The 56,762-nt window shown below is 56.7% G+C and carries 52 protein-coding genes and 1 tRNA gene (1 of these 53 running past the window's edge); 24 read left to right on the forward strand and 29 right to left on the reverse strand.

All coding sequences use genetic code 11. The annotated features are described in order from the left end of the window. Positions 1 to 11: 11 nt before the first annotated feature. A tRNA-Phe gene (locus FJW00_RS00415) sits at positions 12 to 87 on the forward strand. Positions 88 to 192: 105 nt separating this feature from the next. Here the strand turns inward: FJW00_RS00415 and FJW00_RS00420 are convergent. Continuing rightward, positions 193 to 1,131 (reverse strand): LysR family transcriptional regulator, encoded by a 939-nt coding sequence (locus FJW00_RS00420; protein ID WP_140028745.1) that lies wholly within the window; start codon positions 1,129 to 1,131, stop codon positions 193 to 195. A gap of 272 nt (positions 1,132 to 1,403) precedes the next feature. On the opposite strand from FJW00_RS00420, the gene FJW00_RS00425 reads away from it, so the two are divergent. From FJW00_RS00425 to FJW00_RS00445, 5 genes are read left to right on the forward strand one after another with little or no spacing between them, the layout of a single operon-like run. Continuing rightward, positions 1,404 to 1,892, forward strand: coding sequence for a nucleoside 2-deoxyribosyltransferase (locus FJW00_RS00425; protein ID WP_161731759.1), 489 nt, complete (start codon positions 1,404 to 1,406; stop codon positions 1,890 to 1,892). Further along, positions 1,882 to 2,964: a thymidylate synthase gene (locus tag FJW00_RS00430; protein ID WP_181405329.1), complete on the forward strand. Its 1,083-nt coding sequence runs from the start codon at positions 1,882 to 1,884 to the stop codon at positions 2,962 to 2,964. The genes FJW00_RS00425 and FJW00_RS00430 overlap by 11 nt, the downstream gene beginning before the upstream one ends. A 16-nt stretch (positions 2,965 to 2,980) precedes the next feature. Continuing rightward, positions 2,981 to 4,213, forward strand: a complete 1,233-nt coding sequence (locus tag FJW00_RS00435) for an MFS transporter (protein ID WP_140922731.1) — start codon at positions 2,981 to 2,983, stop codon at positions 4,211 to 4,213. Continuing rightward, positions 4,197 to 5,462, forward strand: coding sequence for an ATP-grasp domain-containing protein (locus FJW00_RS00440; RefSeq protein ID WP_140922733.1), 1,266 nt, complete (start codon positions 4,197 to 4,199; stop codon positions 5,460 to 5,462). The genes FJW00_RS00435 and FJW00_RS00440 overlap by 17 nt, the downstream gene beginning before the upstream one ends. After that, complete coding sequence (locus tag FJW00_RS00445) at positions 5,459 to 6,655, forward strand: ATP-binding protein (protein ID WP_140028740.1); 1,197 nt, start codon at positions 5,459 to 5,461, stop codon at positions 6,653 to 6,655. Before FJW00_RS00440 ends, FJW00_RS00445 begins: the two co-directional genes overlap by 4 nt. A 255-nt stretch (positions 6,656 to 6,910) precedes the next feature. Here FJW00_RS00445 and FJW00_RS00450 read toward each other — a convergent pair whose 3' ends face one another. The 3 genes from FJW00_RS00450 to FJW00_RS00460 all read right to left on the reverse strand — a co-directional run bounded on the left by FJW00_RS00450 (position 6,911) and on the right by FJW00_RS00460 (position 10,184). Then, positions 6,911 to 8,080 carry a Gfo/Idh/MocA family protein gene (locus FJW00_RS00450; RefSeq protein WP_140922736.1) on the reverse strand — a complete coding sequence of 390 codons (1,170 nt, stop codon included), beginning with the start codon at positions 8,078 to 8,080 and terminating at the stop codon, positions 6,911 to 6,913. Positions 8,081 to 8,090: 10 nt separating this feature from the next. After that, positions 8,091 to 9,008 (reverse strand): TIM barrel protein, encoded by a 918-nt coding sequence (locus FJW00_RS00455; RefSeq protein WP_140922739.1) that lies wholly within the window; start codon positions 9,006 to 9,008, stop codon positions 8,091 to 8,093. Positions 9,009 to 9,158: 150 nt separating this feature from the next. Further along, complete coding sequence (locus FJW00_RS00460; protein WP_140922742.1) at positions 9,159 to 10,184, reverse strand: LacI family DNA-binding transcriptional regulator; 1,026 nt, start codon at positions 10,182 to 10,184, stop codon at positions 9,159 to 9,161. Between the two features lie 260 nt (positions 10,185 to 10,444). Between FJW00_RS00460 and FJW00_RS00465 the strand changes: the two genes are divergently transcribed. From FJW00_RS00465 to FJW00_RS00475, 3 genes are all read left to right on the forward strand, one after another. Next, complete coding sequence (locus tag FJW00_RS00465; RefSeq protein ID WP_140922744.1) at positions 10,445 to 11,323, forward strand: sugar phosphate isomerase/epimerase family protein; 879 nt, start codon at positions 10,445 to 10,447, stop codon at positions 11,321 to 11,323. Positions 11,324 to 11,514: 191 nt separating this feature from the next. After that, positions 11,515 to 12,378 carry a glutathione-dependent disulfide-bond oxidoreductase gene (gene yghU / locus FJW00_RS00470; RefSeq protein ID WP_046101052.1) on the forward strand — a complete coding sequence of 288 codons (864 nt, stop codon included), beginning with the start codon at positions 11,515 to 11,517 and terminating at the stop codon, positions 12,376 to 12,378. Positions 12,379 to 12,389: 11 nt separating this feature from the next. After that, complete coding sequence (locus FJW00_RS00475) at positions 12,390 to 12,683, forward strand: DUF1330 domain-containing protein (protein WP_009092527.1); 294 nt, start codon at positions 12,390 to 12,392, stop codon at positions 12,681 to 12,683. Positions 12,684 to 12,712: 29 nt separating this feature from the next. Here FJW00_RS00475 and FJW00_RS00480 read toward each other — a convergent pair whose 3' ends face one another. Then, a complete protein-coding gene (locus FJW00_RS00480; RefSeq protein ID WP_140922746.1) occupies positions 12,713 to 13,654 on the reverse strand; it encodes a LysR family transcriptional regulator in 942 nt (313 codons plus the stop codon). Positions 13,655 to 13,718: 64 nt separating this feature from the next. On the opposite strand from FJW00_RS00480, the gene FJW00_RS00485 reads away from it, so the two are divergent. Continuing rightward, positions 13,719 to 14,789 carry a tartrate dehydrogenase gene (locus FJW00_RS00485; RefSeq protein ID WP_009092530.1) on the forward strand — a complete coding sequence of 357 codons (1,071 nt, stop codon included), beginning with the start codon at positions 13,719 to 13,721 and terminating at the stop codon, positions 14,787 to 14,789. A gap of 53 nt (positions 14,790 to 14,842) precedes the next feature. Here FJW00_RS00485 and FJW00_RS00490 read toward each other — a convergent pair whose 3' ends face one another. The 4 genes from FJW00_RS00490 to FJW00_RS00505 form a co-directional block, all read right to left on the reverse strand. After that, complete coding sequence (locus FJW00_RS00490; protein ID WP_140922748.1) at positions 14,843 to 16,174, reverse strand: glycoside hydrolase family 28 protein; 1,332 nt, start codon at positions 16,172 to 16,174, stop codon at positions 14,843 to 14,845. A 103-nt stretch (positions 16,175 to 16,277) separates the two neighbouring features. Next, complete coding sequence (locus FJW00_RS00495) at positions 16,278 to 17,093, reverse strand: carbohydrate ABC transporter permease (protein WP_140922750.1); 816 nt, start codon at positions 17,091 to 17,093, stop codon at positions 16,278 to 16,280. Beyond that, complete coding sequence (locus FJW00_RS00500) at positions 17,093 to 17,965, reverse strand: carbohydrate ABC transporter permease (protein ID WP_009092534.1); 873 nt, start codon at positions 17,963 to 17,965, stop codon at positions 17,093 to 17,095. Before FJW00_RS00500 ends, FJW00_RS00495 begins: the two co-directional genes overlap by 1 nt. A 57-nt stretch (positions 17,966 to 18,022) precedes the next feature. Further along, entirely contained in the window at positions 18,023 to 19,354 is a 1,332-nt protein-coding gene (locus FJW00_RS00505; protein WP_140922752.1) for an ABC transporter substrate-binding protein, read from the reverse strand. A 550-nt stretch (positions 19,355 to 19,904) separates the two neighbouring features. Between FJW00_RS00505 and FJW00_RS00510 the strand changes: the two genes are divergently transcribed. Together FJW00_RS00510 and FJW00_RS00515 are read left to right on the forward strand one after the other, a co-directional pair. Then, positions 19,905 to 20,504: a GNAT family N-acetyltransferase gene (locus FJW00_RS00510; RefSeq protein WP_046101048.1), complete on the forward strand. Its 600-nt coding sequence runs from the start codon at positions 19,905 to 19,907 to the stop codon at positions 20,502 to 20,504. A 12-nt stretch (positions 20,505 to 20,516) separates the two neighbouring features. Continuing rightward, positions 20,517 to 21,608 (forward strand): ABC transporter ATP-binding protein, encoded by a 1,092-nt coding sequence (locus FJW00_RS00515; RefSeq protein ID WP_046101047.1) that lies wholly within the window; start codon positions 20,517 to 20,519, stop codon positions 21,606 to 21,608. Between the two features lie 56 nt (positions 21,609 to 21,664). Here the strand turns inward: FJW00_RS00515 and FJW00_RS00520 are convergent, their stop codons facing one another. Continuing rightward, on the reverse strand, positions 21,665 to 22,780 hold the full coding sequence (locus FJW00_RS00520) for an ROK family transcriptional regulator (RefSeq protein ID WP_009092538.1): 1,116 nt from the start codon (positions 22,778 to 22,780) through the stop codon (positions 21,665 to 21,667). Between the two features lie 30 nt (positions 22,781 to 22,810). Further along, positions 22,811 to 23,704 carry a glucosamine kinase nucleotide-binding domain-containing protein gene (locus FJW00_RS00525; protein ID WP_140922754.1) on the reverse strand — a complete coding sequence of 298 codons (894 nt, stop codon included), beginning with the start codon at positions 23,702 to 23,704 and terminating at the stop codon, positions 22,811 to 22,813. 271 nt (positions 23,705 to 23,975) lie between these two features. Here FJW00_RS00525 and FJW00_RS00530 point away from each other — a divergent pair, with 271 nt between their 5' ends. Beyond that, the gene (locus tag FJW00_RS00530) at positions 23,976 to 25,133 is read left to right on the forward strand and encodes a Gfo/Idh/MocA family protein (RefSeq protein WP_058957018.1); all 1,158 of its coding nucleotides are present in this window, start codon (positions 23,976 to 23,978) and stop codon (positions 25,131 to 25,133) included. A gap of 291 nt (positions 25,134 to 25,424) precedes the next feature. On the opposite strand, the gene FJW00_RS00535 is transcribed toward FJW00_RS00530, so the two are convergent. Continuing rightward, complete coding sequence (locus FJW00_RS00535; RefSeq protein WP_140922756.1) at positions 25,425 to 26,666, reverse strand: MFS transporter; 1,242 nt, start codon at positions 26,664 to 26,666, stop codon at positions 25,425 to 25,427. 399 nt (positions 26,667 to 27,065) lie between these two features. Between FJW00_RS00535 and FJW00_RS00540 the strand changes: the two genes are divergently transcribed. Continuing rightward, positions 27,066 to 27,665 (forward strand): hypothetical protein, encoded by a 600-nt coding sequence (locus FJW00_RS00540; RefSeq protein ID WP_033736438.1) that lies wholly within the window; start codon positions 27,066 to 27,068, stop codon positions 27,663 to 27,665. 276 nt (positions 27,666 to 27,941) lie between these two features. Further along, a complete protein-coding gene (locus FJW00_RS00545; RefSeq protein ID WP_009092543.1) occupies positions 27,942 to 30,332 on the forward strand; it encodes a glucose/quinate/shikimate family membrane-bound PQQ-dependent dehydrogenase in 2,391 nt (796 codons plus the stop codon). Between the two features lie 55 nt (positions 30,333 to 30,387). Here the strand turns inward: FJW00_RS00545 and FJW00_RS00550 are convergent, their stop codons facing one another. From FJW00_RS00550 to FJW00_RS00565, 4 genes are all read right to left on the reverse strand, one after another. Next, positions 30,388 to 31,593 carry an MFS transporter gene (locus tag FJW00_RS00550; RefSeq protein ID WP_140922758.1) on the reverse strand — a complete coding sequence of 402 codons (1,206 nt, stop codon included), beginning with the start codon at positions 31,591 to 31,593 and terminating at the stop codon, positions 30,388 to 30,390. Positions 31,594 to 31,703: 110 nt separating this feature from the next. Beyond that, entirely contained in the window at positions 31,704 to 32,600 is an 897-nt protein-coding gene (locus tag FJW00_RS00555) for a LysR family transcriptional regulator (protein WP_046101042.1), read from the reverse strand. Between the two features lie 167 nt (positions 32,601 to 32,767). Continuing rightward, a complete protein-coding gene (locus FJW00_RS00560) occupies positions 32,768 to 33,136 on the reverse strand; it encodes a helix-turn-helix domain-containing protein (RefSeq protein WP_009092546.1) in 369 nt (122 codons plus the stop codon). A 532-nt stretch (positions 33,137 to 33,668) separates the two neighbouring features. Continuing rightward, complete coding sequence (locus tag FJW00_RS00565) at positions 33,669 to 34,010, reverse strand: hypothetical protein (protein ID WP_140922760.1); 342 nt, start codon at positions 34,008 to 34,010, stop codon at positions 33,669 to 33,671. Between the two features lie 582 nt (positions 34,011 to 34,592). On the opposite strand from FJW00_RS00565, the gene FJW00_RS00570 reads away from it, so the two are divergent. From FJW00_RS00570 to FJW00_RS00580, 3 genes are all read left to right on the forward strand, one after another. After that, positions 34,593 to 35,252 carry a response regulator gene (locus FJW00_RS00570; RefSeq protein ID WP_009092548.1) on the forward strand — a complete coding sequence of 220 codons (660 nt, stop codon included), beginning with the start codon at positions 34,593 to 34,595 and terminating at the stop codon, positions 35,250 to 35,252. Then, positions 35,249 to 36,604: a sensor histidine kinase gene (locus tag FJW00_RS00575; protein ID WP_009092550.1), complete on the forward strand. Its 1,356-nt coding sequence runs from the start codon at positions 35,249 to 35,251 to the stop codon at positions 36,602 to 36,604. The genes FJW00_RS00570 and FJW00_RS00575 overlap by 4 nt, the downstream gene beginning before the upstream one ends. 276 nt (positions 36,605 to 36,880) lie before the next feature. Continuing rightward, positions 36,881 to 37,747, forward strand: a complete 867-nt coding sequence (locus FJW00_RS00580; RefSeq protein WP_009092552.1) for a nucleoside-specific channel-forming protein Tsx — start codon at positions 36,881 to 36,883, stop codon at positions 37,745 to 37,747. Positions 37,748 to 37,829: 82 nt separating this feature from the next. Here FJW00_RS00580 and yjdN read toward each other — a convergent pair whose 3' ends face one another. Together yjdN and FJW00_RS00590 are read right to left on the reverse strand one after the other, a co-directional pair. Then, the gene (gene yjdN, locus FJW00_RS00585; protein WP_009092553.1) at positions 37,830 to 38,267 is read right to left on the reverse strand and encodes a VOC family metalloprotein YjdN; all 438 of its coding nucleotides are present in this window, start codon (positions 38,265 to 38,267) and stop codon (positions 37,830 to 37,832) included. Positions 38,268 to 38,340: 73 nt separating this feature from the next. Further along, complete coding sequence (locus FJW00_RS00590) at positions 38,341 to 39,237, reverse strand: LysR family transcriptional regulator (protein ID WP_140922762.1); 897 nt, start codon at positions 39,235 to 39,237, stop codon at positions 38,341 to 38,343. A gap of 115 nt (positions 39,238 to 39,352) precedes the next feature. On the opposite strand from FJW00_RS00590, the gene FJW00_RS00595 reads away from it, so the two are divergent. The 3 genes from FJW00_RS00595 to abgT all read left to right on the forward strand — a co-directional run bounded on the left by FJW00_RS00595 (position 39,353) and on the right by abgT (position 43,790). Then, positions 39,353 to 40,666 carry an amidohydrolase gene (locus tag FJW00_RS00595; RefSeq protein ID WP_140922764.1) on the forward strand — a complete coding sequence of 438 codons (1,314 nt, stop codon included), beginning with the start codon at positions 39,353 to 39,355 and terminating at the stop codon, positions 40,664 to 40,666. Then, positions 40,663 to 42,105: a M20 family metallopeptidase gene (locus tag FJW00_RS00600; RefSeq protein WP_140922766.1), complete on the forward strand. Its 1,443-nt coding sequence runs from the start codon at positions 40,663 to 40,665 to the stop codon at positions 42,103 to 42,105. Before FJW00_RS00595 ends, FJW00_RS00600 begins: the two co-directional genes overlap by 4 nt. Positions 42,106 to 42,272: 167 nt before the next feature. Continuing rightward, positions 42,273 to 43,790, forward strand: coding sequence for a p-aminobenzoyl-glutamate transporter (abgT, locus tag FJW00_RS00605; protein WP_058957012.1), 1,518 nt, complete (start codon positions 42,273 to 42,275; stop codon positions 43,788 to 43,790). A gap of 60 nt (positions 43,791 to 43,850) precedes the next feature. On the opposite strand, the gene nadS is transcribed toward abgT, so the two are convergent. Together nadS and FJW00_RS00615 are read right to left on the reverse strand one after the other, a co-directional pair. Continuing rightward, positions 43,851 to 44,135, reverse strand: coding sequence for a NadS family protein (gene nadS / locus FJW00_RS00610; RefSeq protein ID WP_009092561.1), 285 nt, complete (start codon positions 44,133 to 44,135; stop codon positions 43,851 to 43,853). A gap of 1 nt (position 44,136) precedes the next feature. Then, on the reverse strand, positions 44,137 to 44,469 hold the full coding sequence (locus tag FJW00_RS00615) for a type II toxin-antitoxin system RelE/ParE family toxin (RefSeq protein ID WP_009092563.1): 333 nt from the start codon (positions 44,467 to 44,469) through the stop codon (positions 44,137 to 44,139). A gap of 227 nt (positions 44,470 to 44,696) precedes the next feature. Between FJW00_RS00615 and FJW00_RS00620 the strand changes: the two genes are divergently transcribed. Continuing rightward, positions 44,697 to 46,106 (forward strand): MFS transporter, encoded by a 1,410-nt coding sequence (locus FJW00_RS00620; protein WP_140922768.1) that lies wholly within the window; start codon positions 44,697 to 44,699, stop codon positions 46,104 to 46,106. 43 nt (positions 46,107 to 46,149) lie between these two features. On the opposite strand, the gene FJW00_RS00625 is transcribed toward FJW00_RS00620, so the two are convergent. From FJW00_RS00625 to FJW00_RS00635, 3 genes are read right to left on the reverse strand one after another with little or no spacing between them, the layout of a single operon-like run. Further along, positions 46,150 to 47,460: a c-type cytochrome gene (locus FJW00_RS00625; protein ID WP_058957011.1), complete on the reverse strand. Its 1,311-nt coding sequence runs from the start codon at positions 47,458 to 47,460 to the stop codon at positions 46,150 to 46,152. Between the two features lie 11 nt (positions 47,461 to 47,471). Then, on the reverse strand, positions 47,472 to 49,256 hold the full coding sequence (locus FJW00_RS00630) for a GMC family oxidoreductase (protein WP_009092566.1): 1,785 nt from the start codon (positions 49,254 to 49,256) through the stop codon (positions 47,472 to 47,474). A 2-nt stretch (positions 49,257 to 49,258) separates the two neighbouring features. Beyond that, positions 49,259 to 49,993, reverse strand: a complete 735-nt coding sequence (locus FJW00_RS00635) for a gluconate 2-dehydrogenase subunit 3 family protein (RefSeq protein WP_009092567.1) — start codon at positions 49,991 to 49,993, stop codon at positions 49,259 to 49,261. A gap of 277 nt (positions 49,994 to 50,270) precedes the next feature. Here FJW00_RS00635 and sbmA point away from each other — a divergent pair, with 277 nt between their 5' ends. Continuing rightward, the gene (gene sbmA / locus FJW00_RS00640) at positions 50,271 to 51,512 is read left to right on the forward strand and encodes a peptide antibiotic transporter SbmA (RefSeq protein WP_009092568.1); all 1,242 of its coding nucleotides are present in this window, start codon (positions 50,271 to 50,273) and stop codon (positions 51,510 to 51,512) included. 55 nt (positions 51,513 to 51,567) lie between these two features. On the opposite strand, the gene FJW00_RS00645 is transcribed toward sbmA, so the two are convergent. The 5 genes from FJW00_RS00645 to FJW00_RS00665 form a co-directional block, all read right to left on the reverse strand. Then, complete coding sequence (locus FJW00_RS00645) at positions 51,568 to 51,867, reverse strand: helix-turn-helix domain-containing protein (RefSeq protein ID WP_009092569.1); 300 nt, start codon at positions 51,865 to 51,867, stop codon at positions 51,568 to 51,570. Further along, positions 51,860 to 52,213 carry a type II toxin-antitoxin system RelE/ParE family toxin gene (locus tag FJW00_RS00650; protein ID WP_046101034.1) on the reverse strand — a complete coding sequence of 118 codons (354 nt, stop codon included), beginning with the start codon at positions 52,211 to 52,213 and terminating at the stop codon, positions 51,860 to 51,862. The genes FJW00_RS00645 and FJW00_RS00650 overlap by 8 nt, the downstream gene beginning before the upstream one ends. Before the next feature lie 196 nt (positions 52,214 to 52,409). Continuing rightward, entirely contained in the window at positions 52,410 to 53,462 is a 1,053-nt protein-coding gene (yncE, locus tag FJW00_RS00655; protein ID WP_140922770.1) for a 7-bladed beta-propeller protein YncE, read from the reverse strand. A 199-nt stretch (positions 53,463 to 53,661) separates the two neighbouring features. After that, on the reverse strand, positions 53,662 to 53,871 hold the full coding sequence (locus tag FJW00_RS00660; RefSeq protein ID WP_009092571.1) for a YdgH/BhsA/McbA family protein: 210 nt from the start codon (positions 53,869 to 53,871) through the stop codon (positions 53,662 to 53,664). A 212-nt stretch (positions 53,872 to 54,083) separates the two neighbouring features. Further along, positions 54,084 to 55,271 (reverse strand): MFS transporter, encoded by a 1,188-nt coding sequence (locus FJW00_RS00665; protein WP_058957008.1) that lies wholly within the window; start codon positions 55,269 to 55,271, stop codon positions 54,084 to 54,086. 104 nt (positions 55,272 to 55,375) lie between these two features. On the opposite strand from FJW00_RS00665, the gene FJW00_RS00670 reads away from it, so the two are divergent. Next, the gene (locus FJW00_RS00670; protein ID WP_009092573.1) at positions 55,376 to 56,353 is read left to right on the forward strand and encodes an AraC family transcriptional regulator; all 978 of its coding nucleotides are present in this window, start codon (positions 55,376 to 55,378) and stop codon (positions 56,351 to 56,353) included. Here the strand turns inward: FJW00_RS00670 and FJW00_RS00675 are convergent. Then, positions 56,350 to 56,762, reverse strand: partial view of a methyl-accepting chemotaxis protein gene (locus FJW00_RS00675; RefSeq protein WP_046101031.1) — the 3' portion only. 1,132 nt of this gene lie beyond the right edge of the window; only the last 413 of its 1,545 coding nucleotides appear in the window; its start codon lies beyond the right edge, outside the window; it ends in the stop codon at positions 56,350 to 56,352. The genes FJW00_RS00670 and FJW00_RS00675 overlap by 4 nt on opposite strands.

The raw sequence follows: 56,762 nt of genomic DNA on the forward strand, positions 1-56,762 counted from the left end.
TGCGCCCCGTTGCCCGAATAGCTCAGTCGGTAGAGCAGGGGATTGAAAATCCCCGTGTCCCTGGTTCGATTCCGGGTTCGGGCACCATATTTAAAGAACCCGCCTCTGGCGGGTTTTTGCTTTTCAGAGCGAACCCGTTATCGAAGGTTCAATAGACTCGCCACTTCCTGTGGCTCGCCCATCCCCTTCAATTCACGCTTCGTCAGGCCCACTCAGCGTCTGACTGCCGATGTTCGTAAAATAGTTCCCCTGAACCAGTTCGCTGCTGACAAAATCCACAAATGCTCTGACCTTCGAGGATAAATGGCGGTTAGAAGGCCAGATTAGCGACATCGATCCTAATGGCAGCATGTATTCAGTCAGTAAAGGGACGAGTAATTCTTTTTCAAATGCTTCTTCAGCAACATAGACCGGCAGATGAGCTACGCCTGATCCATCAATGGCTGCCCGCAACCCAGCGTGAGTATTGTTGAATATAAGATCCCTGGGAAGGTCCAGGTTTTCAAAATCGGCAGAGAAAGCCCAACTGGCGATTCGACCACTTGAGGGATATTTGAAATGTATGCAGCGATGGTGGACCAGATCAGCAGGGTTCAAAGGGATGCCATGCGTTTTTAGATACTCTCTGCTGGCACAGACGACAAAATACTGCTCTCCCAGCTTTCTGCTCACAAGGCGGTTATCTGCCAACTCACCACTTCTCACCGCGACATCTATTCCTTCCGCAATCAGATCCACCACGCGATCTTCAAAATCGATATCAAGCTGTATATCAGGGTACTTTTCAATAAAACGTGGAAGTATGGGCATCAAAAGGGAATGCCCGAAAATTTGCGGCACGCTGATATGTAATCTGCCGCAGGGCGTGATGCGCGTTTCGGCAATCAGAGCTCTGGCATCGCGAATCTCATTCAGGATGAACTTACACCGTTCATAGAAGACATTCCCTTCTTCAGTCAGACCGATGCTGCGCGTTGTCCGATGAAAAAGCCTTACCCCGAGTTCGTCTTCAAGTTTCGCCACGCTCTTTGCAATCGCTGAAGAAGAGATGCCTGACACCCTTGCCGCTGCAACATAGCTGCCCAGTTCAGCTGTATAAACAAACGCCCTGAGACCTCGCAGACTTTCCATCCCCCCCTCCAATTGTGGAATTTTTTTCCTTAGTGTAAGTACCTTTACTTATATTTACAATGATGTCACTGCATTTTAGTCTTGATGAAAATGAATTGTTAAATTACCTAAAAGGCACTGTCGCTTGTCAAATTTTCAAAATAGTAAGAGTACCTCCCCGGCTTTATTAATTCCGTTAATAAACCGGATGAAACTCTTTTTATAGCCTTCAAAAAACTGAAAGCTTGACTGTTATTTTTTGGTCAAAGGAAACCCTTATATGGAGAAGCATCGTGAGTGAATTAGTACATACCCTTTCGCCTGAAACTGTTATTGACAATGGATTGGTTATCTATTTTGCTGGTTCAATCAGAGCCGGACGGGATGATGTTCCTGTTTACGCGAAACTGATTAATAAGCTCAAGGGCTACGGTAAAGTTATTACCGAACACGTGGGTGATTACAGTTTATCTGATGGTGGTCAGTCTTTCCTGGGTGACAAATTTATTCATGACCGTGATTTGCACTGGCTGCGCCATTCCCAGGTAGTTGTCGCTGAAGTCACAACTCCAAGTCTGGGAGTAGGTTATGAAATTGCGACGGCAATCAGCTGGCGTATTCCTGTTATCACGCTCTACAGAAAAAATGAAAAAAACGTTTCAGCCATGATATCTGGCAGTGATGGATGTCGCCATTATGATTATCAGCAGGTTGAAGATGCCTTTCAGATTATCGAAAGTGAAATGGCGAAGTTAGGTTATGAGGTCGCCCATGAATCGTAATATTACGCATGCGCTGGTTAATACCGTAAATAACATCATGATGAATGGTAACGATGTTGGCTCACGCGATCAGGAGCAACGGGAAGTTCTCTCTACATTAACCAAAATCAGCCATCCCACAGAGCGATTCCTGGTATTACCCCACAGAAATAATAACGTCTTTGCGCAGATTGCAGAAACGATGTGGGTACTCGCTGGACGGGATGATCTGCACTTCCTTAAACATTATCTTCCTCGCGCAGAAGACTATTCCGATGACTCACTGACCTGGCGAGCAGCCTACGGACCCCGGTTACGCAAATGGAAAGGGAAAGTAGACCAGTTGCAGGGAGTAGTGAATCGCCTTAGAGAAGATCCGCTGACAAAACGTGCAGTAATGAATATCTTTGATCCTGAAACGGATTATCAGGAAACAAAAGATGTTCCCTGTAATAACTGGCTGCACTTCATCCAGCGAGGCGGTTATCTTGATTTACATGTTACCGTCCGCGCGAATGATGCCATCTGGGGATTCAGCGGCATTAATTTTTTTGAGTGGAGCGTTTTACACGAAATTATTGCTAATACGCTTGGGTGGAAAGTCGGAAAGTTATCCTGGTATGTAGGCACATTCCATATCTATAACCGTCATTACTCGACTGCAGAGAAAATCAGCAGCATGAAGAACCCGGTAAGCATGTACGAATGCCAGATTAACCCGACCAAAATAACCACGTGTGCAGAAAATATTGATGAAGTGTTGGCAATGGTTTTTCAGGCTGAAGAGGCTTCACGAAACGGCAACTTTAAAAATTCGTCTGAGATCGAGAAGAATATAGCCGATCCTTTTTTCAGAAAGGCCGCGACCTTGTTGAAAATTTATAATGCGCTGCAGCTAAATGTCGATCGGGACATTATCAATAATTACCTCAAAGAGCTGGGCAATAGTGATTTCCACATTGCCGCACTTGAATATCTGAGCAGGAAATGGAAATCCCAGGAAACATTGGCAGCAGTCAGCACAATTTCAGATGAATTTTATCAGGCATTTACCTCAATGAAGAACCCGGTAAATAGCAGTCTAATCACTTAGTTTTAAAGGTCTCTGCGTGAAAACTACATTAAAAATTTCAGTGCCAAACCTAAAACGTTCCAGACTATTTGTTGCATCGACAATATTAAATGCAACGGGTGGTGGATTGATCATGGCGTTTATGATGATCTACTTTGACAGAACGACAACGCTTACGCTCTCAATAATAGGCGTAGCTATTGCCACAGGCCGTGCCCTTTCCTCTTTAGTACCTGTCCTGATAGGAAGGTTACTGGACAGACTCGGTCCTAAAAAACTGTCGATATGGGGCGATTTTATCAGCGGCGCGGGTTTTGTCATGTGTCTTTTTGCCAGAGACCCTTTTACCATAATGCTGACGCAGTTTTTTACCCAGGCAGGATCTCATATTTTCTGGACGAGCAACCGAGGGCTGGTTTCACTGGCTTCAGGTGGGAAAGGGACTCAAACCTGGTTCGGACTTATTGCGTCTATCAGGAATATTGGTCTGGGACTGGGCACCATCTTTACTTCACTGGCTTTTTCTGTTGATTCTGACAGCAGTCTGCATTTTATTGTTATTGCGTCGGCATCACTTTACTTTCTATCCTGCCTGGCACTTTTGATGTGGCATCCTGTAGCCGTGCAGACGGTAAAGAATAGCCACAAAAAAGCAGAAAGTCATAATATTAGAAAAGTGTTGAGCGATCCCAGCTATCGCCAGCTTCTGATTGTCAACTTTGGCTTAGTCATTGCTGCAATGGTTATTCCGCTCGTAATTGTTATTTATGCAACCAAACAACTTGGCCTTCCTGCTTTTTTCTCAGGCGGACTGGTCATTTTAAACACGGCCATCGTGGCGCTAATCAGCACCCATATTGCATCATGGACAAAAGAGAACGATCCCGTCCAGAACATAAAACACGCTTATTACCTGAATATTCTTTCATTCATTATTTTCTGGTGTGCCAGCATAACTTTAAATAACCAGATAGTTACTGGTGGGCTGTTAATTGTTGCGATGCTTATTTACAGCCTTGCAGAAATGTTATCTACGCCGTCGGTTAATATGCTAAGTATAAAACTAGCCCCGGAAGTAAATAATGGAAATTACATGGCTGCCTTTCAGATGACCTGGTCGGCAGGAATGACGTTGTCTCCGGCAATTTTTGGCTGGCTGCTGGATATGAATACGCATTCCACCTGGATAGTCCTGCTCTTACTGACCGCAGTCACTTTTAGTCTGGGATTCAAAAATTTAAAAGGAGGAGTTAATGAATACAACTATTAATGGAAATAAAAGCATACTGGTTATTGAGCCGATCGGTATGGGAGGAGAGCTGCTTCTTAAGGCAATACGCGCACTGGGTTATCATTCAGTCGTCGCCACAACAGAAGAAGTCTATGACTCCATGCTGCAAGAAGTCTCAGGCATGATTGATGACCTCATTTTTCTGGACTTTTCAGTGCGCCAGCTGGCCATTGAGACGCTGGTCAGCGAAGCGAAGAAGAAAGGCGTTTCCGGGGTAGTTGTCGCCTGGGAGTTCCTGACAGATATCGCAGCAGAAGTCGCACAAAGGCTCGATCTTTGCGGTCCGGATGCCTCGCTTTCCAGAGCCAGAAGAAACAAATATGACATGTACCGCACGCTGTCGAAGGCAGAGTGTCCGTTACCGGCACTGCTGGCGGTATTAACCGACAAGGATGATGTGCATCAACTTCCTCTGGAAGAGCTGGCGTTTCCTCTGGTGGTCAAACCGGCTGAAAATGCAGCCTCCTTTGGCGTTTCAGTGCTGATGGAGTGCAACGAGTTTCCTCAGGCATGTAAAGACGCATCACAATGGACACATGAATATCCACACGGTATTCCTTTCAGCAAAGAAATTCTGGTTCAGGAATATATTCCTGGACAGGAGTTTAGTGTTGAAGGCCTTTCCGTCTCAGGTCGATATGCGCCCTGGGGTGTGACAATGAAGTTCACCACGCCCGGCAAAGCTCGTGCAGAAACCGGACACATTTTCCCGGCGCCTGTTCCTGACGCCTTACGCGATGAGATTCTGAACGTTGCCACTCAGGCGGTTATTGCCCTGGGCATCACGAATGGCATAAGCCATACCGAAATCAAATTAGACAAAGAAGGAAAGCCACGCGTTATTGAGAGCTGTTCACGGCCAGCAGGTGACTATATTCCTCGCCTTGTCGCCCTTTCCACCGATCAGGACCCGCTTGAAATCTATGCCCGCCAGGCCGTCGGTATGCTGGATAGTGACTTTAAACCTGCCGTGCCTAAACGCTATTGTGCCATTCAGTTTGTCCGGCCTGACGCCGAAGGCGTTTTAAAGCAGCTTGAAATTCCTTCCAGGCTGGAAAATGCCTCCGTCATTGAAACCCGCTCTACCGTTAGTGAAAATTCACCGGTAAAACCGGGCTCAACAAATATTGAACGTCTGGGATGGGCCATTTTTACCGCTGATTCTGAGCAGTCAATACTTTTGGCTATGGATGAATTTTCACAAAGCACCAGGGTCTCTATCGTATGAGTGATTTTCCCGTACTCTGCATCCGCTCGCTGGATATAAGCCAGGCATCACCTTTTCTCGAAATGGCATGGGAAACGATCAAAAGCAGGCACAGTGATTCAAGACTGCTGCTCAAAGATCAGCCTCACTTTTCGTCTCCGATGGGGCCTGATGCCGCAATTGACGATGCCCAAAGTGAGCGTCAACCGGCTTACGTCAGCCATGTTATTTCCTGGTCTATTCCCAATGAAAGGACCATTGAAGACATCACTTTGTCAGAAGGCGTCAGCGCGGTCCCTGGCCCAATTAATGCTGTATATAAGCTCGCCGATAAAAGAGCAACCAAAATGCTTTTTGAGCAATTCGCCCTTCCTACGCCGCGCTGGGAACTTCTGGACCGAGAATTTACACATGGCGAGCTTTTAAAACCGGGCTGCAGAGACAAACTTGAGCAGGAACTGGTCAGCCATATTGCTTTTCCCGTCATTCTGAAACCTCTGTGGGATTGTATGGGGCATGGTATTGAGATAATCAGTAACAAAGACCAGCTGATCAAGACGCTGAGTCAGAATCAGCGCAAGAATATTTTAATTGAGTCCTTTATTGATGGTGCGCTTGGTTGCATAGAAATTGCTGGTACGCCGGGGAATTACTTTTTCCAGCCTCCCTGTTATACCGGCCAGAGTTCACTGGGAGTTCGCTCTGATTTTGATACGATACGCGTCTGTCATCCTGGTCTTTTCAGCAAACAGTTAACCGGTGAGGTCCAGACAAAACTGATTCTCCTATTAAATCACCTGGGGTTCAATGGTGTCTGCTGCGTCGATTTTATTGTTACGGAAAACAGCCTTTATCTTCTGGAAATTAACCCACGTATTAGCGGAATCAGTTGCCTGAGCTCAGCAGCAAGCGGCATCAATTCATTTGAGTCAACGTACCTTATTTCTTCGGGTCAATGGCAGGCACCGCTTCCTTATCAAAGTCGTCAGGGAGCCGCTCTGCAACTGGGCGGGAAATATGCAGATGAAATCAGTTCTGTTATTCGCGACGAAGGCAATAACGTCACAGTTTACCGTGACAACATCATTACGGTAGACGGAAAAGACTCACGAAATATGATTGCCGGCGGAACGATCAGCAGCATTGAGAATGTGTTGCAGTCTGTTCAGCATAGCTCGCTTAGCTTTATCGCTTCAACGCTACGCATAGCTTAGTCCCGCACAGTATTGCCTGACGTAATCAGGAGCAGGTCTGCCTGGCGTCCCGCTTTACAGGCTGATACATCCGGGATAAAAAGTTGATAATGTCGTGTGGATGCAATTATCTGGTCAGGATGTTTTTTGTCCTGCCTGTTACGGCCCTTTTCAACGGGTGATAATTAAAATGTCAGCGGCAGTGCGGTGTACTCACAGATGACGCCGCTTTCCTCAACCCGTCTCTGGCGGGTTGAGGTTTTGTTTATCACGCCCTTACCCTTCCACCCACACCGCCCCGGCATCTGCTGATTTCACGCACTGCGCGACCCAGCGCACGCCGGTTAATCCGGCATGCACATCGGGATACCAGAAATCCTGCAGGAAAGCGGTGTCGCGGCGATCGGTGGCGTCCATTGCCAGCGCGAAGCGGCGATAGAGATTTGACCAGGCCTCAAACAGCCCCTCCGGATGCCCGCCGCCGATGCGATCCTCTTCCAGCGCGCGCGGGGTGAGATAGCCCATGCCACGCTCCAGAATCCGCACCGGCTCGCCCTGCACTTCATAGCGCAGCTGGTTGGGCTGCTCATCCCACCACTCCAGGCTGGCTTTCGCGCCAACGACGCGAATCTTCTGCCCGTGCATGGAACCGGCATTGACCGCCGATGCCCAGAGCGTGCCGACCGCGCCGTTGTCATACTCCATCATCACAAAAGCGTTATCCTCCAGCGGCGCGCGCGAGGCAACAAAGCTCTGGCGCGCACAGAGCAGCCGCGTCATCTTCAGCTGCGGCAGCATGGTTTCGGCGATAAACAGCGGATGCGTGGCCAGATCGCCTAATACATAGCTCGGCCCGACAAAACGCGGGTCTACCCGCCAGCGGGTACTTTCACTCTGCAGCTCCACCGCCTCATTATGGAAACCGTGAGCAAACTGCATGTTCACAATGCGAATCTCGCCCAGCGCCCCTGCCGCAATCATCTCTCTGGCCTGATGGATCAGCTGATGTCCGGCGTAGCCGTAGGTGACGCCAACAATCTTCTGCTTCTCCCGGCTGAGCTGCTCCAGCTCATCGGCCTCATCGACCGTAAAACAGAGCGGCTTCTCACACACCACATGCAGTCCGGCATTCAGCGCTGCCCGACAGATGGCAAAGTGGGTGTTGTTTGGCGTGGCGATGGACACCGCTTCAATCCCCTCTTCCCGCGCAGCCTCGCCGGCGAAGAGGCTGGCGTAATCGGGATAGCAGCGATCGGGCGCCACGCCCAGCGCCTGACCAAACTCGCGTCCACGCCCGGCATCAATATCAAAGGCGCCCGCCAGCAGCGTGAAGTTACCGTCACGCTGTGCTGCCGAACGGTGGATGTAGCCGATCTGGCTGGTGCCGCCGCCGCCGATCATCCCCCAGCGCAGTGAGCGATTAGCCGCTTTTTTTCCGTTAATCATGCTGTTGCCCTCAGAAACCGGTTGATCGGAGATAGTCCAGGCTGGCTTTCACATCGCGCAGGCTGGTGTCGGCATGGCGCGGGTCACGCTCCTGTTCAATGGTGATCCAGCCGCGGTAATGGCGTTCCGTCAGCAGCGCATGCACGGCCGGATAGTCGATTGCGCCCTGGCCCAGCGGGCACATGACGCCCTCCGCGCAGGCGGTGAAGAAGTCGACTCCGCGCGTGACGGCGTCCTGCCAGACCCGCAGATTCACATCTTTAAAATGGAGATAGTCGATGCGCGTCCAGTACTTTTGCAGCGCCGCTACCGGGTCCATCCCGGCGTAACAGAGGTGGCCGGTATCCAGGCACAGCCCCGCGACCTGATGCGGAATATCCCTGACCAGCTGCGCCAGCTCATCGGCGAATTCGATGCAGCCACCCGCGTGCGGATGGATCACCGGCCGCACGCCATACTCCCGCCAGGCAATGTCGCTCAGAATGGTGATGTGCTGCATCATGCGCTGCCACGCATCTGCGGAGAGCCGGGGGGCCTTCTCTGACTGACCGGCATATTTCGCCCGTTCCGGATTGCCGAAGTCGATAATCACCAGATAGGGCGCGCTGGCTCCCGGGGTTTTCGCTGCTGTCGGGACACGGGCGAGCGTGCGGCAGAGGTTGTGGGTCAGCGTCACCAGCGTGGGGAAATGAGCCTCACTGACCAGATCGTCAAAGATCGTGCCCGCCACCAGCGAAAGCTGATGCGCATCGAGTTGCCGGGTCAGCTCAGCCGGATCGGTGGGCAGGTAGCCCCACGGCCCCAGTTCGATGGCCGGATAGCCCGCCTGCGCGGCCTCGGTCAGGACTTTCTGCCAGGGTGGCAGCCAGGGATTGGCGGGATCGTCCACGCCCCAGCTACAGGGCGCATTAGCAATGTGAAAGGTCATCGTGTCTGCCTCTGCAGTAAGAACTGCCGGCAGTATCAAACAAACGTTTCATCTCAGACAACGATGAAAGTTTCATTTTTTGATAGAGATCGCTTTTAAAAATTGCATTAAATGATAGCTTTCTATCATTAAAAAGCTAACACCTTCTTTCTACAGGTTTTCCCGCGTCACGATCTCAAAGGGCACGGTAATCTGCGCAAAATGAGCCCGCGGCTCCATCCGCCCGTTCAGACAGGCCGAGACCACCGCTTCGGCCATCGCCTCAATACGGTGACGCAGCATCAGCGTGATGGTGCCGTCAATCAGCGCCAGCTCGTCGCCAGGCAGCGGGCCGTGGCACACCAGGTCGATCTGCGTGCGTCCGCTCTCCCGCAACGCCTGCACCACGCCCTCAATGCCACCGCAGGGGGCATAAATCATGACCAGATCATCATGACTCTCCAGCAGCGCCCGGGTGGCCTGGTAGCCCCCCTCTGCCGTCTCGTGTGTTTTCAGCGGCTCCAGCACGCGCTGGCTGATGCCCGACTCCCGCAGGGAGGAGCGAAAACTGATTTCGCTGCTCTCCTGACAGGTAAAGCGATGGTCGCCGATCAGCACGCCGACGCACCCAGGCCGGCGCAGCAGGTGGCGGGCCATCCAGGCGGCAGTGCGCCCCGCCTTCTGGCTGTCGATGCCGATAAAGCCTGCATGTTCACAGGCGGAGAAGTCGGAGAACAGGGCGTAAACCCGCACGCCGAGCCGCGAAACATCCTGAATCGCGTGACGAATCAGCGGATGATCCAGCGCCACCAGCGCGATCACGTCGCAGCACTGCGCCAGCTGCCGCACTGAACGGGCAACCGCCTCCACGTCATGAATATCATGCCAGCAGAAGACCGGTTCACTGCCCGCAGGCTGCTGCTGCTCCGCCTGCTGTTTCAGCGCCTCGCCCAGCTGCTGATAGAGCGAATAGCGCGCGGGCAGCAGGATAAAGCCAAAGCGTAACGCCTGCGCGGCGGGCGACGCGATATGCTGGCTGTGGGCCTGTGTCAGCTGATAGCCCAGCGATTTGGCGGCCGCCATCACCTTCTGCTCTGTGGCGCTGCGCACCGGTGCGCGACGGTTCAGCACCCGATCCACTGTGGCTACCCCCACGCCCGCCGCCTGGGCAACGGCGGTCATCGTCACTTTTGGCATCCTGTTTCTCCCTCTTCACGCTCTGTTGTGGTTACTGAAGGTAATACTCTATCCCGGTACGCACTTTTTCTCTCATTTATTTGATAGAAAACCTCACGCAAAGTTGATCGCTTTCGCAAAAATGAAACATCCGTTTCTTTCTGCGTTCTCTTTAAAACAGTCATTTGCTAAAACCGGTGAAAGGCTTGTGCGAAAGCGGCGCGCAGACAGGCGTCCTCTTCACTCAGGAACCGTTCCTTCAACCTTGCCGGAGCAGAGAGATGAAAATCGCTTTTGATGTGGATGTGATTAAAGAGCTGGGCATCACCCGTATGGTTCATCAGGTTGCCGACTGGGGATATCAATATATCGAACAGTCGCCGCATCCACAGATCAACCCGTTTTATAAACATCCCAAAGCCAGCCGCGAAATCATCACCGAATATAAAAATGCGCTGCGTGCGACCGGCCTGGCGATCTCCTCGTTTATCGTCGTCTATCGCTGGTCCGGCCCGGATGAGCTGCGTCGTCAGGCGGCGGTGAAGAACTGGAAGCGGATGATTGAGATCGCGGTTGAGATGGGGGTACCGGTGATCAATACCGAACTCTCCGGCACGCCAAACGAGCCGGAAATCTGCGAAGAGATGTTCTATCGCTCGATGGAGGAGCTGCTGCCGATCCTCGAACGTGAAGGGATACGCGTCGAAATTCAGGCGCATCCGTGGGATTTCTGCGAAGAGAACAACGAAACCGTGGATATCGTGAAGTCGTTCCGCAGCGATAACGTGAAGTATATCTACAGTGCGCCGCACACCTTCTTCTATGACAAAGGCAAAGGCGATGTGAAACCGATGCTGGAGTACGCCGGAGACGATCTCTCCCATATGCTGATTGCCGACACCATGAACCACACCCGCCACTGCCGCTACATCGTCAATCCGCCAGGCGTCGACGCCACTATTCATCAGCACGTCGGCGTTGGTGAAGGTGAGGTCGATTTCGACAGTCTCTTCCAGACCCTGCGCGACACCGGCTTTGCCACACGCCGTTACAAAGTTGGCGGAGAGCCGATCATCGCGGCCTCGCTGTTTGGCTACCCGGAAAAGATGTCGGTTCAGGCCATTGAAACCCGCGAACGGATTGAGCGCGAACTGCTCTGATCCCCGCAGCCATGCAGCCCGGCAGTGATCCTCCGGGGCGATAACCGCCCCGCTTTTCCTTTTTCCACCTTCCCGGCCTCCCTGACATCAACGGGTTGCCGCGCGTCCTCACGCAGCCAGCAGAGTTAAACCGCCTTTTCAGCACCTGCTACACTCCAGACAAACATCACACCACGAGGCGAACGTTTATTATGTCGGAAAATGCATATCAGCCTGCAACAGTCTGGAACTGGGATCCTGAAGCCAAAGGCAACGGCGCGAAAACTAATCGTCCGTTCGCGGGTCCTACCCATGAAAAAGCGCTGCCGGTCGGTAAACACCCTTTACAGCTCTACTCACTCGGCACGCCGAACGGTCAGAAAGTGACAATTCTGCTGGAAGAGCTGCTGGCGCTGAATGTTAACGACGCAGAATATGATGCCTGGCTGATCCGTATTGGCGACGGGGATCAGTTCTCCAGCGGGTTTGTGGACGTGAATCCGAACTCAAAAATCCCGGCGCTGAGCGATCACTCCGTCACCCCGCCGCTGCGGGTGTTCGAGTCGGGCAATATCCTGCTCTATCTGGCGGAAAAGTATGGCTACTTCCTGCCAAAAGATATCGCCGGCCGCACTGAAACCCTGAACTGGCTCTTCTGGCTGCAGGGCTCTGCGCCTTACCTCGGTGGCGGTTTTGGTCATTTCTATCACTATGCGCCGGAAAAAATTGAATACGCCATCAACCGCTTCACGCTGGAAGCGAAGCGTCAGCTCGACGTGCTGGACCGCCAGCTGGCAGATCATCGCTATCTGGCCGGTGAGGATTACACCATCGCTGACATCGCCACCTGGCCGTGGTACGGCAACATGGTGCTGAATGATCAGTATGGCGCGGCGGAATTCCTGGATGTGCAGTCCTATAAAAATGTGGTGCGCTGGGCGAAAGAGATCGCGCAGCGTCCCGCCGTTATTCGTGGCCGCAAGGTCAATCGTGTCATGGGCGACCCGGCCGATCAGCTGCATGAGCGTCATGATGCCGCTGACTTCGATACCCATACCCAGGATAAAAAAGCGTAAGGAGCTAACCTGTGAGTGCATACGTCGTATTTATTCGTGATAACACCCTGAACCAGGACGAAATGAACACCTATTCTGAGAAAGCGGGCCAGGCACGCGGCGATCATCCGATCAATCCGCTCGCCTTTTATGGCGCGCTGGAAACGCTGGAAGGTCCGGAAGCGGAAGGCGTGGTGATTCTGGAATTCCCGACCCGCGAAGCGGCGCACGCCTGGTATGACAGCCCGGAATATCAGGCTGCCAAAGCGCACCGTCTGAAAGGGGCGAACTATCGCGTGGTGCTGGTGCAGGGCATCGACAAATAACACGCAGGGCGGCAGCGATGCCGCCTTTTTTACGCCTCCACCTGCTGCAGCGTCTGCTGCAGAAACGCCACGAACGCCGTCACGCGTGCCGGAAGCTGACGCTGCGCCTGCCAGACCGCAAAAATGTCGCCATCGGGTGCCTGCCATTCAGGCAACACCGGCAGCAGATCCCCCGCCGCGAGGCTGTGCTGCGCATCCCACCAGGAACGCAGCAGAATGCCATGCCCATCCATCGCCAGCCGCATCGCCACTTCGCCATCGTTGGTCATCAGACTGCCGCGCACCTTCTGGCTGATGCTCTGCTCACCGCGGGTCAGTCGCCACAGGGTAAAATCGCTGTCGTGCTGACGCAGTAAAATGCAGTTGTGTTCCGCCAGCTCGCTGACCGTCGCAGGCAGGCCGTGCCGGGCAGCATAAGCGGGCGAACAGCAGAGAATACGCGGATTGGTTCGCAGCTTACGCGCCACCAGCCGCGAGTCGGGCGGCTCACCGACGCGAATATCGATATCGATGTGCGCATCGAGAAAATTCAGCGGCTGGCTGCTGAGGTGCAGAGACAGCGCAAGCTGCGGATGCAGCGCGGCAAAGGCGGAGACGCACGGCGCGATATGGCGACGGCCAAACCCGAATGAAGCGTTGATATTCAGCGAGCCGCGCAGCTGAGCGGTTTCACCGCTGACCGCCTCTTCCAGCGCCACCAGCTGATCGAGCAGCGGGCGGGCACCAGCCAGATAGCGGTGGCCTTCCGGCGTCAGCTCCAGCCGTCGCGTGGTGCGGCGCAGCAGCTGCACGCCCAGACGCTGCTCCAGCTGGCTCAGACGTTTGCTGACGGCCGCCAGCGACAGGCCCAGCTCACGTGCCGCTGCGGTCAGGCTCTCCAGCCCGGCCAGGCGAACAAAGAAGGCCAGGTCATCGGTGGAGGTGCGGGATTCTCTACTTTTATTCAACACTGGTTTGCGTTTCAGACTCATTATTTCCCCGGAAGCGACAGTTATACTGCGGTCACAATTCGAACATCAACCGGAAAGGTGCCCTGTGACTGAGAAAATCCATCGTATTGCCGTGATCCCCGGCGACGGTATCGGTAAAGAAGTGATGCCGGAAGGCGTCCGCGTGATGAATGCCGCCGCCGAAAAATTTAACATTCCGCTGCGCTGGGAGTGGTTTGATTACGCCAGCGCTGAGTACTGGCAGCAGCACGGCAAAATGCTGCCTGACGACTGGTTCCCGCAGCTGAAAACCTTCGATGCCATCTACTTTGGCGCCGTCGGCTGGCCGGAGGTGGTGCCTGACCACGTCTCCCTGTGGGGGTCGCTGTTACAGTTCCGCCGCGAGTTCGACCAGTACGTCAACCTGCGTCCGGTGCGCCTGATGCCCGGCGTCAAAGCGCCGCTGGCCAATCGCCAGCCGGGCGATATCGACTTCTATGTGGTGCGTGAAAACACCGAGGGCGAATACTCCAGCGTGGGGGGCACCATGTTCCCCGGCACCGATCGGGAAGTGGTGATTCAGGAGACGGTGATGACGCGCACCGGCGTCGATCGCATTCTGAAGTTTGCCTATCAGCTGGCGCAGAGCCGGCCGAAGAAACATCTGACCTCGGCCACCAAATCCAACGGCATCGCCATCACCATGCCTTACTGGGACAGCCGCGTCGACGCGATGTCCGGCCAGTTCCCGGAGGTTCGCGTCGATAAGTATCACATCGATATTCTCACCGCCAACTTCGTGCTGCATCCGGACTGGTTCGATGTGGTCGTCGCCAGTAACCTGTTTGGCGATATCCTCTCTGACCTTGGCCCGGCCTGTACCGGCACCATCGGCATTGCCCCCTCCGCCAACATCAACCCGGAGGGTCTCTTTCCCAGCCTGTTTGAGCCGGTTCACGGCTCCGCGCCCGACATCGCCGGTAAAGGCATTGCCAATCCCATCGGCCAGATCTGGTGCGGTGCGATGATGCTGGAGCATCTCGGCTACAAGGCAGCAGGCGAAGCGGTTCTGGACGCCATTGAACGCACGCTGGCGGCGGGTGAGCACCTGACGCGTGACCTCGGTGGCTGCGCCAGTACAGAAGAGCTGGGGGCGGCCATCGCCGCCGCACTGTAAGTGAATCACGCTGCCGCCCGCCCCCGGCGGCAGCCCTCTCACCACCGCGCCACTTATTCCGGTAGCCGGACGACCATCGCCGGATGCCACCCTGCGGGTAAGGGATCCGGCCGCACGATGTTCAGGTTATGCAGGTGCAGGTTCTCTACGCCGCGCGCAAACAGCCCTGGCAGACCGCCGGGATAGGGTTCGACCCCAAATGCTTCACCGGATGCCGGGTCAACCCGGTAGGCGTTATCCAGGCCCATGCCGGTCGGGGCGTCCGGGTTGCAGGGCGGCCGTATGTCGTAGTGCCCCTGGGGCAATGACGCCACCGCCTGCTGCATCTGGATCTGGCTGATAACCACATCGCGTATCCAGCCCGGTTCTGCCGCATGCAGGTTAATCGCCCCCTCGGCCACGCCGGTTATGGTACTGAACTGCACCTGCTCCACGACGCCGGGTGTGATGGCGGGATCGCGGCGGCGTACCGAAATATGCAGCGGATCGGCTTTGCCCCAGTGACAGGGCGGCGCGTGGTGACAGGCAAACGTCAGATTACTGAACAGCAGACGCCGCATGGCGCCGCCGTCGCGCGACAGAATGCCAATCCCCCGGTTCGAATCAAAAATAGTGCAGCCGGTTACCGTGACATCTTCCACATCGTCCCAGGTTTCGGTGCCAATCTTCAGGGCGCAGCTGTAGCTGCGCAGCAGGCAGTTGGTGATCATAATCTGCCGCGCCGGCCGCCGCAGTGCGGCGGGTTTATGGGTGGTTTTGATACAGATGGCATCGTCGGCGGCGCTGAAATAGCTGTTGCTGACAAACACCGCTTCGCAGCTGTCGATATCCAGCGCATCGGTGTTGGGCATCGTCATGGCGTTGTCGATGGTGAGGTGATCGATATGCACATGGCGGCAGCTCACCAGATGGACCGTCCACATCGGTGCCTGCACCAGCGTAAAGCCGGTCAGCGTCACCTGCTCACAATCTTCAAACACAATCAGGCGTGGCCGGTCAGCGTGCGGCAGGCGATAGCCCTGTGCATCCCGCTCAGCGGCAAACCAGGCGTCACCCTCACCATCAATGCGGCCGGTGCCGCTGAGGGTGATATTGCGCTGGCCCAGCGCATAGAGCAGCACGTTGTGGGATTTCTCCGCGCAGCTCAGCGCCTGCACCGCCTGATAGTCAGCCAGCTGCTGGCTGGCGATCAGCACCGCACCCGCGTCGAGATGCAGCTCAATGTCTGAGGGCAGATTCAGGCAGCCGCTGCGATAGCGTCCGGCAGGCAGTGTCAGACGGCCGCCGCCCGCCGCCGCAATCTGGTCAAGGGCGCGCTGCAGCACCGCGGTGTCCGGGGTTTCGCCGTCGGCGGCAGGATGAAAATCAGCAAGGGAAAGGTGCATGGTGCGTCTCCCGCAGGTTTGAGGAGGAAAAATTGCAGCACGAAACGGCGCAGCAAACCTTTGTCTGGTCGCCAGTTCGCCGTTTCGTGCGGGCTGTCACAGATTACTTCACGGCCCCTTCCGTCACGCCGCTGATAAATTTGCGCTGGAAAATCAGGAACACCAGGATCAGCGGCATGATCACAATCATCGCCCCCGCCATCAGCACCGGAATGTCGATGGTATTTTTATTCTGGAAAAACATCATGCCAATCGGCAGCGTCCGCAGCTCATCTTTGTTCACCAGAATCAGCGGGATCAGGAACTCATTCCAGGTCCAGATAAACAGCAGCAGCCCCAGCGTTGACAGGGTTGGCCAGATAGCGGGCACCAGAATGCCCCACAGAATTTTGAACCGCGACGCGCCATCCATCACCGCCGCCTCCACCAGCTCTTTCGGCACCTGCTGAAAGGCGCTGGCGATCATCAGCGTGGTAAAGGGCAGCGACAGGGCAATCTGCGGCAGGATCAGCGCCAGATAGGTGTTGGTCAGCCCCATCCAGCGCAGCTCGTGATAGAGCGGAATGATAAAGGCCTCACTCGGCAGCACCATCCCCAGCGCCAGCATCGCGGCTATCACCTTTTTGCCGGGGATCTTCAGCCAGGCAAAGCCAAATCCGGCCAGAATGCCCAGCAGCACGCTGAACAGCACCACCGGGATCACCACCAGCACAGAGTTAAGGAAGTAGACGCTGAAGTGTCCCTGCTGCCACGCGGTCAGGTAATTTTTAAAATTAAGCGAGGCGGGCAGCGTAAAGACGCCCTGAAACAGCTCCATCTGGGTTTTGAATGAGGTCATCAGCGCCATCAGAAACGGCAGAATCGTCATCAGCGCCACGATCCAGATCAGCGCGCGTGAAATGACCGGCGTGCTTCGCATCAGTAACGCTCCCTTAAGGCCAGATGGATCAGATAGTTAATCCCCAGAACAATGATCATACTGAACACCGCCACTGACGAGGCATAGCCAAAGTAGTGCAGATCAAAGCCCTGCTTATACATAAAGATGTTGGTGACCATGGTGGAGGTGCCCGGCCCGCCCTGGGTCATGACATAGACCAGGTCGAAGGCTTTGAGGCTGGCGATCACCGTCAGCAGCAGGGCAATCCGCAGCTCGGGTCGCAGACCCGGCAGCGTGATGCGCATAAACTTCTGACGGCGCGACGACCCATCCAGGTCGGCCGCCTCCAGCAGGGAGGGGTCCATGCGCTGCAGGCCCGCCATAAACAGCACCAGACAGAAGCCGAAGAAGTACCAGGTGGCGACCAGACCGACCGCGGGCAGCGCCCAGGTAAAATCGCCCAGCCACGACAGGGCCAGCTGCGGCAGGCCGACGGCGCGCAGTATCTGATCGATCGGGCCAAACGCCGGGTTATAGAGCCATCGCCACACGACCCCCAGCACGGCCATCGGCATGATGTAGGGCAGGAAAAAGAGAATGCGCAGCACGCTGCGTTCCTTGTTGTTGCGCGTCTCATAGAGAAAACTGCACAGCAGCAGGCCAACGCCGATAGGCAACAGGGTATAGAACAGCATCAGGATGGCGTTATTGCCCAGCGCAATCCAGAAGACGGGATCGCTGAACATCCGCATATAGTTACTGATGCCGCTGAACACCGGCAGTGAGGTGCCGTCCCATTCGGTAAAACTGATGCCCAGCGAGGCCAGCAGCGGAAAGAGCAGAAATACCGCATAGACCAGCACCGCAGGCAGCACATAGAGAAAATTACGCCAGCCGCTTAAATTCAACATAACCCTACTCGTGACTCAGAACAGTGCTCAGGCCCGGCGCTTCGCCGGGCCTCCGGCTTAGTGTTTCAGGGTTTTCAGGTAACGCTGATAGTTGTTATCAAAGTTGACCACCATCTGATCGGCGGTCTGACGGCCCGCCAGCAGCAGCTGGACATTCTGATTCAGCTCGGCATTCATGGTCGGGGTCGCCCAGTCTACGTAATGACCTAAACCGTCATACTCATTGAGCGTCAGCCAGACCTGATACGCCTCGGCCAGCAGCGGATTGTCTGCTGGTATGGTGGCCGTTTTGTTGGTGCTGGCGGGCAGGAAACCGACCTTCAGCCAGCGGTTCGCCATGGCATCAGAGACCATATAGTTGATGAACTTCGCCGCCCCCTCCTGCTGATCTTTGCCTTTGGCGGTGCTGGTGATGGAGAACGCCAGATCGGTGCCCCCCACCATCAGCGGCTGCTTCACACCTTCACCGGCAGGCATCGCCGCGAAGTGAATATCTTTGTTGTCTTTGAACTGGCCGAGGTACCAGGTGCCACTGACCAGAAACGCCGCCTGGCCGTTCTGGAACAGGGTGGCGGCATCGTCATGGCCAATGCCCTGGAAGCCGGGGAAGAAGTAGCCTTTATCGGTCCAGCTCTTCATCATGGTGGCGGCGTTGACCAGCTTGCTGTCCCTGAAGGTGCCGCCCACATCGTAAATCAGGTTATCCAGCGTCTTGCGGTCACGGCTCTCGATCTGGGCCTGCCACAGGGTGCTGAGCAGCTGCTGGCCCATGTTGCCATCCAGCAGCCCCAGCATCATCGGCGCGGTGCCCTGCGATTTGAGTTTCGCCATGGCGCTTTCCAGCTCTGCCAGCGTTTTCGGCACCGGAATGCCCGCTTTATCCAGCAGCGCTTTGTTGTAATAGAGTCCGACCATCTCCCCCAGGCTGGCAATGCCGTAGAGTTTGCCGCTGCCAAATTCACCGCTGTCTGACCAGCGGTTACGTTTCAGAATCGAGTCCGGAAAACGGGTCGTCCAGCCATAACTGGCTGCGTAGCTGTCGAGCGGCAGCAGCAGCTTATCTTTAACCAGCGAGCCCATATCCCCGCCGCCCTGGTTGACCTGCGCAATCTGCGGGCCGTCACCGGCGGTCAGCGCCAGCTTAAGCGGGATGCGGGTATCTTCAAAGGAGTGCACCGAGCGGTTGATAACAATGCCGGGATTCTGCTGAGAGAACTCCTTGATCCCCTCATCCACCGCGGCCGTCTGCTGCGGATAGTTGTAGATATCCCACTCATTGAGGGTCACGGCGGCGTGGGCGGCCTGCGAGACGCTGCCTGCCAGCAGGCCCGCTGCCAGCAGCCGACCCACATTGCGAATTCGGAACGAACGAACGGAGGAAACAGACATTATGCTCACCTTCTTCAGACCAGAATCGGCATCCCTGCATCTCACCGCCTGCCATCCTGCAGGCTGAAGCCGCACACAAACGCACTGATTCATACTTACTTTAATAAAAAAATAAAGTCAAACAACCTGCCGCGGGAATTGCAACGCTGTGAGCGCGCGCAAATAAACAGCAATCCGGCGTGAATATCAGCACATCACGCTGGTCTGACGCCTGTTAACCGCGGCGGCAGCGTGCCCCGCGCGCTTTTCACAGCAGGAGATCGCCTGGCTATAATGACAAAATAACACCCTGATAAACCATACGAAAATCCTATCACGCTCACACTTTTCTCTTTTTACCGGCGCTGAATCTGCCGCCAGCCGCCGCCCTGCGGGCGTGCTGGCGATCACAGTTGTGCATCATGACGCCGTGAAAGATTGCTTAACCGTCAGCGTTAGTGCGATAAGGGAATTATTCTATCTTGAAAACTAAGTCCACTTTCATTAACGTAACTTTATCCTGTGGATCTGTTTACTCCCTGACCGTTTCACTCACTCATGAGACTTCACCATGGCGAATCAAGGTGTCATTCGTCCGGCCACGCCGGCGGACTTCCCGGCGCTCTACCGTATCTGCCTGGAAACAGCGGATGCCGGTGGCGATGCCCGCGCGCTCTACTCCGATCCCGACTATCCCGGCCAGCGCTTTGCCGTGCCCTACGCGCGGTTTGCGCCTGACTTCGCCTTTGTGCTGGAGCGTGACGGTGAGGTGCAGGGTTACGTTGTGGCCGTGCCTGACACCCGCGCGTTTGAGGCCCAGCTCGACGCCGAATGGTGGCCGCAGCTGCAGGAGAAATATCGCGACCGCAGCGCCAGCGCCCCGCTCGATAGTAAAGTGCTCGACGCCATCCGCCAGCCCGACCAGGCCGCGGAGACGCTGGTGACCCGCTGGCCCGCGCATCTGCATATCAACCTGCTGCCTGCCGCCCAGAAAGGGGGCTGGGGTCGCCGGATGATTGAGCATGAGCTGGCGGCGCTGCGGGCCGCCGGGGTCAGCGGTGTCCATCTTGGCGTCAGCCTGCAGAACGAGCAGGTGTGCGCCTTCTATACGCGTATGGGGTTCACCCCTATCCTGCGCAGTAATGCCATCTACATGGGCCAGTTACTCTGAGTGAGGTAGCCGATGACCAGCCTGCGCTTGCAGAATGTGAAGAAGTCGTATGAGCACGTCAATGTCATTCATGGCATCGATCTGACGATCAACAGCGGCGAATTTGTGGTGTTTGTCGGCCCTTCCGGCTGCGGCAAATCGACGCTGTTACGGATGATTGCCGGGCTGGAGGAGATCAGCAGCGGTCAGCTGCTGATTGAGGGGCAGGATATGACGCAGCAGCCCGCCACCGAGCGCGGCATCGCGATGGTGTTTCAGTCCTATGCGCTCTACCCCAACATGACGGTGCGCGGCAATCTGGCCTATCCGCTGGAGGTCATGAAAAAGTCTAAAGCGGAGATCAATCAGGCTATTGCGCAGACGGCAGCACGGCTGCACCTGACGGAACTGCTCGACCGCCTGCCGCGTGCGCTTTCTGGCGGACAGCGGCAGCGCGTGGCGATTGGCCGCGCCATCATTCGCCATCCGCGTATTTTCCTGTTCGATGAACCGCTCTCCAACCTGGATGCCGAACTGCGTCTGCAGATGCGGATCGAGATCGCCCGCCTGCACGCCTCACTCGGTAACACCATGATTTATGTCACCCACGATCAGCTGGAAGCGATGACCCTGGCTGACCGCATCGTGGTGCTGCGTCAGGGCCGGATTGAGCAGGTCGGCGCACCGCTGACGCTCTATCACGACCCGGATAATCTGTTTGTCGCCGGGTTTATCGGATCGCCGAAGATGAACTTTCTGCGCGCCGAAATCAGCGCGACGGGCGAAGGTGAAGTGCAGCTGCGGGTGCCGGAGCTGAAGATTGAGGGGCTGGTCATGCCCCTTGCGGCTGCCTGCCGCGAGGGCCAGACCGTCACACTGGGCATCCGTCCCGAGCATTTCCAGCCTGCCGCGCAGACGCCGGACGCCCTGCGTTTTCACGGCGAGCTGGCCTATGGCGAGATGCTGGGTCACACCAACTATCTCTACCTGGATATCGGACGTGAACAGATGCTGGTGGTGGAAGAGCGCGAGGCCACTCCGCGCGATCTCGGTGCGCAGGTGGAACTGGGCATCTCTGCCGCGCACTGCCTGCTGTTTGATGAGCAGGGTCTGCGCCTGCGCTAGGAGAAGCACGGAAACAAAAACGGGCGCTTAGCGCCCGTTTTTATTCGAGTGTTAACTCAGGTGACCGGCTCTTCGTCAGCCTGGGCTGCCAGCAGATCGAGCAAGCGGTTAACGGCAAATCCCGCCGCGCCCAGCGCCCACATCCGGTTCGATTCCGTCAGAAACTGCAGCGGTGTCATCTGTGGCGTCAGTTTCAGCCGGTAGGCCTGAAAACTCTGGGTGATGTGATCGAGCAGAATGCGTGACGCCATGTGCGGCTCCATCGCCAGATAGACCACATCCGGATCGTAGGCCACCGACAGGTTCGCCAGCGAAATGCCCAGTTCACGTCCCGCCTCTTCCAGCGCCGCCAGCACTTCTGGCGTGGGCCGCTGATCCAGCGCCTGCAGCGTCACGCCCTCCGCATCCTGCTCCGCCACGCGCTGCAGAATGGCGCGCGAGGAGGCGACATCTTCCAGCAGGCGCAGCGAACCGTCGCCCACCAGCCCGTTACCAATCTCGCCCGCCTTGCCGTGACGACCGCGATAGAGCTGACGATTAAGGATGATCCCCGCGCCGATCCCTTTGCCGTAGGTGGCGATCACCGCCGACTGCGCATTGCCGAGCTGACCAAACACCAGCGCGGCCATGGCCATGGCGTTGGCGTCGTTTTCAATGAAGACCGGCAGCGAGAAGCGCTCTTCAAGCAGGCGCGCAATCGGAACGTTATCCCAGCCCAGCACCTTGGAGCGGATGCAGTAGCCGTTTTCAGCATCGACCAGCCCCGACAGCGCCAGGCCAATGGCCCCCACCCGCTTCTCCTCCACGCCGCGCAGAAACTTCGCCAGCGCATCGCCAAGCTGGCGCGGCGTCAGCGTGCCTTTCGGCATCTGCTGTTCGCCCAGCAGGTTGCCGCTGAGATCGGTCATGACGATCAGGTTGCGTTCCGCATTGAGCTGAATCCCAATCACGCTGGCGCGGTCGGGGTTGAGCCCCAGCAGGGTTTTTGGCCGTCCCATCGACACGCGACGCAGCCCCAGCTCCTGCACAATCTCCTGCGTCAGCAGGCGGTTGGTTGCCTGTGAGACGGTCGACATGCTCAGTCCGCTGCGAACTTTCAGATCTGACTGGCTGATTGGCGCATTTTCGACAATCAACCGCAGAATGCGCGCGGTTACGTTGGGAGCGGTCATAGATTCCTCGGGTTATCGGGCTGAGGCAGCTCAGCCCGCTTGAGATCGGTAATCGGCAGGCGTCAGCTGCTGCGCCAGGGTCAGCGCCCCGCTCAGGGCATCGCCCTGCGGCATCACCAGCCGGACCTGAATATCTTCATCCAGCCAGCGCTGAATCGGTGCGGCCACGCCGCCCATCAGCGCCACCGGCCCGCTGCTCAGGGCGATCAGGCGTCGCACCATCAGGCCGATATCGGCGGCGGTCTGTTGCAGCAGCTCCCGAGCGTGGCTGTCACCCGCGTCGGCGGCTGCAAAAATCTGTGGCACCACGCGGGCCCAGTCAGCAGGCACCGCCGTGCGCGTCCAGAGCAGCATGGTTTCCGGGCTGTCGCTGAACTGCGCCATCAGCTGGCGGGTCAGGGAGCCGTGCGGAATGATCGACTCATGCGCCAGCAGCGCCAGACGCAGCGCGCGACGGCCCAGCTCCGCCCCCGATCCCTGATCGGAGAGGGCAAAGCCCCAGCCGCCAAGCAGCGTAAAGCGTTCGCCATCCCAGGCGGCGCCCTGACTGCCGGTGCCGATGATAAAGACCGCCCCAGGCTCGCCACCGTGCGCGCCCGCGCAGGCGATCTCCACATCGCTGACCACCTGCAACGCCGCGCAGGCGGGCTGCCAGCTGGCGAGGCGCGCCTGCACTGAGGCGACGTTAGCGCCCGCCAGTCCCGCCACCAGCGCGGTCTGCGCCAGCGCCTCTGCGGTGAGTCCCGCCTGGATAAATACCTGTTCAGTCAGCTGCCCGACGCAGGTCAGGGCCGCATCATAATCTGACCAGACGTTGGCGGGTCCCCCGATGCTTTCTGCCAGCAGGCGGCCCTGCCGATCGGTTAAGCGCGCGCGACACTGCGTTCCGCCGCCATCGATGCCAAGAAGATAGTGTGGTTGCACGCGCTTCCTTCCCTGATTAAGGGTTATAGCCATAATGAGCGAACGATAGGATAAAAAAACTTAAATCGCAATAACAAATAAATATGGTAAAAACATCCTGACTATTTTTCCTTAACTTACATAAATATAACAAAAACCCACCCCGCAAAACGTGCAGCGCGATGTTGACATTACTTTTTCTGCCGTAATAAGTTGGTGGTCAGATTATCAGCAGCCGCGCCCGACCGCTGGCGGGCTTTGCATCATCCGATCTCAGGAGCAGGGGTTTACCATGAAAGTAGGCATTATCGGTCTCGGCTTTCGTCTGTCCCACGTCATGAAAGAGTTCAGCAAGGCTGACGACAGCTTTTCCGTCGTGGGCTATTACGATCCGGCCCCCGCCGGATTGCCGAATCTGCACAGCTTTGGTATTGCGCCCGGCCAGGCTTTTTCGTCTGTGGACGCACTGCTGGCTCACGGCGGAATGGATGTGGTGCTGGTGGGTTCACCCAACTTTCTGCATCTGGAGCATGTGGGTCAGGCGCTGGCGGCAGGCTATACCGTCTTTACCGAAAAGCCGGTGGTAATTAATGAAGAGCAGACCATGGCGATGGCAAAGCTGGTGCGTCAGTATGGCGAGGCGCGCATTCTGGTCGGGCTGGTGCTGCGCTATTCACCGCTTTATCACGATCTGCTGGCTGCGCGCGATGCGGGCCAGCTGGGCGAAATCACCTCGATTGAGGCAACCGAACACATCAAGCCTTATCACGGTGCCTTCTTCCAGCGCGACTGGCGACGGCTGGAGAAGTATGCCGGTCCCTATATTCTGGAGAAGTGCTGCCACGACATCGATCTCTATCAGGGCCTGCTGCAGCGGCGTCCGACTCACGTCGCCAGCTTTGGTGGCCGGAAATCCTTTACCCCGGCTCATGCCCCGCAGGGGGCGATCACCCCTGAGTCGGAGCTCTATCACGTCAAACCCAGCGGCTGGTCCAGCACAGATGCGGTCTTCGACAGCGATGCCGACATTGTCGACTACCAGACCGCGCTGATTGAGTATGAGGGGGGAGCCACCCTCGCCTTCCACGCCAACCTGAACGTGCCGGATGAGTTCCGCCGTTTCTGCGTCATGGGCACTGACGGCATGGCGGAAGGCGACTTTGTGCGTAACTACTTCCGGGTGCACAACGCCCGCAGCGGTGAGAAAGAGGTCGATACCGCCTACAGCGGCAACGCTTATGATGGCCATTACGGCGCGGATGCGCTGATGGCTGAAGAGATCGTCAAACATATTAAACAGGGAACACCGCTGAAAGTCTCAGTGGTGGACGCGCTGGAAGCGGGCCTCACCGCCATCAAAATCGATGAGGCACGCAAAACCCGCAGCGTAGTGGACATGCGTGAAAGCTGGCTGACATTTGACGCCAACCTGGGAAAATCCGGGGCCTGACGGCCCCAGCCTCAGGGGCGGCCTCCCCCGCCGTCCCCGGCTTGTTACTGGCACTCTGACTGGTACTCTGCTGAACTGGCCTTCGGGCCAGTTACTTCTCAGGTGTTACGTTCGCTCAGTAAAACTGCCTCAGCGCTGACTCAATAGCCGTACCAATATCTGTTCTCTCTCTGCGGCCTGCCAGGGAGGGCGTTTTTGCGTCTTTGCGGAGGACATATGCTCCCTGAAGCCTGCGCTCAATTTATCAGCGATAACCTTCCTGACATCACAAGCGCATACAGCTGCCCTGGGTCAGACCGCATCCCCCTCATTCTCCAGCTTCTGCCGCCGCCGCAGATGCGGAAACAACTTCATCCACAGGGCCACCACCACCAGCGTACCGATCCCGCCAATCGCCGCCGCCGGGGCTGCGCCCATCCATGCTGCCAGCATCCCCGACTCAAACTCACCCAGCTGATTCGATGTATTGATGAAAATGGCGTTCACCGCATTCACCCGCCCGCGCATCGCATCCGGCGTATCCAGCTGCACCAGCGCACCGCGAATCACCATACTGACCATATCGAAACCGCCCAGCGCACACAGCGCGAGCAGCGACAGCCACAGCTGCGTCGAGAGCGCGAACACCAGCGTGGCAACACCAAAGCCCGCCACCGAACCAAACATAATCATCCCGACATGCTTATCCAGCTTATGCCGGCTCAGCCAGATGCCGACCAGCAGCGCCCCCACAGAGGGCGCGCCCCGCAGCATCCCCAATCCCCACGGCCCGGTATGCAGAATATCTTTGGCAAAAATGGGCAGCAGCGCGGTCGCGCCACCCAGCAGGACGGCAAAGAGATCGAGCGAAATCACGCCCAGCACATCTTTGCGTGCGCGGATAAAGTGAATCCCGGCAAACAGATTCTTCATATTCATCGGCAGGCGCGGCTGCAACGGGCGCTCATAGCGCAGCAGACTCACCAGCGTCAGCGAAATCAGATAGAACAGTGCAGACACGCCATACACCACATGCGGTCCCGCGACATAAAGCAGCCCGCCCAGCGTCGGTCCGACGATAACCGCCGCCTCGCCGCCCACCGAGTTCATCGCCATCGCCCGCGCCAGAATCGCGGGCGGCACCAGCGACGGCAGCATTGAGGACATCGAAGGCCACTCCAGCGCTTTCGCCACCGCAATCATAAATACCAGACCCCAGAGCGTAACCCGATCGGCGGTAGAGAATAAGGTAAGCACCACTAATGCCAGCAGCGCAGCAAATTCCACCAGCTGACCGAACAGCACGATACGCCGCCGGTCATACTGATCCGCCAGATGCCCTGCAGGCAGCGCCAGCAACACCGACGGCAGAAACTGCATTAAGCCGATCATCCCTAACGCCATCGCGCTGTCGGTCAGCGCATAGATCTGCCAACTGATGGCCACCGAAAACATCTGAAAACCAAATGATGAACAGGTTCGTGCCAGCCAGAAGGCGACGAATGCCCGATGTCGCCACAGCGGCTCTTCCGCTGCCGATGCCATAAATCCCATGTCTTATCCCAAATTTGATGAGCCGTCCCGCGTCGTTGCGCGGTGTTATTTGTGCGGTCGATGAGGAACGTCAGATAACAGAGCGGATGAAGTATAATCGCGATGGTTTCCCCTCTGCTGCTCCCGGCGATAAATCGCCTTCCTGTCCATGCCGGGCCTGAAAAATCTCTCCTGATTATTACCAGCCTATTGGTCCCGACTATTGAATATATTCCACGTCATCATCAGACGCCAAAGGAATTATTGCTTCTGTGCCGAAGCGTTTATTTACGCTCCGCGACAATAAAAGGATGATTTGGATTAAGCAGATGATCTATATTTATTCACGCGTTTGGAAAATGCGACCGTTTATATGATTGATTATCAATAAATCCTTTTTTATTGCACGCCAAAGAGATAATGAAAAACAGTTTATATAACCCTTATGTTACTGAACCTATCCATCACGTTACGCGTAATGTCACGGGCATTTGCTATAGCGTGCCATATCTTCAGCAAAATCAGGACAGCCGCAATATACTTAATACAAACAACATTATTTCATTACACAACCAAATCGCTACTGAAGCAGCATTAATGATTGTTCCGGTAGAAGACTTTCGGCTGCAGGGAATGATTGCGGTTCCGGATGCTTATTCTCATTTACAGGATGGGCGAATCAGAATTGGTATTAATTATACCAGTTTAGCCGCACACCACGCCTCACTGCTTGAATTAACAGAGAAATTTGATTTCTGGCTTTATGATTTTGCTCCGCCCGGTGCAGACTGGCGACTGCTGGAATCCTTTCCTTTTTCCGGGATTGTTTTAACCGAAGCGTTCTTTAATGACAATTATGAAAAGTTTACCTTTCCTTTTTTCATGGCGACATTCCGTGAGAAAGGGGCCGAGGTGATCGTGCGAAGTCATACGCCGCCTTTAAGCGCTGAACAGTTTGCTGAGATAAATATTAGCGGCTGGCAACAGCAACGCTCGGACGGCGACCTGATTAGCTGCTGAACCACAAATCCTGCCCTCCGGCGTTAAGGGCACACGGCGGTGCGCTTAACGTCCATTAATCCCCCATAAAATGTCGCATTACTTCATTTGTTAAGCGCTTTGAGCTAAAAAAATCAAACCTTGATCTAATTTTGCTATAACATTTAACACAAAGGGAGCGTCTGTCTTAGCGGAAGAGATTCTCAAGAACACCCTTAATCATTTGTACTTGATAACTGGAAACAGCCTATCTGGTTGTTTTCGTATGTTTTATGGCAACAAAACGAGGTCGATATCATGGGGAAAAACTCCTCATCGTTTAGCGTAATTCGTTTCCTGACGATACTGTTCGCAGTACTGACGGGCGCGTTTATGCTGATTGGCGGTGGCTGGTTAGCCGCTATTGGTGGTTCCTGGTATTACGTTTTCGGCGGTGTGGTTATGCTCATCACCGCTTATCTGCTTTCCCGCCGTAAAAGCACCGCGCTGGTTCTCTATGCGCTGCTGCTGATCGGCACCCTGATCTGGGGCGTGTGGGAAGTCGGGACGGACTTCTGGGCGCTGGCGCCACGCACCGATGTGCTGGTGATTTTTGGTGTCTGGCTGATCCTGCCGTTTGTCTATCGCAGCGTTAACGCCGGTAGCAAAGCAGCACTGGGTACCATGGCTGTGGCGCTGATTGCCAGTGCGGCCGTGCTGGCCTACGCGGTATTCAACGATCCGCAGGTCATTAACGGTTCTGTGCCGGAAACCGCTGACAATGCGCAGCAGGCTGCACCGCTGAGCAACATCCCGGATGCTGACTGGCCCGCTTATGCGCGCGATCAGCAGGGAACCCGTTTCTCGCCGCTGAAGCAGATTAACCACGAGAACGTAAAAGAGTTACAGGTTGCCTGGCAGTTCCAGACCGGCGACATGAAAACCCCTAACGATCCGGGCGAAATCACCGACGAAGTGACCCCGATTAAAATCCGCGACACCCTTTACCTCTGTTCGCCACACCAGATCCTGTTTGCGCTGGATGCGGCTACAGGTAAACAGAAGTGGAAGTTTGATCCGGCCATGAAGGTGAATCCGACCTTCCAGCACGTGACCTGCCGCGGCGTCTCCTACCACGAAGTGCCGGCAGCCGCTGATGCAGCAAACAGCCAGCCTGCGCTCTGCTCACGTCGTATCTATTTACCGGTTAATGATGGTCGTCTGTTTGCACTGGACGCCGAAACCGGCGAACGCTGCCCGACATTTGGCGTTAACGGCGAGCTGGATCTGCAGCACAAGCAGCCTGTCACCACGCCGGGTCAGTATGAGCCGACCTCACCGCCGATCATTACCAACACCACCATCATCATGGCGGGTGCAGTTACCGATAACTACTCAACCCGCGAGCCTTCCGGCGTGATTCGTGGCTTTGATGTAAATACCGGTAAACTGCTGTGGGTCTTTGATCCGGGTGCTAAAGATCCGAATGCCATCCCGGCTGATGAACACACCTTTACCCTGAATTCACCGAACTCATGGGCACCGGCGGTTTACGATCCGAAACTGGATACCGTTTACCTGCCAATGGGCGTGAGCACACCGGACATCTGGGGCGGTAACCGCACACCAGAGCAGGAGCGTTACGCGAGCAGCGTGCTGGCGCTGAACGCCACCACCGGTAAGCTGGTCTGGTCTTATCAGACGGTGCATCACGACCTGTGGGATATGGATCTGCCGTCGCAGCCGACCCTGGCTGACATCACCGATAAAGATGGCAACACCGTCCCGGTGATCTACGCACCGGCTAAAACCGGTAACATCTTCGTTCTGGATCGCCGCACCGGCAAGCCAGTGGTTCCGGCGCCAGAAACGCCAGTGCCACAGGGTGCCGCAAAAGGCGACCACGTTGCCGCCACGCAGCCTTACTCTGAGCTGACCTTCCGTCCGAAACAGAACCTCACGGACAAGGATATGTGGGGCGCGACGATGTTTGACCAGCTGGTGTGCCGCGTTATCTTCAAGCGTCTGCGCTATGAAGGTCCGTTCACGCCGCCATCTGAGCAGGGTACGCTGGTGTTCCCGGGCAACCTGGGTATGTTCGAATGGGGCGGTATCGCGGTCGATCCACATCGTCAGATTGCGATTGCTAACCCGATGGCGCTGCCGTTTGTCTCGAAACTGGTTCCGCGAGGTCCGGGTAACCCGATTGAGCCGCCGAAAGGTGCAGAGGGTGGTTCAGGGACTGAAACCGGTATTCAGCCGCAGTATGGCGTGCCGTTTGGCGTCGAACTGAATCCGTTCCTCTCTCCGTTTGGTCTGCCATGCAAACAGCCAGCCTGGGGTTACATCTCCGCGGTGGATCTGAAGACCAACGACGTCGTGTGGAAACAGCGTATCGGTACCGTTCGTGACAGCTCACCGGTTCCGCTGCCGTTCAAAATGGGTATGCCGATGCTGGGTGGTCCAATCACCACCGCAGGTAAGGTATTCTTCATTGGTGCGACCGCCGATAACTACCTGCGCGCTTTCAGCACCGACACCGGCGAGCTGCTGTGGCAGGCACGTCTGCCAGCAGGCGGCCAGGCGACCCCGATGACCTATGAAGTGAATGGCAAGCAGTACGTTGTCATCGCAGCAGGCGGTCACGGTTCGTTTGGTACCAAGCTGGGCGACTATGTGATTGCCTACGCACTGCCAGACCAGAAGTAATTCCTGCTTCGGTCAGTAACAAAAGGCGGACTCCGGTCCGCCTTTTTTGATCGCGTTACTTTTTCATTTCGCGCCAGTTGAGCCATGCGCAGAAGAGCATCACCGCGCAGGTCGCCAGAAATACCGGCCGCATCCCGAACGTCCCGCCGACCACTCCACCGAACAGCGGACCGCTGACCTGACCCACATATTGTGCCGAAGTGGAATAACCGAGCATCCGTCCGACCTGCGAGCCTGGTACGTTATGACGGATAATCGCCGTGATGCATGGCATCAGGCCGCCCAGCGCCATCCCCATCAGAAAGCGCAGCAGCACCAGCTGCCAGGCCGCCGTGATAAACGCCTGCGGGATCAGCAGCACGCCGCTCAGCAGTAATCCCCCTGTCAGAACCCGCCAGTGTCCGACGCGATCGGCCAGGCGACCGAGCCGCGGTGCCGCCAGCACCGTGCCCAGCGCGGCGGCGGACATCACGATTCCGGCCATCAGGGTGATCTGATGTTCACCCTGAACAAACTCGCCGACGTAGAGCGTAATAATCGGTTCAATCGACATGCTGGCAAAAATCAGCAACATGCCGGAAAGCCACATCAGCCGCACCAGGCGGTGATTGACCGGCGGCTCTGCCAGCATCGGTGAAGGACGATCGCGGGCGGTGACGCTGGCACGCGGCTGCTCTCTGAGTAAAAAGGTGGTGGCGAGGAAGGCGAAAAAAATTACCGCGCCGGTCAGCCAGAAGGTCTGCCGGATGCCAATCAGCGGCGGCAGCAGGCCACCCAGCAGCGGCCCGACCACGTTGCCGGCCATAATGCCGGAGGAGAGGACGCCCAGCGCCCAGCCTGTCTGCGCTTTGGGCGTCTGCGCCGCCACCAGAATGGTCGACCCCGACGCGTAGCCGCCCAGCAGCCCCGCCAGCAGACGCAGCGCCACCAGCTGCCAGGGCGCCGTCGCCATGCCAATCAGCGACATCGCAATCGCCATGCCGAGGCTGGCCCGAATCAGCATCAGCTTGCGACCGTAACGATCAGCCAGCCGACCCCACAGCGGTGCCGTCAGCGCGGCACTGAAAAAGGTCGCCCCATAGGCCAGGCCGGACCAGCGCGCAATGGCGGCGGGCTGCTCAACGCCAAGCTGCTGAACATAGAGCGGCAGAAAAGGCAGCAGCAGCGTCATCGCCACGATAGTGGTAAAAGATCCGACGACGCAGACCGCTAAATTACGTTTCCAGTGGTGAAACACTGCCGTTTCGGGTGAGTGTTGCATAGCCATATCCCTTGATTGATCAGGGATACAGGCTAACCAGGGCGGCGGGTTAACAACAGTCACGCCGCGATAGTTACTCTGTGGCGATGATTGTTGTCAGCAGGCAACAATCAGCCTGTGCTCAGCGCCGCAACCAGCGCATCGCTCAGCAGCGTGACGGGCGACGCCGTTTCCGGGGTGTCGTGCAGCAGCAGATAGCTTTGCAGACGGTCCATCTGCCACTCCGGCAACAGCTGCTGAATATCACCCCGCCCGACGGCCTCCTGCGCCATGTAGGCGGGCAGATAGGCGATACCGCTGCCGGCCAGGGCCGCATTCAGCAGCGCCATGCTGTTATTGGCGCGAAAGCGACTGCGTACATCCAGCGCCAGCCGCTGCTTATCGCGGCGGAACGGCAGCGCAGCGGTGTGGGCCGGGCCATGAAACAGCAGAAGGTCGTGACGCGGCAGCATCCCGGGGTGAGTGATGGCCGGACGCTGTGCCAGATAAGCAGGCGCGGCATAGAGCCCCCAGTCGATATCACTCAGCAGCCGGAAGTTGCCCTGACGCGGTGCCCGGGATCGGATCACAATCGCCAGATCATCCTGATCGTCCAGCCGATCCTGGCTGCGATCGGTGAGATCGAGATCAACGTTGATATGCAGATGGCGGCGCAGAAAGCGATTAACGACAGGCACTACGCACTGACAGCCGAACGTGACGGGCGCCTGCAGCCTGACATGACCGGCGGCCTGCTGATGCAACTGCTGAACGAACGCCTCGGCGCGCTGCGCTTCCGCCAGCATACGGACACAATAGGGGTAGTACGCCTGCCCCAGCTCGGTCAGCGCCAGCCGCCGGGTGGTGCGCTGCAGCAGCCGGATACCGAGCCTGAGTTCCAGCCGGGCGATCTCCCGGCTGACATGCGATTTGGACCAGCCCAGTGCGCGGGCGGCCTCGCTGAAACTCTGTAACTCCACCACCCGTGCGAATACCAGCATGGCGGTTAAATTCGCGCCATTTTCCATGTTTCCCGACTCCGACAGTAAGGGGATGCAGGCAACAAACTAGCATGTTCAGGCGGGATGACTGTGGGGAGGAGGTAAAAAAAACAGGGCGATAACAGGCGAAACGAGCGCAAAGCGCGGAGTGACCTTTCCGTCTGCCTGCCGTGACGGAAAGGCCTTGTCAGGCATCAGCTGGCCATCGCCAGCGGGAACAGCAGTCGATCCGGCTCGACGCGACGCTGGCGGCGCAACTGGCCCGGCGTCACCATAAAGTAATTTTTGAAGGTCCGGGTGTAGGCCTGCTGGGTATCAAAGCCGTAGTTCATCGCCACCTGCAGAATCGCTTCGTTGCTGCTCAGTAGCGTGAGCGCCGACTCCGTCAGGCGACGCTGACGGATATATTCTGCCAGGGAAAAGCCGGTGTGCTGGCGAAACAGGCGTTGCAGATGCCAGCGCGAATAGCCTGAGCGGCGCGCCACCTCATCCAGATGCAGATCGTGTCCTAAGTTGTTCTCTATCCAGTCCAGCAGACTCCGAATAAACTCGCGCTGATTCATGGTTCCTCCTGTTCAAGCTGATGTGCAGTGGAACCACTCTACCCGCTAAAATTTATCCCTTAATTAGCAGAAAATTAGCGCAGAATTAGCAAGGGGTGAAATGGAGGTGAGAGGGTGTGGCCAGCGGGGGCTTTGAGTAAAAATCTGTCGTGAGATTACTGTTAGAAAAGAGAGGCATTTAAAACTCATTTAGTCAGCAGCTTTTATTACATTCCTGTTTTATTAATTTTTTATATCAAAACAGGAGCCGAAGCCCCTGCACATCTAATCTCTACACTTAAGTTTTTTTACAGCTGCCAGATGCACTGAAAAACCTTGAGCACAAAAAAATAGTCAGTTTAACAAACGTAGTCAGTGTAGCGATTGTAACGACCATTTTTGATGCATTTTCTGGCATAGCATACCAGCCTTCATACGAAACGCCTGCGCCACTCAAAAACATTGCGCCCACTAATATGCTAACCAATATAGATAGATAGCGTACTATTTTTTGCATAAAACCCTCAGCCATCATTTATCATGAAGACTAATTTCACCAGGTGCATTGACCACCAATACTGTTACCAGCATTGTAGTTTCCAGAATTATTAAAACACGAACCAATACCACCACCAATCGCACTTGCCACAGCTGAGCCCGGACCACCTACTGAACCACTAATCATCCCACCGAGGATGCCATTGAGACAGCCCACCATTTCAGGATGTGCAGCCACAACCTGAATTACGCCATTACTTGGACCAAACAGATTACCGGATTGACTGGACTTATTACCATGCTGACTGGCATAAGCTGATGCCCCAGCATAGGCAGGGTCGTATGCACCGCTTGCACCAGTAACCAAAAGCAAATGACTATTTTCTAAGATCTTCATTTAACAAACTCCTTCTGTTTTTTATTAATGGCAAACCCTGTTGCCAGAAATTTATATCAATTAAATATTCCATGTGCAAAGAGTTATTACCCTTATTAAAATTTATAAAATAAATTTCCTTATCAAAGAGATGGGTGAAAAAAGATGTCATTTCTTGTTATTTCTTCCCAGATCATCCTGATAAAATATTAATATTTATCTCTTTATGTGACATAAGGCACAATTAATTTTCAGAGTTAATTTCTATTGCATAATTTTAACATCTATCTACTCAGGAATAACCTTACTAACATAGAGCCCGTATCTGATAAAAATCATTTCTATTCTGAATTAGTCATACAACAGTTAAATAGCATTATTCACGTCTGAAAAGGGTAGTATTGACCTAATGATAAAAGCGTCAAAATTTTCGTCCTCAGGCCAGTGGTTTTACTCTCGTTTACTATGAAAAATGCGGATAGAGTTCTGATGAAGCACTGCAGATGCAGCCAGCGCGGCGACAGCGGGAAGTGTGAAGGCGGATAATTCTGGCCTAACAATTGATGAGTAAACTCTCTCCCATCTTTGCAGAGGAGATCAGCCATGCGCGTGTTACTGGTTGAAGATGATGAAATGATCGGCGCAAACCTGCAGCAGGCACTGGAGGGCGCGGGCTGGTCGGTGGACTGGGTGCGCGATGGCGTCTTTGCCCACAATGCCTGGAGCGAAGGCGGCTACAGCTGCGTGCTGCTCGATCTCGGCTTACCCCGCGATGACGGGTTACAGGTGCTGCGCCGGGCGCGCGGGCGCGGCGACTCCACGCCCGTGCTGATTCTGACTGCCCGCGACACGGTGGCGCAGCGCATTCAGGGGCTCGACAGCGGCGCTGACGACTACCTGCTTAAACCGTTCGACCTCCAGGAAGTGATGGCCCGGATGCGCGCCATTACCCGACGCCGCCACGGCGCGGCAGATTCGGTGCTGGGCAGCGGGGATGTTCAGCTGGATATGATGACCCGCGAAGTGCTCTACAAGGGTCAGCGCGAGCAGCTGACCGCGCGCGAGTATGCCCTGCTCTACGCCCTGCTGGAGCGGCCCGGTGCCATTCTGTCGCGCGAGCAGCTGGAAAACCGCATCTATGGCTGGGGCGATGAAGTCAGCAGCAATGCGGTGGATGTCCTGATTCACGGCATGCGCCGCAAGCTGGATAACGATGTGATCCGCAACGTGCGTGGCCTGGGCTGGCGGGTTCCGGCCATATGAAACCCTTCACCTTTATGCGCTCGCTGCGTAATAAACTGCTCTCTACGCTGCTGATTATTCATCTGCTGATGATTGGCGGTGTCACCTGGTATTTCTTCAGCTGCTACGGCGATATGGTCGGCACCATGAAGGACGATCAGCTGGCAAAAATCGCGGACGCCTGGTCCACCAATAAGCAGATGCCCGCCCTGATGCCGATGCTGATTGCGCCGGATAAAGCGAAAAGCGCGTTTGTGGTTCAGCTGTGGGACGATCGCGGACAGCTGCGTGCCAGCTCCTGGCCGGAGCTGGCGGCCCCGTTACAGAACCAGCGGGGTTACCGCGACGTGCATGTCGGCCAGTGCCGCGACTGTGAATGGCGGATCTACACCCGGCCCGGTTTGCCCGGCAGCGCGATCAAAACCATTCAGGTCATGCACAACCTCAGCTACATGAAGTCCACGATGGTCAAGCGGGCGCTGGCGGCGATTATCCCGATGATCCTGATGATGCCGCTGTCGCTGCTGGTGATCTGGCTGGTGGTACGCAAGATCACCCGCGATCTGCAGGTGGCTTCGCGTCAGATCGCGGCGCAGGAGACCCATCATCCGCACAACGTCTCGCCGGAGGGGCTGCCGGACGAGATCCTGCCGCTGGTGGCTGCCTACAATTCGTTGCTGAGTAAACTGCGCGAGGCCTGGTCCTCTCAGCGTCAGTTCCTGGAGGACGCCGCCCATGAGCTGCGCACCCCGGTAACGGCGGTGACCTTACAGCTGGAGAATCTGCGTCAGCATATCCAGCCGGGCGAAGCGAGCCGGCAGTTCAGCCAGCTGGAAGCGGGCGTCACGCGCACCCGTCATCTGGTTACACAGCTACTCAATGTGTCGCGCCAGGATGACCAGAGCGTGGTTGCCAGCGTCGAGCATATTGACCTGGAAGATCTGCTGAAGGAGAGCATTGAGCAGCTGATGGTGGTGGCAGATAAGCGCGGCATCGATATCGGCTTTAACGGCTCTGCCCAGTATCGTCTGCAGGCCAGTCGTTCTGAGCTGCGCAGCCTGTTTGACAACCTGATTGGTAACGCCATGTTGCACACGCCGGAAGGGAGTCTGGTCGATGTGCTGCTGCATCGGGTCGCGGGCAAAACGGTGGTCGATATTGTCGATAACGGGCCAGGCATGCCGGAATCCTTTATCGAGCGCGCATTTGATCGTTTTACCCGCTCGCCTGACGTGAAAGCCCAGGGCAGCGGGCTGGGATTATCCATCGTGCGTAACGTCGCTCAGAAACATCAGATTCACGTCGCCCTTTCCAACTGTCTGACCCCACAGGGTGCCATCTGTGGTTTGCAGGTTCGCGTCACTTTTCCCTGATCCCGCCTTTTTGATCACGAACCAGACAACGTAAACGGTTGCCTGGTTCCGTTCGATCATGGCCTTAATTGTGAAGTGCATCACATTTTAGCTGAATTGTAATGCAACACTTTTTGACAAACGTGAGCAAAATCTATTTTCTATCGATCTGTTACAGGCACGCTACGCGGGCTGAACAACCGGCTGTTTTTTGCTGACATCCTCATTCCCTCCAGGGACCGATTTCTCTCTGACTGCGTCTGCTGTGCGGCGGTCAAAAGCATGTGGCTGATGATAATGAAATATAAAACGTTGATAGCAGGTGCCGTGCTGGCATGTTCACTGAGTGGTGCTGCGCAGGCCGCAGAAAGCGATCCGCAGTATCTCTCTGACTGGTGGCATCAGAGCGTTAACGTGGTAGGCAGCTACCACACCCGTTTCGGACCGCAGTTCAATAACGACGTCTATCTGGAATATGAAGCGTTTGCGAAAAAAGAGTGGTTCGACTTTTACGGCTATCTCGACGTGCCTAATTTCTTCGGCGTCGGCAACAGCAACGCCAACGGCGTATTCGACCACGGTTCCCCGATGTTCATGGAAATTGAGCCGCGCTTCTCGATCGACAAGCTGACCGGCACCAGCCTGGCATTTGGTCCGTTCAAAGAGTGGTATTTTGCTAACAACTACATCTACGATATGGGCCGCAACAGCGATAACCGCCAGAACACCTGGTATATGGGTCTCGGCACCGATATCGATACGCACAGCGATGTCGGCCTGTCGCTGAACGTCTATGCCAAATATCAGTGGGAAAACTACGGTGCGGCGAACGAGAACAGCTGGGATGGCTATCGCTTCAAGGTGAAATACTTCGTCCCGATCACGACGCTGTGGGGCGGTAATCTGGGCTATGTCGGCTTCACTAACTTCGACTGGGGTTCCGATCTGCGCGATAAAGGTGGCGCATCACGCACCAGCAACTCCATCGCCTCCAGCCACATTCTGTCACTGGGCTACGATCACTGGCACATCTCTGCGGTGGCGCGTTATTTCCACAACGGCGGCCAGTGGGCAGATGGTCAGGAGCTGAACTTCGGCAACGGTCCGTTTGAAGTCAAATCGACCGGCTGGGGTTACTACCTGGTGGCGGGTTACAACTTCTGATGTGAAGCGGCGGCGCTTTATCGCGTCGCCGCCTTGTGTTTCTGCTGGTATGGCGTCACGTCCTGTGACGTCCGTCAGCCGCTTAATCCTGCGACTTCTCCACATTAATGCGCCACGGAATGTTGAACTTATCGATAAACATGGCGAAGCCGTTCGACCAGAAAGTCTCCTGCCACTCCGTTGTCACCTTGCCGCCTGCCGACAGTTTTTCAAACCACGCTTTGCCCTCTTCAACATCGGTGGTGGAAAGGCTGACCGCATAACCGGCATGTTCCGACGCCGGTGGCTGATCGGTGTTACCGTCGCTGAGCATCAGCTCGCCGTCGCCAATACGCAGTTGCGCATGCATGATCTTCTCGGGTGGCTGCGGCGCTGCGGACTGATCGCCAACCTGCTCTCCCTGATCCGGCATATCACCAAACTTCATTTTCGCGAGCAACTCGCCCCCGGTCGCCTGCAGGTAAAAGTCGATAGCCTCTTCGCAACGGCCATAGAGAAACAGATAAGGACTGACTTGCATCTTCACCTCTATATTGTCGGTTGGATTTTTACAGTACCCTAAGAGTGTAGACGATCGACTTTACTCGCTGATTTTACTGGCAATAACGGCGAAACAGCTGCGCCATATAGCTGCTCATGGGCGTCAGCGCGGTCTCCTTACGCTGAATCAGATAAAAAATCGCTTTCGGCAGGGGTTCGTCAAGCGTCAGCGCGACCAGCGACCGTCCCAGAACCGGATCGTCAATCACATCGGCTGACAGAATGCTGATGAAATCGCTTTGCGCCACCAGGCTGGTACAGGCCATAAAGGTCTCACAGGTCACCACGATTTTGGGTGCCATGCCGCGCTCGCCAAAGAGGTCGTGCAACAGGCGGTAATAGCTGCCTTTCGGCGTCGGCATGGTCCAGTCCGCCTGCTGCAACGCCGCCAGTGAACGGGCTTTTTCCAGCGGATGGCCTTTGCGAACCACCACCTTATATTCCCGCTCCATCACCCGCTCATACATCAGCTCCTGATCGAGATGACTCTGGTCATAAGTATTGATGGTGAAATCGAGCGTTCCCTGACGCAGCTCATGCACCATCGACACCAGCTGGTCTTCGACGATGCGCACCTTGACCAGCGGATATTCCCGATGAAACTGGTTGATCACCTGCGGCATAACGGTACGCGCCACGCTGCTGCCGATGCCGATATTCACCTGCCCCCCGCCCCGCCCCAGCCGCTGCTGGATATCCTCTTCGGCGACCCGCAGCTCCGCCAGCACCAGGCTGGCATGACGGAAAAAGTTATCACCGATATCGGTTAACACCACGCCCTGCTGGCGGCGGATAAACAGCTTTGCCCCCAGCTCACGCTCCAGTTCCTGAATCGCTTTGGTCAGCGCCGGTTGCGACAGCCCCGAAACACGGCTTGCCGCACGGATACTGCCCTGCCGCGCCACGTCAACAAACGCACGCAGTTGATGAAGTTTGAGATTAGCGGACATAACTTTTGTGATAACCGTTGTTTATCAGTCACAAGATATTCGCATCTTATGCCCGGCAATTCCATTGTGTAGATTCGAAGCAGTGCATAAAAAACCAACAACGAGGACAGAGCCGATGAAAACCCTTTCCGACCACGTCAGTGCAAGGCTGCCGCAGCTTCAGCAGTGGCGTCGTGACTTCCATCACTACGCCGAATCGGGCTGGCTGGAGTTTCGCACCGCCACGCTGGTCGCTGAAGAGCTGCATCAGCTCGGTTATCAGCTAAAGCTGGGGCGTGAGGTGATCGACGCAGAGGCGCGGATGGGCCTGCCCGACGCCGCCGTGCTGAAACAGCAGGAGGCGCGAGCGTTACAACAGGGCGCGCTGCCGCAGTGGATCAGCCACTTTTCCGGCGGATTCTGCGGCATCGTGGCGACGCTGGAAACCGGCCGTCCCGGCCCGGTGATGGGCTTCCGCGTGGACATGGACGCACTGGATCTCAATGAGAGCCAGGCCAGCGATCATCTGCCGCATCGGGAAGGGTTCGCCTCCTGCAATGCGGGCATGATGCACGCCTGCGGTCATGATGGCCATACCACCATCGGGCTGGGGCTTGCCTCAGTGCTGATGGCGATGAAAGAGCGGCTCAGCGGCACCATCAAACTGATTTTTCAGCCTGCTGAAGAGGGTGTACGCGGCGCGAAAGCGATGGTAGCGGCGGGCGTGGTCGATGATGTGGATCGCTTCACGGCGATTCACATTGGCACCGGCGTGCCGGCGGGCGAAGTGGTGTGCGGCAGCGACAGCTTTCTCGCCACCACCAAGCTGGATGTTCACTTCACCGGCGTCGGTGCCCATGCGGGTGGCCGCCCGGAAGAGGGACGCAATGCCCTGCTGGCAGCGGCTCAGGCGACGCTGGCCCTGCATGGCCTGGCCCAGCACAGCGGCGGCGTGGCGCGGGTGAATGTCGGCGTGCTGCAGGCCGGAACCGGCCGCAACGTGGTCGCCGACTGCGCCCTGCTGAAGGTCGAAACCCGCGGCGTCACCAATCAGGTTAACGACGATATTTATCAGCAGGCGCTGCGGGTAATTGCCGGTGCGGCGGCGATGTATGGTGTTGAGCAGCAGGTGACGCTGATGGGTGCGGCGCGCAGCTGCACCCCGACGCAGCCGTGGGTCGACTTCATCCACCAGCAGGCAGACGCGCTCGGTATCTTTGATTCCGTGGTCGATCGCAAAGCGCAGGCGGCAGGGTCAGAAGATGCGACCTATATGATGGAGCGGGTCAGGCAGCGTGGCGGCCAGGCCTCATACGTCATTTTCGGCTGTGACCTGGCGGCGGGCCACCATAATGCCCGATTCGACTTTGATGAGCGGGTCATGCCGGACGCCATCACGCTGCTGGCGACGCTGGCGCTCAATCAGGCGCAGTATGGTGAAACACGATGATGGAAGCCTTTATTGCCGACTATATCGACCGCCATCAGCACCGTTTCAGCACGCTCAGCGACGCCATCTGGGATACGCCGGAAACCCGCTTTGCCGAAACCCGCTCCTCGGCCCTGCTGGCCGACGCGCTGGCCGAAACCGGGTTCATCGTGGAGCGCGGCGTGGGCGGCATTGACACCGCCTTTATCGCCAGCGCCGGCAGCGGCAAACCGGTGATTGCCATCCTCGGGGAGTTTGATGCGCTGGCCGGTCTCAGCCAGCAGGCCGGATGCGCCCGGCCAGAACCGCTGGAGGTGAACGGCAACGGACACGGCTGCGGCCACAACCTGCTCGGCACCGCCGGCGTGGCGGCGGCCTGTGCGGTTAAAGCCTGGATGGAGCAGCATCACGCTGGCGGAACCGTGCGTTTTTATGGCTGCCCTGGCGAAGAAGGGGGATCGGGCAAGACCTTTATGGTGCGTGAGGGCCTGTTTGACGATGTGGATGCCGCCGTGACCTGGCATCCGGAAGGTTTCAGCGGCATGTTCAATCTGCGCACGCTCGCCAATATTCAGGCCGCGTTCAGCTTCAAAGGGATCGCGGCTCATGCCGCTAACTCTCCCCATCTGGGCCGCAGCGCACTGGATGCCGTCACGCTGATGAATACCGGGGCCAACTTTCTGCGCGAGCACATCGAACAGGAGGCACGTCTGCACTACGCCATCACCAACAGCGGCGGCGTCTCGCCAAATGTGGTGCAGGCCGATGCGGAGGTGCTCTACCTGATCCGCGCGCCATCGCTGCCACAGGCGCAGGCGATCTATCAGCGGGTGATCAATATTGCCCGGGGTGCCGCCCTGATGACGGACACGACCCTGACCGTGCGTTTTGACAAAGCCTGCTCTGACTATGTGCCTAATCGCGCCCTGGAAGCGGTCATGGAGCGCTATTTGCATCACTTTGGTTTGCCCGACTACAGCGACGAAGAGCGCGCGTTCGCGGCTGAACTGCGTGCCACTCTGACCGATGATGATCTGCGTAATGCCCGTCTGAACGCCGCCCGTATCGGTGGCGAAGCCGGTCACGCCTGGGCTGAGCAGCTGGGGGAGAGGCTGTTTATGGATCAGGTCGCGCCCTATGCCGTCACCCGCGACCTGCTCTATGGCTCCACCGATGTCGGCGATGTCAGCTGGGTCACGCCGACAGCACAGTGTTTTGCGCCCTGCTTTACCTTCGGCACGCCGCTGCACACCTGGCAACTGGTGGCGCAGGGCCGCACCACGATCGCGCATAAGGGCATGTTGCTGGCGGGCAAAGTGATGGCGGCGACGGTGACCACGCTGCTGCAGGATGAACAGGCGCTGGCGGAATGCCAGGCCGAATTTCAGAAGGCACGCGCCGGGCAGCCCTATCACTGCCCGATCCCGGCGGGGATCACACCCACAAAACTGGCCGGATGAGCCAGCGGCCGCGTCGCTGACGCGGACCAGAATAAAAATAGTGCAAACACTTCCCTGATTCTGCGGGGCCGGAACTGAACTCACCGCCTGTTGCCTGTCGCGACCGGCGTCAGCCCGCGCCGCCATCGATAAGGGGGTCACAAGACGACAAGAAGAGAACCCATACCATGGAAGCAACCTCCGAGAACCGTAGTCCTGGCCGGCTCTTCAGCTGGATCGAGCGCGCAGGCAATAAAGTGCCTAACCCGTTTTTACTGTTTGTCTATCTGATTGTGGTACTGATGGTCGCAACCGCCATTATCAGTGCGCTGGATCTGGCGGTGAAGAACCCCGGTAATGGCGAAATCGTCCGGGTCAACAACCTGCTGAGCGTCGCGGGTCTGCAGTGGATCCTGCCCAACATCATCAAAAACTTCAGCAGCTTTACCCCGCTGGGGTCGATTCTGGCGCTGGTCATTGGTGCCGGGCTGGCGGAAAAGGTCGGCCTGCTGCAGTCGCTGATGGTTAAGATGGCGTCACGCGTCAGCCGCCGTTACGCCAGCTACATGGTGCTGTTTATCGCCTTTTTCAGCCATATCTCCTCGGACGCGGCGCTGGTGGTGATGCCGCCGCTGGGTGCGCTGATCTTTCTGGCGGTGGGCCGTCATCCGGTCGCGGGCCTGCTGGCCGCCATCGCCGGTGTCGCCTCGGGTTTTACCGCTAACCTGCTGATCGTCACCACCGATGTGCTGCTTTCAGGTATCAGCACCGAAGCCGCTAAAGCGGTCAGCGATACGGTGCATGTCAGCGTCATCGATAACTGGTTCTTTATGGCCACCTCGGTGATTGTGCTGACGATTGTGGGTGCATTGCTGACCGACAAATTTGTTGAGCCGCGCCTGCCGCAGTGGCAGGGCAACGGCGAAAAGCTGGCGGGGCTGACGCCGCTGGAGAACCGCGGCCTGCGTGCCGCCGGGATCGCCGCGCTGCTGTTTATCGCCGTGATGGCGTTACTGGTCGTGCCGGAACATGCGCCGCTGCGCAATCCCGCCAGCGGTGCCATTATCCCCTCGCCATTTATTCAGGGCATTGTGCCGATCATTATTCTGTTCTTCTTTGTGGTGGCGATTGCCTACGGTGTCGCCACCCGGCAGATCCGCCGTCCGGATGATATCCCGCAGCTGCTGGTCGATCCGATGAAAGGCATGGCGGGTTTTATCGTGATGGTCTTTCCGCTGTCGCAGTTCGTGGCGTTCTTTAACTGGAGCAACATGGGCAAATTCATGGCGATTGGACTGACCGACGTGCTGGAGAGCGCAGGCGTCAGCGGCGCGCCCGCTTTTCTCGGCCTGATGTTTCTGTCGGCATTTCTCTGCATGTTTATCGCCAGCGGCTCAGCCATCTGGTCGATTCTGGCGCCGGTGTTCGTGCCGATGTTTATGCTGCTCGGCTTCCATCCCGCCTTTGCCCAGATGATTTTTCGCATCGCTGACTCGGCGGTACTGCCGCTGGCACCGATGTCGCCCTTTCTGCCGCTGTTCCTCGCCTTTTTGCAGCGATACCAGAAGGATGCGCAGCTCGGCACCTACTATGTGCTGATCTTCCCCTATCCGCTGGTGTTCTTTATCAGCTGGATCGCGCTGCTGGTCGCTTGGTACTGGCTGGGACTACCAATTGGGCCGGGCGTCTGGCCGCAACTGCCTTAAGGCACCGTGCCAGCGATACAGCATAAACGCTGGCACGTTTTCTGCGGCACTGCAGTTATGTCAGTGCGCAGCCAGTTCCTGAAAGAAGGCGGGATTCTTCTGGATAGTCGCCAGTACTTTAGCTGCCAGTCCGGTCGGATTGCGGCGTCCGCTTTCCCAGCTCTTTATCGTATCAAGGCTGGTTCCCAGTGCAGCAGCCATTTCACTCTGGGAAACGTTAAGCTGCGCCCGGATAGCCTTCACATCAGCCAGCGCGTAATGGGTAACACGGGCGGGTTCTCTGACACCGTTTTTTATCTCCACCGCCTCTTCCAGCGATGCTTTCAGCTCATCAAAAAAACTCATGTCATATCTCCTCTTTCAGTCTTTGTGTCAGCTTTTTCAGCACGGCTTTTTCCGCATCTGTGAGGTTCTCTTTGAGATTCTTTGGATAAGCCATGATCAGGTAAATCACCTCAGCGGTAGCCAGAAAGTAAATTACCCTTGCGCTGCTGCTTTTACCCTGATTGCCCGTCGCCATCCTGATTTTTCGCAGTCCGCCGGTTTTCTGAATAAGATCGCCTTTCTCCGGTGACTCGATAAGCTCCCTCTGAAGCTCCCGAAGCTCTTCATCCGTGGCGATTTGCTTTATCTGTCGGGTAAACATCGGGGTTTCGATAAACTCAATTGCCTGACTCATCGCTCACTCCTGTCTCTTCCATGAGGCGTACATAGTACACCCAGCCTGCTTCATGAAAAAGCCCATGGATGGCAAAACCTGCAACGTATGTTGCTAAATCGTCAGCAACGCCCCTCTCGGAAACGGCAGATGAATTGATTATTCTGCTATTTCTTCGCCTGCTAACGGTTGACGTTCTGAATAACCGCCTGCAGGTGTTTCCCATACTGCCTGAGGTTGACGCTGATATGACCACTCACTCCACCCGCCTGCCGCCGACGCACGCGTCATCGGCGACCCGCAACAGCGTAGCCGGGCGCATTGATGCGCTGCCCGCGTCCGCTGGCTTATGGCGCTTTATCACCCTGCTGGCACTGGGCGGCTTTTTTGAACTTTACGACCTGTTTGAAACCGGCTATATCAGCACCGGCCTGCTGGCGGCAGGCGTCTTTCACACCGGTGAGGCGGGCGTGCTCGGCTTCTCCGATCAGGCTGCGTTTGCGTCAGCCACCTTTCTCGGCCTCTTTTTCGGCGCCAGCCTGCTGGCCCCCTACGCTGACCGATTTGGCCGCCGCCTGACCTTTATGTGTGCGCTGCTCTGGTATGGGCTCTTTTCCCTGCTGATGGCCTTTCAGCAGAGCGCGGAGATGATCATTCTGTTCCGCTTTCTGGTGGGGATCGGGCTGGGCGTCGAGCTGGTGACCATTGATACCTATCTGTCGGAATGGGTGCCGAGCCACCTGCGCAGCCGCGCCTTTGCTTATGCCTTTTTCGTGCAGTTTTTATCGGTGCCTGCCGTCGCGCTGATGTCGTGGTGGCTGGTGCCGCAGACCGTGTTCGGTCTGGAAGGCTGGCGCTGGGTCGTGATCGCAGGCGCACTCTGTTCACTGGTGATCTGGCTGGTGCGCAGAAATCTGCCGGAATCGGCACGCTGGCTGGCGCAGCAGGGGCGCTATCAGGCGGCGCATGAGGTGTTATCGGCGATGGAGCAGCGCTGCGGCATTCCGGCCGGGCCCGCTATCCTGCCCGATGACGCGGCTGCACAGCTGCCCAAACGCGGGCGCTTTCGTGAAATCTGGGCTCCCGCTTATCGCCAGCGCACCCTGATGCTGGTGGTGATGAACTTTTTCCAGGCGATCGGCTTTTTTGGCTTTGGTAACTGGCTGCCTGCGCTGCTGTCAGGCCGCGGTGCCACGGTGACACACAGCCTGCTCTATGCCTTCTTTATCACGCTGGCCTATCCGCTGGGATCGCTGATCTGCAGCCGCTATGCCGATAAGCTGGAGAATAAGTGGCAGATTGTTCTGTCATCGCTGATGACGGTGGTATTCGGCACGCTGTTCGCCTTTCAGACGCAGCCGGTGCTGCTGATCCTCTGCGGCTTCCTGATTACCTGGTCCAACGCCTGGCTGACTTTCAGCTTCCACGCCTATCAGACCGAGATTTTCCCGACCCACATCCGGGCGCGGGCAGTCGGCTTCTGCTACTCCTTCAGCCGCCTCTCTACGGTATTCAGCAGTATTTTAATCGGGGTGATCCTGCAATACGCCGGCACACCGGGCGTGATTACGTTCATCGTGCTGAGCATGCTGATGGTGATGCTGTCGGTAGGGATTTATGGGCCGAAAACCCGCGGAATCGATCTGGAGAATATTTAAAAGAAAAGGCCGCCATCCTGATGATGACGGCCTTTTTTACGGGTTATTTGCCTTCCAGCACCCGGATGTCTGCACTGCCCAGACGATCCTTCTCATCTTTACGCAGCGACGCGACCTGTTTCGCGGTCACCGGTTCTGACGCCTTATTGCCCCAGCTGTTACGCACGAAGTTCACCACATCGGCAACCTGCTGGTCGTTCAGCCGCCAGCCAAATGCCGGCATGGTAATGGTCGATGGCGCACCGTTCACGCCAGGCAGTTGCCCGCCCACCAGCACGATGTGAATCAGCGAGGTCGGATCGTCCGCCAGTACCACCGGGTTGCCGCGCAGCGCCGGATAAAAACGCTTATAGCCGCTGCCATCAGTTTTATGGCATGCCGCACAGCTGTCGACATAGGCCGCCGCACCGGTCTGGCTGTCATCGCCGCGCCAGAGCGCTTTGGCGGTGGCATCATCCACGCTGAAGGCCGCCTGATGCGGATCTTTCGCGCCTAGGGACTTCAGATAGCGCGCAATCGCGGTGATATCGGCTTCGCTCAGGTGCTGCAGGCTGTGTTCCACCACGTCGGTCATCCCACCGAACGCGGCAGTCTGATCGTTACGGCCATAACGCAGGAACTGACGCAGGTCATCTTCGCTCCAGCGCCCCAGCCCATCGCGGTTATCGCCACGCAGGTTGCTGGCCGTCCAGCCGTCAATCGGCGCGCTGCTGCCTGCCAGATAGTCGTTGCCTTCGGCGTTGGTCAGCACCTTCTCCTGCATGGTGAAACTGCGCGGCGTGTGACAGGCACCGCAGTGGCCCAGCCCCTCAACCAGATAGCGACCGCGCGCCAGCACCGGATCTTCCTGAGCGGCAGGCTGGAACGCTTTCACATCGGGCGCAAAAATCCCACGCCAGATCGCCAGCGGCCAGCGCATCGACAGCGGCCACGGAATGTCGCTGTCGCGATTTGGCTGCTTCACCGCCGTCACGCCATGCATGAAATAGGCGTAAAGCGCCTTCATATCCTCATCGCTGACGACCGCGTAAGAGGGATAAGGCATGGCGGGATAGAGGGTATCGCCATTTTTCGCCACACCATGACGCACCGCTTTCTGGAAGTCGTCGTAGCTGTACTCACCAATACCGGTCGTGCGATCGGGAGTGATGTTGGTGGAGTAGATGGTGCCAATCGGGGTGGCCATCGGCAGACCACCGGCAAAGGTCGCGCCGCCTTTGCTGGTGTGACAGGCCACACAGTCACCGGCGCGCGCCAGATACTCTCCCCGCTTAACCAGATTGTCCTGGCTCTCATCCGCCAGCGCGGCAAAGGTCAGGGTGCCCAGAATCAGGGCCAGAATGCCATTTTTCATCGCCATGTTCCTTATGCCTGCACCAGTGGACCGGGGTTCTTCAGGTAGTTTTCGCGAATCGCTTTAGCTGACCAGTAGGTCAGCGCCGCCACCATGCCGGTCGGGTTATAGCCCAGTCCCTGCGGGAAGGCAGAGGCACCTGGTACAAACACATTCGGCACGTCCCAGCTTTGCAGATAGCGGTTAACCGCACTGGTTTTCGGATCGTCGCCCATGATCGCACCGCCACTGATGTGGGTGGTCTGATAAACCCTGGAGTCAAAATGGGTGCCCGGCTTTTTCGCGCCGCCCAGAATCATCTTCGGATTCATCGCCTCCGCGATATTGCGCATTTTTCCGACCATAAACTGCGCCATTTTGATGTCGTTCTCCTGCCAGTCAAAGGTCATGCGCAGCAGTGGCTGCCCATAAACATCTTTGTAGTTGGGATCGAGATCGAGATAGTTAGCGCGGTAGGACTGATGCGCGCCGTGCGCATCCATCGACAGGTGATGGGTGTAAGTATCCGCCACCGCCGCTTTCCATTTACTGCCCCAGTCTGGCGTACCGGCAGGCACTGGCATGCCGGAGATCGGCTTGGTTCCCGCCTGGTTGACCCAGAATGGCGATCCGCCCACAAAGCCCAGCGGTCCGTGGTCGAAGTTATCGGCGTTGAAATCATCAACCGCAACGCCCGCGCCACCTGCGCCGATAAACGGGTTAGTGGTGGTGTTTTTATCAAACAGCGCCTTCAGGGTAGAGAGGTTCTGATAGGCGAAGTTACGGCCGACGGTGCCTTCGTTGGTAATCGGGTTGTAAGGCTTGCCGATGCCTGACAGCAGCATCAGATGCACATTGTGGAACTGGAAGGCGGAGAGGATCACCAGGTCAGCGGGCTGCACCTGTTCGCGCCCCTGCCCGTCCACATAGGTCACGCCGGTTGCGCGCGTTTTGTCATCGCTGAGATTGACCCGCAGGACATACGAGTTGTTACGCAGTTCAAACTTTGGCTCCTGGCGCAGTGCTGGCAGGATGTTCACGTTAGGTGACGCTTTGGAATACATGTAGCAGGCGTAGCCGCTGCAGTATCCGCAGAAGTTACACGGCCCCATCTGCGCGCCATAGGTGTTGGTATAGGGCCCGGAGGTGTTGGCGGAAGGCAGATCGTAAGGATGATAGCCGACCGACTCCGCCGCCTGCGCAAACAGCTGCGCCGAGTAGGTACGCTTCTGTGCGGGCAGCGGGAAGTTATCTGAACGATCGGGCGCAAACGGGTTACCGCCTTTATCTTTGCCGACCACCTTGCCCTTGATACTCCAGGCGCTGCCTGAGGTGCCAAAGACTTTTTCCGCCTTGTCGAAGAACGGCTCCAGCTCATCGTAGCTGACGCCAAAATCCTGAATCGTCATGCCTTCCGGGATGAAATTCTTGCCGTAACGCTCTTCATAATGGCTGCGCATCCGCAGTTCAATCGGATCCACGCGGAAGTGGACGCCTGACCAGTGCAGGCCCGCGCCGCCGGTGCCGGTGCCGGGCAGGAATGCCGCCAGCTGACGATAAGGCACCGCCGTCTGCGAAGCATCATGACGGATAGTCACGGTGCTTTTAGAGAGATCCTGGAACAGCTTTTTGCGGATGTTATAGGTCAGCTCATCAATGGACTGCGGATAAGAGCCGTCCGGATAGGTGTCGCGATGCGGCCCACGCTCCAGCGCCAGCACATTCAGGCCCGCTTCGGTCAGCTCTTTCGCCATGATGGCACCGGCCCAGCCGAAGCCAACAATCACCGCATCCACTTTTTTCATTTCGTTTGCCATGCTTAACTTCTCTCCCCGCGAATCGATACTGACGGGAACGGATAACGTTCACCGCGCTCTACCCAGTCCATAAAGTCGGCGCGTGCGCCAGGGAAGTTGATCAGCTTCCAGCCGACCATTCCCTGATTTCCGCCGTGGACAGGATCGCTGAAGAAGCCTTCGCGTGTGTTCTGCAGCAGAAAGGCAAAGAAGGTTTTAGCGGGCAACTGGCTGAATTCGGCGCTGCCACTCTCCATCGCCTGCAATAGCGCATCCTGCTGCTCCGCGCTGAGCTGAGCGAACACCTTACCGTGCTGCTGTTTGCTGTAGTGGTCGGCATCGGCCAGACCGAGACGGTAGATCTGCTGCGGCACCAGCGGCAGCTGATAGCCCAGCTCTTTCGGCAGATCGGGATTAAACGGCCCCTGCATATACCAGTTCGATCCGGTGGCATAGGGTGTATTCATCTGGCGGTCAATGAACTCCGGCACGCCCGCTTCCACTGCGCCAGGCCCGCGTTCATCGCTGGGGATCAGGCGCGCCACGGCGGCGGTGATAAAGGCATACTCTTCGGCGGTAAACCAGGAGGGCTGATAATCACGCGCCTTCTGCGGTGCAGCCGGCGTTTCCGCCGCCTGTGCGGTCAGCGGCAGGGAGAGAGCACCCATCGCTGTGGACCCTACCGCCATTGCAGGCGCCAGGGTGATTGTCTTCAGCAAAAAATCCCTGCGTGAATGACCCTTTTTTTGTTCTGACATGACATTGCCTCATTCCCGCGCTGGATGGCGGTATGAAAAAAATAGGTGGTTGCGTTGTAGTGGTTTTTATCAGCAGATACCGGCCCTGATGCCGGTTTGTTACCGGTAACAAGCCGCCATATTGTAACACTGCTATTCACAAAGATTTAGTTCCGCGAAACAAAACCGCACAATTTCATTAACATTCATCCCTGCCCTGTCATGAGCAGAAACAACAGACTACAGACAGCAAGCAACCAAAACGTTATAAAAGACCATACACAACAGCGGAGTGCCTATGTTTAAGTCTTTTTTTCCGCGGCCAGCGCTGTTTTTCAGCTCAGCGGCCGTCTGGAGTTTAGTCGCTATTTTTGCCTGGTTTGGTTTTGCTGAGCAGTTGCCCGGCATGTGGCCCATGTTCGAAACCGCTATCAAAGCGCCCCTGCCGACGACCGCAGCGCGTTTTATCGCGGCGAGTCAGATCTGGTTCTATCTCTACTACTGGATAATGGTCGCCATTTTTGCCGTGGCGTGGCGGGTGATCGACTCGCATCCGTGGCAACGCTGGTCAGTCTGGGGATCGGCACTGATCATCTTTGTCACCTGGTTTGGTGTCCAGGTCGGGGTCGCCATCAACGCCTGGTATGGCCCGTTTTACGATCTGATCCAGAAAGCGCTGACAAAAGCGGGATCGGTGCAGATTGCTGAGTTTTACCACCAGGTTGTGGCTTTTCTCGGCATCGCATTAATCGCGGTGGTGATTGGCGTACTTAATTCGTTCTTTATCAGCCACTGGGTTTTCCGCTGGCGTACCGCCATGAATAACTACTACATGCACAACTGGCAGCGGCTGCGTCATGTTGAAGGTGCCGCACAGCGTGTGCAGGAAGACACCATGCGCTTTGCGACCACGCTTGAAAACTGGGGCGTCAGTTTTATTCAGGCGATCATGACGCTGGTGGCATTTTTGCCGGTACTGGTGGCGCTCTCCCATCACGTTAAAGATATCCCGTTCCTCGGTAATATCCCTTACGCGCTGGTGATTGCCGCGGTGCTCTGGTCGGTGTTTGGTACAGGTTTGCTGGCGCTGGTCGGGATTAAACTGCCTGGGCTGGAGTTCCGCAACCAGCGGGTCGAAGCCGCCTACCGTAAAGAGCTGGTCTACGGCGAAGATAATGCCGATCGCGCCGGGCCACAAACGGTGCAGGAGCTGTTCAGTCGGGTGCGGGTTAACTACTTCCGTCTCTACTTTCACTATCTCTACTTCAACATCACCCGCATTCTCTATCTGCAGGTCGATAACGTGTTTGGTCTGTTCCTGCTGTTTCCTTCGATTGTGGCGGGCACCATCACGCTGGGCTTACTCAATCAGATCACCAACGTGTTTGATCAGGTGCGCGGCTCGTTCCAGTATCTGATCGCCTCCTGGTCGACGCTGATTGAACTGATGTCCATCTACAAACGTCTGCGCAGCTTCGAGCAGATTCTGGATGATGTGCCGCACGACGAGATGATGCGCGAAGCGTCAGAGGATGTGTAGCGCACAGGCGCTTTATTGAGGCGAAAAAGCCACTCTGACAAGTGGCTTTTTTTATTCAAAGGTCAAAAGCAATTCTTTTTCCTGTCGGCAGTCTGACATCAATACTTATCTCGCCTCCCAGAGCTGTAACGTAACGCTTCAGCGTAGAAAGGCGTGGATCGTTGTCAGCCTGCTCCATTCTGGCAATGGTTGGCTGCTTCACCCCCATGGCTCGCGCCATCTCTGTCTGGGATAGGTTAAGTTCTTCCCGCAACATGTTCAGGGCAATAACCTGCCGCATTTCGTCCACTTTTTCGGCAATACGCTCACGACTTTCCGGGCTTTGCTTTGCCATCAGCTCTTTTAAATTAGCCATTTTCCCCTCTTTTCAGGTGTTTTCGGAATTCAGCATCTGCCAGTTTGATCATCTCTTTATAGAATCTTTTTTCTTTAACCCCGGTTTTATCGCCAGCACATAACACAATGCCACGGCGAGCAGGATCAAACGCGAAGAAGGCCCGAATCGGATTGCCCTGATGCTGCACTCTTAATTCTTTCATATTTGGAAAGTCAGAGTCGTCTACCGTATCAGCATACGGCCTTCCTAATTGAGGACCATACTCGGAAAGGATAATCATCGCGGCGAGCATATCCTCCTTCAGCGCCTCAGTCTGGGTCTCAAACCACTCGTCAAAGAGATGAGTTGTATCGATATCCCACATCGCAACATCCTTATAGCGAATAAGCTATAAATCATACTATAGCTTATTCGCTATAAGGGCAAGTGTTGCCCCATAACCGCGACATGTCCTGGCCAAAAGCGTGCTTTTCAATACAAAAAGCCACCCGTGAGAGTGGCTTTTCCAGTGACACAGCGCGGCGGTAAAACTCTTTATCTCCCCGCGCAGAGCGCGTTCCTTACAGAGTTATGCGCATCACGCTATCAGGATTCGCTGGCGGCGCCTTGCGCGAGCCTGGCTGCTTCACGCTGACATAAAGCACGTTGCCATCCGCTGAGAGCGCCAGACTGTTCGGCAGGGCCGGCATTTTTACAGTACGTTTAACCTGATAGGTGCGGGCGTCGATGATGCTGACCTCGCCCGCTTTGCGATGGGTGACATAGAGCTCATCGCGATCCGGATTGAACAGTACCGCCAGCGATTCCGGAACGGCAATCCGCTGTATGACCTGCTGACTACGCAGATCAACCACCAGCACCTGAGCCTGCTTTGAATCACTCAGGAAGGCACGCTGACCGCGCGTATCCAGTGCAATGTTGAGGAAGAAGTGCGCTTTATCGCCATCAATCTTCTGTTTTTTCTCAACGGCATTGGTGCGGGCGTTAATGGTCACCAGCTCGCCATCCGCATTGGTGACGTACACCTTCTGCGCGGCTGAATCCACTGCCAGGCCTGTGCCCATTTTGCCGGTGTTCGGGATCGTGCTGATCAGTTTCAGCGAACTGCCATCCACGACCCAGACCACGCTCTGCGGCCCCAGCCCGGTGATATAGACGCGATCAGTTTTCACATCCACGGCCACCTGGCGCGGCTGCAACGGACGCACGGTTTCGCTGCGCTTGCGGCCATCCAGCACCCGCGTGTTAAGGACATTGCCACTGCTGGCATCAATCGCGGTCACTGAACCGTCAAGCGTATTTCCGATATAGAGCACGTTCGTTTGCGGGTTGAGCGCCGCACCAAACGATTTCAGCGGCGTGGTGATCGACTTCTGCACCGCCAGCGTCGCGGGATCGAGACGAAACACGGTGCCGCCCTCGCCGCTGCTGTTTTGTGCTGTCGCCACGAACAGCGCATTCTCCTTCGGGCTGACGGCCAGTTCATAGACCCCTTTGCCCACCGCCTGATTCAGATCTTCTGCCTGCACGGCCAGCCATCCTGACGCAGAAAACAGGGCCGTAGCCAGTAACAGCGGACGCAGCGTCCGGCGCGTATTGGTATTCGCTTTCATAACTTCTCCAGAGTAAATTCACTGCAGACGCAGTGAAATGAAAGCCCGACATTGCAACCAGAAACAGCTGACCAGCAGCCAGAGACACTCTTGTTTTTGAGAATAATAATTATTTCGGAAGGAAAGGGACAGGATTATTCGCGCAGAAACGCCGCCAGGACGCCCGGAGGCGTCCTGTCAGCATGGGAGGGCAGAGAGATTATTTCAGCAGTTCAGCGGTCATGTGCACGCCGTTGTTGGTGTAAGCTTCAGTGATTTTATATGAAGCACCAGCTTCCTGAGCCTGCGCAGCAATTTTCGCTTCAGCACCATCCAGTGTAGAGTCGATGGCGGTCACAGATTGCGCGAAGCTGGCGAATGGCAGAACAGAAAGCGCGATAACAGCTGCAAAAGTTTTGATAGATTTCATGGTCAATTCCTCGGTTGATTTTTATCAGGTAAGGCTTGCTGCCTTGTTGATAGAAATAATAGTCCGGAAGTTGATCAGGGAAAAGCAGAGGGTTTTGCTTATCTCTTTCAGAAAAACTGAACATAAAAAGCACGCATCGTGCAGTTATCGCTCAAAAGGTTAATCACCCGACCATGAAAGAAAAGGCAGCATAATCCGCTGCCTGAAAAAGATTAACCGTGGTGCCGGACCCGGCTGAAGATGGTCAGTGCAGCCAGCAGCATCAGTACCCCGCTGGCAACAAATACGCCGCCAGCGCCGCGCAGATCGAACATCCAGCCGCCCGCCGCCGCGCCGACAGTTATCGCCAGCTGAATCGTGGCGACCAGCAGACCACCGCCCGATTCTGCATCATCCGGCACCGCGCGCGAAATCCAGGTTGACCAGCCGGTAGGCATCGAACCAAACGCCATGCCCCAGATCGCCACGCCCGCTCCCACTATCCAGCTGACCCCGCCAAAAGTCACCAGCAGCAGCGCGGTCAGGCTCATCAGCAGCGCCATCCCGCTCAGCGTCAGCGACACGCTGCGGGTCACCAGGAAACCGGCCAGCGAGGTGCCAAAGAAGTTCGCCACACCAAAGGCCAGCAGCGCCAGCGACAGCTGGTTAAGGTTGAACTGCGCCACACCCTCCAGGAAAGGGCGCAGATAGGTAAAGAAGGCGAAGTGGCCGGTGAACATCATGATCACGGCCAGCATGCCCCAGCGCATCACGCCGATCCGCAGCAGGGTCAGTACGCCGCCGCTGCGGGCTTTGTTCTCTGCCGGCATGGCGGGCAGGGTAAAGAACTGCCACAGCAGCGCTACCGCGCCCAGCCCGGCGGTCAGCATAAAGATGTTGCGCCAGCCCACCAGGCCACCGAGGTAGCTGCCAAGCGGCGTGGCGATAATCGTCGCCAGCGAGATCCCGCTGAAGACGATGGAGAGCGCCCGCGGCACCTGATCGACGGGAACCAGACGCATGGTGATGGCGGTTGAGAGCGTCCAGAAGCCACCTATCGCCATCCCCAGCAACACGCGCGCCAGCAATATCACCGTCAGATCGCCGGCAAACGCCACCATCAGCGCCGAGGCGATCAGCAGCAGTGAGAACACCAGCATCACGATGCGGCGGTCGATACGCCGCGTGACGCTGCCGGTCACCAGGCTGGTAAACAGCGCCACCAGGGCGGTAATGGTGACGGTCTGTCCCGCCTGCCCTTCTGAAACGCCGAGGCTGTGCGCCATGGGCGTCAGCAGACTCACGGGTAAAAATTCGGCGGTAATCAGGCTGAACACCCCAAACGCCATAGCAAAAACTGCGCCCCACGCGGGGTGGGTCGGCGAGGAAACCTCATCAGCCACTTCGGTTGTCAGACTCATGCTGCTTCTCCGGAAGATAAAAAAGTGTGAGAGAGCATAGAGTGAGGCGTCAGGACGATCTATGATGCTTACACCTTCATTTTTGATAATTCGTCTGGAATCGCATGAGCCACTATGGAGACCTGACCAGCGAGCTGTTGATGGGGATGCGCCTTTATGGCGTCAACTATCAGCGTATCGCCGTAAGCGCACCGTTCGGGCTGCGCTTCGATCACGCACCGGGCCGGGCGCAGTTTCACTTTGTCGGCCGCGGCTCACTGCTGGTGCGCAGCGCCTCCGGTGAGGTGTTTCCGCTTCACAGCGGCGATGCGCTGCTGGTGCCGCACGGTAAACCGCACAGCCTGATCTCCGGCGAGGAGGTGGCCTGTCTGTGTGTGAAAAATATGACGAGCAAGCCGATCTGCGACAGCGTCTGCGCCATCGCCGCCCCGGAGGATGCCGGTGAGGATGAGCACAGCGTGCTGCTGTTCAGCGCCTGTATGGCATTTGAACTGGGCGGCATGCAGCCGCTGATCAATACTATGCCGGATGTGATGCTGGTGAGTACCCTGCTGTCGCAGTATCCGGAGATTCAGCCGATCCTGGCGGCGATGGAACGGGAGTCGCGCACCCGGCAGGCGGGATTTGCCGGTATTCTGTCGCGTCTGGCCGACGTGGTTGCCGCGCTGATTGTGCGCGGCTGGGTGGAGAACGGCTGCGGTCAGCAGAGCGGGCTGGTGCAGGCGATGCGCGATCCGCGGCTGAGTCAGGCGATTGCCGCCATGCACCGGGAGCCGGGCGAAAACTGGACGGTCGCGCGGCTGGCCAGCGTGGCGGGCTGTTCGCGTTCGGTGTTTGCCGGCCGTTTTCTCAACGCCACCGGCATGACGCCGTTACGTTATCTGACCGAGCTGCGGATGCGGCTGGCAGTGCAGCGGATTGTGAACAATGGCGAAGCGGTGGAAGCCGTGGCTTACCATCTCGGCTACGGCTCGATTGCAGCGTTCAGCCGCGCCTTTAAACGCATTGTCGGTCAGTCGCCAGGCGCGCTGCGAGCCGGACGCGAAGGCACGCAGGCGCTGACCGCCTCATCTGCCGCTTAGCGGAATACGCTGATCGCCTCCACCAGACGGTTTGCCTGATGGGTCATGCGGCCCGACGCCTCGGCGCTTTCCGATACGCGCGCGGCGTTCTGATGGGTAATGTCATCAAGATCTTCCACCGCTGAACTCACCTCACTGAGTGCGGTGGCCTGCTCGGCGGTGGCGGCACTGATCTGGGCAATCAGTGCCGTGACATTCTGCACCTGCGACACGATATCCTGCATGGTCCGGCCTGCCGCGCTGGCATGTTCATTGCCCGATTTGACCCGGCCAGCACTGGTTTCGACCAGCATTTTAATCTCACTGGCCGCTTTGGCGCTGCGCTGCGCCAGACTGCGCACCTCGCCCGCTACCACCGCAAAGCCTTTGCCCTGTTCACCGGCCCGTGCCGCTTCCACGGCCGCGTTCA

The sequence above is a fragment of the Pantoea anthophila genome (assembly GCF_006494375.1).
Taxonomy (GTDB): Bacteria; Pseudomonadota; Gammaproteobacteria; order Enterobacterales; family Enterobacteriaceae; genus Pantoea; species Pantoea anthophila.

Excerpts from the sequence above, each read along its gene's own strand:
- FJW00_RS00440 (WP_140922733.1), top strand. The coding sequence starts at position 4,197 with ATGAATACAACTATTAATGGAAATAAAAGCATACTGGTTATTGAGCCG.
- FJW00_RS00465 (WP_140922744.1), top strand. The coding sequence starts at position 10,445 with ATGAAAATCGCTTTTGATGTGGATGTGATTAAAGAGCTGGGCATCACC.
- FJW00_RS00505 (WP_140922752.1), bottom strand. The coding sequence starts at position 19,354 with ATGTCTGTTTCCTCCGTTCGTTCGTTCCGAATTCGCAATGTGGGTCGG.
- FJW00_RS00495 (WP_140922750.1), bottom strand. The coding sequence starts at position 17,093 with ATGCGAAGCACGCCGGTCATTTCACGCGCGCTGATCTGGATCGTGGCG.
- yncE (WP_140922770.1), bottom strand. The coding sequence starts at position 53,462 with ATGAAAGCGAATACCAATACGCGCCGGACGCTGCGTCCGCTGTTACTG.
- FJW00_RS00650 (WP_046101034.1), bottom strand. The coding sequence starts at position 52,213 with ATGTGGGATATCGATACAACTCATCTCTTTGACGAGTGGTTTGAGACC.
- yghU (WP_046101052.1), top strand. The coding sequence starts at position 11,515 with ATGTCGGAAAATGCATATCAGCCTGCAACAGTCTGGAACTGGGATCCT.
- FJW00_RS00530 (WP_058957018.1), top strand. The coding sequence starts at position 23,976 with ATGAAAGTAGGCATTATCGGTCTCGGCTTTCGTCTGTCCCACGTCATG.
- FJW00_RS00520 (WP_009092538.1), bottom strand. The coding sequence starts at position 22,780 with ATGACCGCTCCCAACGTAACCGCGCGCATTCTGCGGTTGATTGTCGAA.
- FJW00_RS00455 (WP_140922739.1), bottom strand. The coding sequence starts at position 9,008 with ATGACCTTTCACATTGCTAATGCGCCCTGTAGCTGGGGCGTGGACGAT.
- nadS (WP_009092561.1), bottom strand. The coding sequence starts at position 44,135 with ATGAGTTTTTTTGATGAGCTGAAAGCATCGCTGGAAGAGGCGGTGGAG.
- FJW00_RS00510 (WP_046101048.1), top strand. The coding sequence starts at position 19,905 with ATGGCGAATCAAGGTGTCATTCGTCCGGCCACGCCGGCGGACTTCCCG.
- FJW00_RS00550 (WP_140922758.1), bottom strand. The coding sequence starts at position 31,593 with ATGCAACACTCACCCGAAACGGCAGTGTTTCACCACTGGAAACGTAAT.
- FJW00_RS00645 (WP_009092569.1), bottom strand. The coding sequence starts at position 51,867 with ATGGCTAATTTAAAAGAGCTGATGGCAAAGCAAAGCCCGGAAAGTCGT.
- FJW00_RS00630 (WP_009092566.1), bottom strand. The coding sequence starts at position 49,256 with ATGGCAAACGAAATGAAAAAAGTGGATGCGGTGATTGTTGGCTTCGGC.
- FJW00_RS00460 (WP_140922742.1), bottom strand. The coding sequence starts at position 10,184 with ATGCCAAAAGTGACGATGACCGCCGTTGCCCAGGCGGCGGGCGTGGGG.
- FJW00_RS00620 (WP_140922768.1), top strand. The coding sequence starts at position 44,697 with ATGACCACTCACTCCACCCGCCTGCCGCCGACGCACGCGTCATCGGCG.
- FJW00_RS00430 (WP_181405329.1), top strand. The coding sequence starts at position 1,882 with ATGAATCGTAATATTACGCATGCGCTGGTTAATACCGTAAATAACATC.
- FJW00_RS00535 (WP_140922756.1), bottom strand. The coding sequence starts at position 26,666 with ATGGGATTTATGGCATCGGCAGCGGAAGAGCCGCTGTGGCGACATCGG.
- FJW00_RS00555 (WP_046101042.1), bottom strand. The coding sequence starts at position 32,600 with ATGGAAAATGGCGCGAATTTAACCGCCATGCTGGTATTCGCACGGGTG.
- FJW00_RS00420 (WP_140028745.1), bottom strand. The coding sequence starts at position 1,131 with ATGGAAAGTCTGCGAGGTCTCAGGGCGTTTGTTTATACAGCTGAACTG.
- FJW00_RS00590 (WP_140922762.1), bottom strand. The coding sequence starts at position 39,237 with ATGTCCGCTAATCTCAAACTTCATCAACTGCGTGCGTTTGTTGACGTG.
- FJW00_RS00565 (WP_140922760.1), bottom strand. The coding sequence starts at position 34,010 with ATGAAGATCTTAGAAAATAGTCATTTGCTTTTGGTTACTGGTGCAAGC.
- FJW00_RS00450 (WP_140922736.1), bottom strand. The coding sequence starts at position 8,080 with ATGATTAACGGAAAAAAAGCGGCTAATCGCTCACTGCGCTGGGGGATG.
- FJW00_RS00545 (WP_009092543.1), top strand. The coding sequence starts at position 27,942 with ATGGGGAAAAACTCCTCATCGTTTAGCGTAATTCGTTTCCTGACGATA.
- abgT (WP_058957012.1), top strand. The coding sequence starts at position 42,273 with ATGGAAGCAACCTCCGAGAACCGTAGTCCTGGCCGGCTCTTCAGCTGG.
- FJW00_RS00445 (WP_140028740.1), top strand. The coding sequence starts at position 5,459 with ATGAGTGATTTTCCCGTACTCTGCATCCGCTCGCTGGATATAAGCCAG.
- FJW00_RS00575 (WP_009092550.1), top strand. The coding sequence starts at position 35,249 with ATGAAACCCTTCACCTTTATGCGCTCGCTGCGTAATAAACTGCTCTCT.
- FJW00_RS00625 (WP_058957011.1), bottom strand. The coding sequence starts at position 47,460 with ATGAAAAATGGCATTCTGGCCCTGATTCTGGGCACCCTGACCTTTGCC.
- yjdN (WP_009092553.1), bottom strand. The coding sequence starts at position 38,267 with ATGCAAGTCAGTCCTTATCTGTTTCTCTATGGCCGTTGCGAAGAGGCT.
- FJW00_RS00595 (WP_140922764.1), top strand. The coding sequence starts at position 39,353 with ATGAAAACCCTTTCCGACCACGTCAGTGCAAGGCTGCCGCAGCTTCAG.
- FJW00_RS00670 (WP_009092573.1), top strand. The coding sequence starts at position 55,376 with ATGAGCCACTATGGAGACCTGACCAGCGAGCTGTTGATGGGGATGCGC.
- FJW00_RS00540 (WP_033736438.1), top strand. The coding sequence starts at position 27,066 with ATGAAAAACAGTTTATATAACCCTTATGTTACTGAACCTATCCATCAC.
- FJW00_RS00615 (WP_009092563.1), bottom strand. The coding sequence starts at position 44,469 with ATGAGTCAGGCAATTGAGTTTATCGAAACCCCGATGTTTACCCGACAG.
- FJW00_RS00490 (WP_140922748.1), bottom strand. The coding sequence starts at position 16,174 with ATGCACCTTTCCCTTGCTGATTTTCATCCTGCCGCCGACGGCGAAACC.
- FJW00_RS00580 (WP_009092552.1), top strand. The coding sequence starts at position 36,881 with ATGAAATATAAAACGTTGATAGCAGGTGCCGTGCTGGCATGTTCACTG.
- FJW00_RS00515 (WP_046101047.1), top strand. The coding sequence starts at position 20,517 with ATGACCAGCCTGCGCTTGCAGAATGTGAAGAAGTCGTATGAGCACGTC.
- FJW00_RS00660 (WP_009092571.1), bottom strand. The coding sequence starts at position 53,871 with ATGAAATCTATCAAAACTTTTGCAGCTGTTATCGCGCTTTCTGTTCTG.
- FJW00_RS00600 (WP_140922766.1), top strand. The coding sequence starts at position 40,663 with ATGATGGAAGCCTTTATTGCCGACTATATCGACCGCCATCAGCACCGT.
- FJW00_RS00500 (WP_009092534.1), bottom strand. The coding sequence starts at position 17,965 with ATGTTGAATTTAAGCGGCTGGCGTAATTTTCTCTATGTGCTGCCTGCG.
- FJW00_RS00570 (WP_009092548.1), top strand. The coding sequence starts at position 34,593 with ATGCGCGTGTTACTGGTTGAAGATGATGAAATGATCGGCGCAAACCTG.
- FJW00_RS00665 (WP_058957008.1), bottom strand. The coding sequence starts at position 55,271 with ATGAGTCTGACAACCGAAGTGGCTGATGAGGTTTCCTCGCCGACCCAC.
- FJW00_RS00635 (WP_009092567.1), bottom strand. The coding sequence starts at position 49,993 with ATGTCAGAACAAAAAAAGGGTCATTCACGCAGGGATTTTTTGCTGAAG.
- sbmA (WP_009092568.1), top strand. The coding sequence starts at position 50,271 with ATGTTTAAGTCTTTTTTTCCGCGGCCAGCGCTGTTTTTCAGCTCAGCG.
- FJW00_RS00480 (WP_140922746.1), bottom strand. The coding sequence starts at position 13,654 with ATGAGTCTGAAACGCAAACCAGTGTTGAATAAAAGTAGAGAATCCCGC.
- FJW00_RS00560 (WP_009092546.1), bottom strand. The coding sequence starts at position 33,136 with ATGAATCAGCGCGAGTTTATTCGGAGTCTGCTGGACTGGATAGAGAAC.